Here is a 55569-nt window from a genome sequence, read left to right as displayed (position 1 = left end):
CGTTGCAGGACTCGAAAGCTGGAATCTCAGAGATGAGATGCTCGTTTTCGGCTTTCATCTGCTGCTGATGACGCTGTTCGTGTTGCCATGGCTTCAGCGGCGTCTGGATCCCGTCCCGACTACCTCGTTCTACAGCGACTTTTATCAACGAAACTGGCATAACGCGCTGACACTGCTCATTATTTTTGTTTCGAATGGTCTCTTCTGGCTGGTGCTTTTCCTCTGGGCCGAGCTTTTCGAACTTATCGGCATCGGCTTTTTTGATCGTCTTTTCTTTCATTCTGACGGGTTTATTTCAGTGGCGATTGGCGTGGTTTCAGCCAGTGCGGCCGTGCTCACGCGTATGCAGGTAAGGTTAATCCTTGCCCTGCAAAATCTGCTGACCCTCATCGCCACCGGTCTGCTTCCCCTGATGGCGGCGCTGGCGCTGCTCTTTATTGGCGCGTTGCCTTTTGTCGGCTTTGAATCCATTTCAGCCAGAATATCCGCCGCGGGCTTGCTGACCACCTTAGCGCTGCTGCTGTTATTCCTGGTGACGATAGTGTGGCATCCACAGCGTCAAACACTGCCTTACTATGCCCCGCTGCGAGGGATGATTCGCCTCGCTGTGGCTATCGTACCCGCGTATCCGGTTCTGGCGGGGTGGGCGCTGTGGCTACGCATTTCGCAATACGGCTGGTCACCCGAGCGTCTGTACGGGGTATTGATAACCATCGTGGCGCTGGTCTGGGCGATCGGTTTTTGCGCCAGCGCTCTGATTCAGCGCCGTGAACCGCAGAAGATCCATGCGTACGTCATCCCGGCGACCGGGCTGCTTTCCCTCATTTTCCTGGCGTTGATCCATACCCCCGTGCTGGATCCGTGGCGAATAAGTGTTGCAAGCCATATGGCCCGCTATCAGGACGGCAGAATAACTGCGGATCAAGTCAGCCTGTATATGCTCAGTAACGCTGGACGAAAGGGGCGGGAGGCGATGCTCACGCTGCAAAACGATCCGCAGTTTATCTCTAACCCAAAACGCCAGCGTGAAATAAATGGTCTTCTCTCCAGGAACGCTGGCGGAGCAGGTAAGATGACCGCCGCGATGCTGGAAAAACAGGTCCAGCTCGCACCGGGAATGGCTCGTCCTGATAAGACATTGTGGCAAGCCATGCTCAGCAATCAGTATCGCTTCGAGAGTTGCGATAGCGCCCAGAGTAATTGTTTACTTATGCCGCTGGATCTTAACAGCGACGGCAAGCCGGAAGCCGTGCTATTTCAATTTACCGATCGCACGATCGTGGCTTACACACAAACTAACACGGGCTGGAGGATCGCCGGGGACGCGTGGAAAATGCCGGAGGCATTGACCAGAGGAGAACTTGACCGCGCATTAAGGCAGAGGAAAGTGAAATCTGTCGTGAAGCCCTGGGCGGATATTGAGATTTTTGGGGAGCGTGTCGATATGAGCTACGACAGTTACAATAATGCGCAGTGGCGTTAGTGATTTTTCTTGCCGGGTGGCGCTACGCTTACCCGGCCTACAATTAGCAATCATATCAAAAAATTGCACAATTCATTGTAGGCCCGTGCGAGCATAGCGCCGCCGGGCATCAGGCTCAGAGCTTAGTGAACCTGCGGATCCGCCGGAGAGGCGTTATTGCGGATCTCCGCGATATCCATCGAATTAAACACGTAGTGCGTACCGCAGTAATCACAGTGCATATCGATCTCACCGTCTTCCGCCATGATGCTGTCGATCTCTTCATCCGGCAGCGTTTTCAGGGCGCCGGCACAACGCTCGCGAGAGCAGGTGCACTTAAATTCCACATCCTGCGGATCGTAAACCGTCACTTCTTCTTCGTGGTACAGACGCCACAGCACGTCGGTCGCCGACAGGGTGAACAGCTCTTCCGCTTTGATGGTTTCCGTCAGCGTTGCCAGATGCTCGAAATCATTGGTCTGCGCATCCTGCGCAGGCAGAACCTGAAGCAGCATACCACCGGCAGCAGGCTGACCATCCACTTCACCGGTGCGGATGAACAGACGGGTTGGCAGCTGTTCGGAACGCATGAAGTAATCTTCCAGGCAGGCGGCAAGCGTATCGCCTTCCAGACCGACAACGCCCTGATAGCGCTCACCCTCTTCAGGCGAAATCGTGATAACCAGGTAGCCATTTCCGACCAGCGTTTTCAGATCCGCATTTTCAGGGATATCGCCCTGAACGCGCGCCACGCCGCGCATTTGCTGCTGGTTATTACCGTTGATCACCGCCAGCGACATCGGGCCATCACCCTGCAACTGAACGGTAATATCGCCAGCGAACTTCAGCGTGGCGGTCAGCAGGCTGGTGGCAACCAGCAGTTCGCCCAACAGGGTTTTCACCGGCAGCGGGTAGTTGTGGTTTTCCAGAATCTGTTTCCAGGTTTCGGATACGGTGACCAGCTCGCCGCGCACGGCGAATTGTTCAAACAGATAGCGGTGTAATTGGTCGTGTTGGGCCATTTTCATCTCTCGTGCAGGTGAGGGTTACTCGCTCTCACCGTGTTTAAATTTCATCAGATCGCGGCGCTCTTTTTTATCCGGTCGCCGGTCCGGGTGAGGCATAGTTAGCGCGTTCATTTTGCGCGCCAGCGCGGTTTTCTCGCGCTTCTCTATGCTTTCGGCCGTCTCTTCATACAGCAAAACGGCTTCGGTTGCGGGCCGCCGTTGTTCGGTAATGGCTTTCACCACCACCGTTTTCTCATCGTTGCCCTGGCGAAGCGTTAACGTGGCATTCAGTTCAACCAGCTTGCTCGGTTTGCTGCGCTGACCGTTGTAATGCACCTTTCCGCCGTCAACCATTTCACGGGCAAGGGCGCGCGTTTTGTAAAAACGGGCGGCCCACAGCCATTTATCCAGTCTTACCCCATCAGAGGGTTTTTCTTTCATGGCGTCTCCTTCACGGTGAGTGAGGGGATCATCCGGCGATAGTCGTTCAGCCCCGGATGTCGCAGATAGCTTTTTTCAGCCAGGCCGGAATCCGGATTGGTCACGCCCAGACAATAGCGAATGCCAAAAGCGGCCGCAGAATCCAGAATCGGCTCGCTGTCGTCAATAAACAGCGTGCGTTCCGGCTGTAAACCGGTTTCTTCTACCACGGCATGCCACAACCGCTGATCCTCTTTCGGATAACCAAATGTGTGGGTGGAAAGCAATAAATCAAGGTGTGAAGCAAGCTCGGTATGCTCCAGCTTCACGGCCAGGTTATGGGGATGCGCATTTGTCAGCAAAATACGGCGCTTACCGCAGGCTTTCAGCGCGTCCAGGAACGGGACCGTATCTTCGCGCAGTACGGCGCGTGCGCCCTGGGCGGTGGTCATGGCACAAATATCCAAACCGAGTCGCTCGCTCCAGTAGTCAAGACAGTACCAGTTTAGCGTATGCTGCACCGCGCTATATTGCGAACGAATGAATTCCTGCGCTTCTGCCGGGGAGATCCCCTGCTGTTCACCGTAAGTTTCCGGGACCAGCTTTTGCCAGAAATAGTTATCAAAGGCGAGATCAAGCAGCGTGCCGTCCATATCAAGCAGGACGGTATCGACCGCCTGCCAGTCGATATCAAGATGCATAAGGGGGAACTCCAGCCAGAAGAAACGTGCGCGACAGGGTAGCACAACTTGTCGCGCAGGGACGTTATCCGATCAGGCTCTCAGAAGAGGAGATCAGTTTCGGGTTAAGGCAATTTTCGTAGTAGGCCTGGATTTCTGCCAGCCGCGTGCGGGAACGCTGATAGCGGCGTACGGCCTGATAACCGTTCCAGACGATGCACGCCAGCATCGCAATCAGCAGCAGGGATGTCCCTATATAGCGCCACAGGCCAGCGCTATCCGGCATACGGTGCAGGCCAATATGACGCGTGCCGTTGGCGTCGGTGAAGAGGGTGGTGACGATCCCTTCCGCGCTGAATGGCGTCTGCATCAGCATCTGCGCCAGACGCTGGAATTCGCTCCACTGCTCCTGGGCAGGATAGTCATACAGCGAAACCTGCGGATAAGGTTGATCCACCAGGTCGCTGCCTTCATCGCTGGCAATCACAAAACCGCCCGGCGCCGGGCTGTTAAGCGCCTGGGCGGCACGGGTGGTTTCACGCATCACGAAGGGGGCGGTAGAGGTCGCCACCAGGTTATCCAGCGACTCGGCGCTGACCGGACGCAGAAGCACGTTCACACCGTCCAGGCGTCCCGCTTCGGCGCGTTTCACCAGCGCGTCCCAGTCTTTGCTGTTGCCGAGGTTGACCAGCGCGTTCTTGAGCCGGATACAGTCATCCTGGGCGGAACAGAGATCCTCTGTTTTCAGGACGATTTCGCCAAAGTCATCCAGCAGCACCATGCCCGACTTCTGAATAGCCGAACGCAGGGCAGGGCTGACGCGAGAATCATCATCCGGTTTTGGATGGAGCTGGCGATTAATCGTCTGGGTGAGCGCAGTGGCCTTGTTGACCACATCCGATTCCGGCAGCGGCAGCGGAGAGGCGTCATTCCAGATGATCTGAGAGCAGTCGAACGGCGCGAACGGCGAGTTCTGGCGCGTGTTCCAGGCACCCGGTGAGTGGATATTACACATCCCGGTGCCTTTGAGGCGCAACGTATCTCCCACGCGTACACCCGCTTCTTCGAGCTGCTGTACGCTGGTGGCTTCCACGGTTTGCGCCCCTTTAATCCATGACAGGGTAAATTTAATTGGCATATCCAGCGGCACGAAAAGCAGCAGCATGAGGAAGATTAACGCGGCGCCACCGGCAATCACCGCGCTGCGAAGCCAGTGCTGAAGCGGGAAGTTTTTCACTTCGTCGTGCAGGGATAAGTAGCGCCCCTGGCGTACAACGTGGCGGTCGAGATAGATATCAATATCCGTTTTGTGGCCCAGGTCCTGCGCAATCCACGGCTGCCAGTGGCGTGGATAGATAAGATCGATGATCCCGAGCGAGATATTGTTGATATGTTCCTGATCGTTCTCACCGAACAGTCCCCAGCGTTTTGGGGTTCCGCGCAGGCAGTGAATTTCGCGTAATGACGTTTTTGCCGGCGGGGCAAATATGCCCCACAGCCCGGCGGCCAGAAGCAGTACTGCGCCACCCGCGAGCCACGGAACAAACACGTCCGGCGTCAGCAGGCAGATGAAAAAGAGCAGGAACGAGACGACAATCAGCACCGCTTCGCGAATGCCATCCGGGCGGCTCAGGACGTACTCTTCATGCGTTTCCTGGCGGATGTTGAGCAGTTCAATCTGCTCTGTCTCTTCACCACGAATAGAGGCCTGCGTTCCGCTCGCGCGTTCCAGCGCAAAGCGTGGCGCTTCCTGAACATATTCGCTCAGAGTATGACCATTGAGGGAGATAACCAGCGGCAGCGTATCGGTATGGATGAGCTCGACGCTGTTTTCGTCGTTAATATACTGTTCCCAGAAGGGAGGCAGGTGTACTTCAACAGAGTCGAGATAGTAACGCCATTTGTTGGGATCGTCGGTTGTGATGCCATAGCGGGTAATGGAGCGCGTCACGCACAGAACGGTGTCGCTTTGGGCGTTAAGGTTGAGCGATACGGGGGCGGTGCTGGCGCCGGTAGGGCCAGGCGAAAGCCGGGATCGGTTCAGCGTGTCGAGATACTGCTCAACGGTGCTGCGTTCCTCTGGCGAAAGCTTGCGCGTGTTTGCCCCGGCGAACGCGTTTAAAAAGGGCAGCCGATAACGGCGATGTACGCGGCGCCTGAATACCCACACCGCAATCGACGCGCAGGCCAGCACAGCAGCGAGAAAAATCAAAATGGTGCTCATGCTTTCCCCATCTTACTTATCTTCTTACAGGTGTTGTCAGTCGCACCTTTTGTACAATGAATGAGATTCTGTGGTCGGCTATCGGCAAGTATGGAGTCTAACTTGAGCATGTTGACGCGCATCCCAGTGACCGGTAATGATAACAAAGCCTGTTCCGGCGCGATATCAGCAAATTCCTGGAAACATTTCAACCTCTTGACATTTGTTTTGAAATGAGAATCGCATTCAATTACGTTGCATAAATGTAAATAAAGAGCAATTGACATTGCCGAAACCGTGCGGCGTATCGCACAATAAAGCCAGTTCACCCAGCAAAGACCCGTCAAGATGACCAAACCCTTACAAAAGCCCACCATTCTGAATGTTGAAACCGTCGCGAAATCGCGTCTGTTTAATGTCGAAAGCGTGGATCTGGAGTTCAGCAACGGTGTGCGTCGTGTTTATGAGCGTATGCGCCCCTCCTCGCGTGAAGCGGTGATGATAGTGCCTATCGTCGACGAGCACCTGATCCTCATTCGTGAATACGCCGTGGGCACTGAATCCTACGAGCTGGGCTTCTCCAAAGGACTGATCGATCCGGGCGAAACGGTGTTTGAAGCGGCAAACCGGGAGCTGAAAGAAGAGGTCGGTTTTGGCGCGAAAGAGCTGACGTTCCTGAAAAAGCTGAGCATGGCGCCGTCCTATTTCTCCAGCAAAATGAACATCGTTGTCGCGGAAGATCTCTATCCTGAATCGCTGGAAGGAGACGAGCCGGAACCGCTGCCGCAGGTTCGCTGGCCGCTGGCTCATCTGATGGATTTGCTGGAAGATCCTGACTTTAACGAGGCACGCAACGTGAGCGCACTGTTCCTGGTACGAGAGTGGCTGAAGGGGCAGGGTCGTTTGTAGCGCCACCATTAAAAACGGCAACCGAAGGTTGCCGTTTTGCATTGATGTTGTAGGCCGGGTCAGGCGTAGTCGCCACCCGGCTTTTTTGTCGGCGTCAGAACAGCTCGTGCGTCTCGCCGTTATCAATGATCTCTGTACCCACCTCATGCACTGCCTGCGTGGTTGGCTGCGTACCCTCGATGAAATACTCGACACGGCTGTTGCCGCCATTCGCGAGCTGTCCAGTGCTGCGGTCAATATTGATCGTGACAATGCCCGGCGGAGGCGTTAGCGGCTGCTCCGGCACGCCCTCGAGAGCGGCCTTCATGTAAGCATCCCACGCCGGTTGCGCACTCTTAGCCCCACCCTCATAACCGGAAATCTGATCTTTAATCGCGCCAGAAGCGGTTGTGCGCCCCAGAGTGCGGCGGTGATCGTCAAAACCAATCCAGACCGAGGTGACAACGCCCGGGCCATAACCTGAGAACCAGGCATCTTTTGAACTGTTGGTTGTCCCGGTTTTGCCGCCGATGTCGTGGCGCTGCAAATCGCGGCCCGCTCGCCAGCCGGTGCCTTGCCAGCCCGGTTCGCCAAAGATGTTGGTGTTCAGTGCGCTCTTAATCAGGAACGACAGCGGCGTGCTGATCACGTGCGGGGCGTACTCCTGCGCGCCACTCTGGGCGACCAGCGCCTGATTGGCCTGTTCCAGCTGAGGCTGCGGCACCGCCAGATTCTGACGTTCCTGAGAGATCGCCACATCTTCCATATCCTTGTTTTCCAGGACATTGGATTTTGGCGTGTCGCCGTAAATCACCGGAATATCGCATTCAGGGCAGGCAATTTTCGGTTTCGCTTCAAACAGTACGCCGCCCTGATCGTTCTCGATTTTGCTGATGAAATACGGATCGACCAGGAATCCCCCGTTCGCCATCACCGAGTAGCCACGAGCGACCTGGAGCGGCGTAAAGGACGCGGAGCCGAGCGCCAGAGATTCGGTATGAACAATGTTTTGCGCCGGGAAGCCGAAGCGTTGCAGATACTCTGCCGCATAATCAACGCCCATCGCACGCATCGCGCGAACCATGACCACGTTCTTCGACTGGCCAAGGCCCTGACGCAGACGGATAGGGCCAGCGTATTGCGCCGGAGAGTTCTTCGGCTGCCAGTCAGAGCCCGCACCGGCATCCCAGCGGGAAATTGGCACGTCGTTGAGAATGCTGGCGAGCGTCAGCCCCTTATCCATCGCCGCGGTATACAGGAACGGTTTGATGTTCGAACCAACCTGACGCAGCGCCTGGGTCGCGCGGTTAAATTTGCTCTGGTTGAAATCGAACCCGCCAACCAGCGCCATCACGGCACCGTTCTGCGGATTGATGGAGACCAGCGCAGAGTTGACGTCCGGCACCTGCGCCAGCCACCAGGCATCACCGACCTGACGGACCCAGATTTGTTGTCCGGTTTGTACTACATCGGTCACTTTACGTGGCGTCGGGCCCTGAAGAGTGTCAGAGCGGTACGGACGCGCCCAGCGGACACCCTCCATGCGCAGCGAAACGGATGTGCCATCGGCTATCATCGCCACCGCTTCCTGTGGATCGGCCTGGGTGACGACAGCCGGACGCAGCGGGCCATAGGTCGGCAGCGCTTTCAGGGAATCAGTGATTTTTTTACTGTCCCATGCGCCTTCCCCCACTTTCCACAGCACGTTGGACGGGCCGCGATAGCCGTGACGCATATCGTAATCCATCACGTTATTACGCACCGCCTGCTGGGCAGCCTGCTGCACTTTGCGGGTCACGGTGGTATAGACGCGATAACCATCTTCATACGCTTTATCACCGTAGCGACTCACCATCTCCTGGCGAACCATTTCAGTGAGATACGGTGCAGAGAAGGCGATTTCCGGCGCATGGTAATTGGCGTCAATAACGTCGCTGCGCGCCTTATCGTACTCAGACTGACTGATGTAGCCTTCGCTCAACATACGCGACAGCACCACGTTACGGCGCGCGGTGGCGCGGTCCAGCGAGTAGAGCGGGTTAAAGGTGGATGGCGCTTTTGGCAGGCCGGCAATGGTCGCCATTTCGCTCAGCGTGAGCTGATCGATCGGCTTACCAAAATAGACCTGAGCCGCAGCCCCTACGCCATAGGCGCGGTAGCCCAGATAGATCTTGTTGAGGTAAAGCTCAAGGATCTCGTCTTTGCTCAGCAGTTGCTCAATGCGGATCGCGAGGAACACCTCTTTGATCTTACGCATCAGCGTCTTTTCCGGGCTGAGGAAGAAGTTACGCGCCAGCTGCTGGGTAATGGTACTTGCCCCCTGAGAGGCATGACCGGAGAACAGCGCCACGCTTGCCGCACGGAAAATACCGACCGGATCGACACCGTGGTGCTCGTAAAAACGGCTGTCCTCGGTGGCGATAAAAGCCTTCACCATCACGGGTGGGATTTGATTTAAGGTCAAAGGGATACGACGTTTCTCGCCGTATTGCGCCATCAGTTCACCATCGGCGCTATAGACCTGCATAGGGATCTGAAGCCGCACATCACGAAGCGTGGCGACATCAGGGAGTTGCGGCTCGACATATTTGTACAAACCAATAATCGAGCCTGCTCCCAGCAGAATGCAACAGACTGCAAGGATCAATAAATACTTTACGAACTTCACCGGAGATTTCCCATTTGGTTTAGCCTGGGCAGTTTCTAAACAATCGCGCGGTAGTATAAAGGCAAGCCTGATTCATTGATATAGCCGTCACTCCGACGGGCGATAAGGAGATCGTGAAGCATGGCTTTTAAAACGTGGCAAACAGGTGTTCATATTCAACAGGATAAGGTGGTTGCGGTAGCGCTGACCAGAGAGCGGGCCGGATGGCGTTTACGGCGCTGGTGGGCGGTGCCGCTGTCGGACGGCGTTATCGGGGAAGGCAAAATACTTAAGCCAGAAGAGCTGGTTAACGCATTACGTGGCTGGCGGAAAACATTGCCGCACTCGCATCGGGTATTCCTCTCATTTCCGGCAACGCGCGTTCTGCAACGCGCGTTGCCCCGTCCATCCGTTACCTTGCGTGACAGCGAACAGCTCACCTGGGTAGGCGCCGCATTAGCGCGTGAGCTGGAGATGCCCGCCGATACGCTCTGCTTTGACTACGCGCAGGATACGTTCAGCAACACTTTTCAGGTTACCGCAGCGCAAAACAGAGAGGTCGATACCCTGTTGACGCTGGCGAACGCGCTGCGTTTGCGTCTGGCAGCAATCGCCCCGGATGCCGGTGCGCTGGCTAATCTTCTCTCTACTGTTGCCCCCGCCCGGTGCGTCGCCTGGAGAGATCAGCACCAGTGGCTATGGGCGATGCGTCACCAGTGGGGGCGGCGCTACACCACAGAAGCGGCGACGGTGAATGAACTGGCGGCGCTGCTTGCGCTTTCTTCTTCTGATATCGCCGTGTTTGATGCTGCCCGCGATCCCTGGGAAGCGGTGACGCTGTGCCAGCCGCCGCTGCCGGAATGCGGTGCTGATTACACCGTCTCCCTGGCGCTGGCCATGAGCGAGGCGCCGTAATGAGCATGCCCAATCTTTTACCCTGGCGTCGGCAGCAACGTAATCAGCGCCTGCGTTTCTGGGGGCTGCTGTTTGCCGCCTCATTGCTGGTGATGCTGGCGGGTGGTTTCAGTCTGCGGGCGACGCAGTCTCTCGCGTTACAGGCGTTGCAGAGCGAACTGGCGGGGACTCGGGCGGTGCAGAAAGTATTGAGAGCCCGTCAGCCGCAGTCAGCGGGGCTGAAAACCCCTTCGCCGCCGTCTGATCCGGCCTGGCAACCCGCGCTGGAATCGCTTGCCAGCGCAATGCCCCGGCAGGCGTGGCTGACGGCGCTACGTTATCAGCCACCCTCGCTGACCCTGACCGGCTATACCACTTCACTGCCAGCGCTCGCAGCCATGACCGATGCGCTGAAAAGGGTGACGGGATTTAACCCCGGACCGGCAGGCGAACTGCAACAGGATAGCCTGGGGCGATGGATGTTCTCTTTTAAACTGCATAGCCGGAGGTAGCCGGTGGGTATCTGGTATCAACGCTGGGCTGATGCACGTCCTTCCCGGCGCGTCCTTTGCTGGTTGATCGCGTCGGGGCTTGTTGCGTGGGCAATTTGGGGACTGCTGCTCAGGCCCGCTGCTCTGCGTTACGCCGATGTTCAGGCGCAGGCCATCAGTGCGAAGCGAATCAACGCCTCGCTGTGGCCAGAGGCCGGACGGCAAGCAGTGTTTACGCAAGTGACGCCCTCGCGGCCCTTTTCTCCCCTGGCATTTCAGCGTGAGGACGCAAGGCTGGTGTACTGGAAGCCGCAGCAGAGTGGGGGAGAGCTGGCGCTGGATGCCTCATGGGGCGCGGTTCCGGCGCTCTTTTCCCGGCTGGCGCTTGAGAACGTGCGGGTGAGTGCGTTTTCCATCATCCCACAGGGCAAACAGTTACGCCTCAGCCTGCAACTGGAGATCGGTCATGCGCAGTAAAGCCCGTTTAGTCATCCTGCTTTCTCCGCTTTTCCTGACCGGGATGCGGGATCCCTTCTCTGTGCCGGAAGAGCGTTGCGCAGCCGGGCAGCTCAGCCAGTGGCGGTATCAGGGGATAGTCAGCGGCAGCAGGGATATCGGCCTTATGCAGGACGGGCAGAAACGCTGGCACCGGGTAAAAACGCAGATGCGGTTACCGACAGGCTGGCGGGTGAGCGCGATAGATAGACAACAACTGACCGTTGATGTCGGCGATATGTGCGAGCCGAAGCGATGGACATGGCAACGAGAAGGAACGAAAAAAAGTGAAGATAAGGATAGGGCTGTTACTGGCGGTACTCAGCCAGCCCCTGTGGGCCGCGACGCCAAAACCGGTCACCCTGCTGGTGGATGATGTCCCGGTGGTGCAAATATTACAGGCGCTGGTAGCGCAGGAGGATCGCAATCTGGTGGTGTCGCCGGATGTCAGCGGTTCGCTTTCGCTGAATTTAACGCGGGTGCCCTGGAGGCAGGCGCTTCAGACGGTAGTGAACAGCGCCGGGCTGGTATTGCGGGAAGAGGGCGGCATTTTTTATGTGCATACGGCGGCCTGGCAACGGGAGCAACAGACGCGTAAAGAGCAGGAGCGGGCCCAGCGTCTGCTCGACGCCCCGCTGCACTCTCACAGCATTCCGTTTGCTTATGCGGATGCGGCCGAATTGCAAAAAGCGGCGGAAAAGCTCTTAAGCCCGAAAGGCAGTCTCTCCGTCGACAAGCGCACCAACCGTTTCCTGGTCAGGGATAACCAGACGGTGGTGGATATGCTCCAGCGCTGGGCTGTGCAGATGGATCTGCCCGTCGAGCAGGTGGAACTGGCGGCGCAGATTGTGACCATCAGTGAAAAAAGCCTGCGTGAACTGGGGGTGAAATGGAACCTCGCTGACGCAACGGAGGCCAGTAAAGTGGGTCAGGTCACGACGCTGGGTGCGGACCTGTCGGTGGCCAGTGCGACCACCCACGCAGGGTTTAACATCGGGCGCATCAACGGCAGGATGCTGGATCTTGAGTTGTCGGCGCTTGAGCAAAAGCAGCAGGTGGATATCATCGCCAGCCCGCGGCTGCTGGCATCGCACATGCAGCCGGCCAGCATCAAGCAGGGCAGCGAAATTCCGTATCAGGTTTCCAGCGGCGAGAGCGGGGCGACATCCGTTGAATTTAAAGAAGCGGTATTAGGCATGGAGGTCACGCCGGTGGTTCTGCCGGGTGGTCGTGTGCGCCTGAAATTGCATATCAGTGAAAATATGCCCGGCCAGGTGCTGCAACAGGCAGACGGCGAAACGCTGGCGATCGATAAGCAGGAGATCGAAACGCAGGTTGAGGTAAAAAGTGGGGAAACGCTCGCGCTGGGCGGGATCTTTTCGCAAAAGAATAAAACCGGGCGCGACAGCGTGCCCGTGCTGGGCAACATTCCGTGGCTGGGTCAGCTGTTCCGCCATGACGGAAAAGATAACGAACGGCGCGAGTTAGTGGTGTTTATCACGCCACGTCTGGTCAGTATTCAGTAATGGGTAACGATCCCCGCAATGATTTTGCATTCAGTTTGTTGCAGATGTTTGACGTGGGGCATGAATTAGCATACAAGGAGTACCGATTTGAGTTGGACTTACGTCTTATTTCCTTATGCGCCGGGAACGGTGATTTAATCAGTTGCCAAACAAGCCGGAGTATTGAGATAATTTTTCGTCTGACTCTCGCTCTATTGCAAATGAGGTTTCAGTTCATGTCCTGCTACGCCGGGTGTCTGCGCAGCGGGGATTACCATTAACGAATAGTCTTAGTAGTACCGAAAAAATGGCAGAGAAACGCAATATCTTTCTGGTTGGGCCTATGGGTGCCGGCAAAAGCACTATTGGGCGTCAGTTAGCTCAACAACTCAATATGGAATTTTACGATTCTGATCAAGAGATTGAGAAACGAACCGGAGCGGATGTGGGCTGGGTCTTCGACGTAGAAGGCGAAGAAGGTTTCCGTGACCGAGAAGAAAAAGTGATCAACGAACTCACGGAAAAACAGGGCATTGTGCTGGCAACTGGCGGCGGCTCTGTAAAATCTCGCGAAACCCGCAACCGTCTCTCCGCCCGTGGCGTAGTGGTCTATCTTGAGACGACCATCGAAAAACAGCTGGCACGCACGCAGCGTGATAAAAAGCGCCCGTTGTTGCAGGTTGAAACACCGCCACGTGAAGTTCTGGAAGCTTTGGCCGATGAACGCAATCCTCTGTACGAAGAGATTGCTGATGTGACCATTCGTACTGACGATCAAAGCGCTAAAGTGGTTGCAAACCAGATTATTCATATGCTGGAAAGCAACTGATTCTGGCTATATATACACTCGCCTGCGGGTAAAAGCATTTAAGGTGGATGTCGCGTCATGGAGAGGATTACAGTTACTCTCGGGGAACGTAGTTACCCTATCACCATCGCGGCTGGTTTGTTTAACGACCCAGCTTCCTTCTTACCACTGAAAGCGGGTGATCAGGCGATGCTGGTCACCAACGAGACGCTGGCTCCGCTTTATCTCGACCGTGTACGTCACCTGCTTGAGCAGGCGGGCGTGAAGGTCGACAGTGTGATTCTGCCCGATGGCGAGCAGTACAAAAGCCTGACGGTACTGGATACCGTCTTTACCGCACTTCTGCAAAAACCGCACGGTCGTGATACAACACTGCTTGCCCTGGGCGGCGGCGTTGTGGGCGATCTGACCGGTTTTGCAGCCGCCAGCTACCAGCGCGGCGTGCGCTTTATTCAAATTCCAACCACGTTGCTCTCACAGGTCGATTCTTCTGTGGGCGGTAAAACGGCGGTTAACCATCCGCTCGGCAAAAACATGATTGGCGCGTTCTACCAGCCCGCCTCGGTGGTGGTGGATCTCGACTGTCTGAAAACCTTGCCAGCGCGCGAACTGGCGTCCGGCCTTGCAGAAGTGATCAAATACGGCATTATTCTTGACGGGGAGTTCTTCACCTGGCTGGAAGAGAATATGGATGCGCTGCTGCGCCTCGACGGGCAGGCAATGGCCTACTGTATTCGCCGTTGTTGTGAGCTGAAAGCAGAAGTCGTTGCCGCAGATGAGCGTGAAACCGGCTTACGTGCTTTACTGAATCTGGGGCATACGTTTGGTCATGCGATCGAAGCCGAAATGGGCTACGGTAACTGGCTTCACGGTGAAGCTGTCGCTGCCGGAATGGTTATGGCGGCGCGTGCCTCTGAACGTTTGGGGCAGTTCAGGCCGGAAGAGACAGCACGTATCATCGCGTTGCTTAAACGTGCTGGCTTGCCGGTAAGTGGTCCGCAGGAAATGTCTGCGCAGGCGTACCTTCCCCACATGATGCGCGATAAAAAAGTATTAGCAGGTGAGATGCGTCTGGTACTCCCGCTTGCAATAGGGAAAAGTGAAGTGCGCGGCGGAGTGCCGCACGAAGTCGTACTTGGCGCTATTGCTGATTGTCAGCAAGCGTAACAACTAGAAAGGTCAGACCGCTGTAACAGGTGGTCGTTTTAGCTTCAGGTTAATGCAGAGTCGTTGGCAGAAGCCTTTGAGTGGGGTGTTAAATGGATGAATTCAAACCAGAAGACGAGCTGAAACCCGATCCCAGCGATCGTCGTACTGGTCGTTCTCGTCAATCTTCAGAACGTGATAACGAGCCGCAGATCAACTTTGACGATGTCGATCTGGATGCAGACGATCGTCGCCCTTCGCGTAGCCGCAACGCGCGCAATGAGCGTGAAGACGAGGAGTTTGAATCCGAAGAAGAGTTAATGGATGAACAGCCTGTTGAACGTCGACCGCGCAAGCGTAAAAAAGCGGTAGCGGCAAAACCGGCCTCCCGTCAGTACATCATGATGGGCCTTGGCGTTCTGGTGCTGGTATTGCTGATTGTCGGCATTGGTTCCGCGCTAAAAGCCCCTTCTACCCATTCTACCGAGCAGACCGCGTCTGCCGAGAAGAGCATCGACCTGTCTGGTAACGATGCGAGCAACCAGGCGAATGGCGCTCAGCCTGCGCCGGGCACCACTTCCGCAGAGCAGACCGCAGGCAACACCAGCGCCGGTCAGGATATCTCTCTGCCGCCTGTCTCTTCTACCCCGACTCAGGGCCAGGCGCCAGCTACGCCTGAAGGCCAGCAGCGTGTTGAGGTTCAGGGCGATCTGAACAACGCGCTGATGCAGCCGCAGAATCAGGAACAGGTTAACGCTGCCGTGGTGAACTCCACGCTGCCAACTGAACCAGCCACCGTTGCGCCAGTTCATGGCAGCAATGCCCAGCAGCAGACGGCGGCAACGGAAACCAAACCGCGCCAGACGCAGACTGCACCACGCCAGGAGCGTAAGCAGGCTGTGATTGAGCCGAAGCGTGAGACGAAACCACAGGCCGTGGCAAAAGCGCCAGAAACGAAAGCGCCAGCGCAGACAAAACCTGCGGTGAGCCAGCCGGTTAAAGCGCCAACGCCTGCGGCAACCGCTGCACCGAAAGCAACGGCGACCACAACCGCACCTGCTGCAACAACACCTGCTGCAACAACACCTGCGGCTCCCGCAGCCAAAACGGGCGCTTCGCCAGGTAAAACGACGGGCAACGTGGGTTCTTTGCAGTCGGCCTCTTCCAGCAACTACACCCTTCAGCTGAGCAGTTCGTCTAACTATGACAACCTCAACGCCTGGGCGAAGAAATCGAATCTGAAAAACTACGTGGTTTATCAGACGACCCGTAACGGTCAACCGTGGTATGTGCTGGTGAGTGGTATTTATGCTTCCAAAGATGAAGCAAAACGTGCCGTTTCCACGCTGCCAGCCGACGTGCAGGCGAAAAACCCGTGGGCGAAGCCGATTCATCAGGTGCAGGCCGATCTGAAGTAATGTTTAAAGCGCAGGATGCTGTCGGAGCTTTCTCCACAGCCGGAGAAGGTGTAATCAGTTAGTCAGCATGAAAAAAAATCGCGCTTTTCTGAAATGGGCAGGGGGGAAATACCCCCTGCTCGACGATATTAAAAAGCACCTGCCGAAAGGCGAGTGTCTTATCGAGCCCTTCGTGGGTGCTGGATCGGTGTTCCTGAATACCGATTTTTCTCGTTATATCCTGGCGGATATCAACAGCGACCTTATTAGCCTCTATAACATCGTCAAACTGCGTACCGATGAGTATGTGGAAGAGGCACGGAAGCTGTTTACGCCAGAGAACAACAACCCGGACGTCTACTATCAGTTCCGCGCTGAGTTTAATCAAAGCCAGGATCCGTTCCGTCGCGCGCTGTTGTTTCTTTATCTCAACCGCCATGGCTACAACGGTCTGTGCCGGTATAATCTGCGTGGCGAGTTTAACGTGCCGTTTGGCCGCTATAAGCGTCCCTATTTCCCGCAGGACGAGCTGTATCACTTTGCTGAAAAAGCACAGAATGCCGAGTTCTACTGTCTCTCATATGAAGAGTGCATGGAGCTGGCGGGCGTAAACTCGGTGGTCTACTGCGACCCGCCTTACGCGCCGCTGTCTGCCACGGCAAATTTCACCGCCTACCACACCAATAGCTTCAGCCCGGCCGAGCAGGCTCGTCTGGCTGAGATGGCGGAAAAGCTGGTCAGCAAAAGAATTCCGGTGTTAATTTCGAATCACGACACGCCTGATACGCGCGAATGGTACAAAGCCGCGAAGCATTTTCAGGTAAAAGTGCGGCGTAGCATTAGCAGCAACGGCGGCACACGTAAAAAGGTGGACGAACTTCTGGCGCTTTATCGACCCTGAGCCTTTGCCCGCCGGTAAACACATTTCAAGGAGATGCGGATGAAACAGTTTTTGATTGCCCCCTCAATTCTGTCGGCCGATTTTGCCCGCCTGGGTGAAGACACTGCCAAAGCTCTCGCGGCTGGCGCGGATGTCGTCCATTTCGACGTTATGGATAACCACTACGTTCCCAACCTGACCATCGGTCCGATGGTGCTTAAAGCGCTGCGTAACTACGGGATCACCGCGCCCATTGACGTGCATCTGATGGTGAAACCGGTTGACCGCATCGTACCCGATTTCGCCGCGGCGGGTGCCAGCATCATCACTTTCCACCCGGAAGCCTCCGAACACGTTGACCGCACGCTACAGCTGATCAAAGAGAACGGCTGTAAGGCGGGGCTGGTCTTTAACCCGGCGACCCCGCTGAGCTATCTCGACTACGTGATGGACAAGCTGGACGTGATCCTGCTGATGTCCGTCAACCCGGGCTTTGGTGGTCAGTCATTTATCCCTCAGACCCTCGACAAACTGCGTGAAGTGCGCCGCCGTATCGATGAGTCTGGCTATGATATTCGTCTGGAAGTGGACGGCGGCGTGAAGGTCAATAACATCGGTGAGATTGCGGCGGCAGGGGCGGATATGTTCGTCGCAGGCTCCGCCATCTTCGATCAACCGGATTACAAAAAAGTCATTGATGAAATGCGCCGTGAACTGGCGAAGGTAAGTCATGGATAAATTGCAGGCTATTCGGGGTGTAGCATTTGACCTCGACGGCACGCTGGTCGACAGCGCGCCAGGATTAACCAGCGCCGTCGATCAGGCGCTGTATGCCCTTGAACTCCCCGTTGCAGGCGAAGAGCGCGTCGTGACGTGGATTGGTAACGGTGCAGACGTGCTGATGGAGCGCGCGCTGACCTGGGCTCGTCAGGAGCGTGCCTCTCAGCGTTCCGCGCAAGGTAAACCGAGTGTTGACCACGCGGATATTCCCCAGGATGAGCAGCAGCGTATTCTGCGCAAACTGTTCGACCGTTTCTACGAAGAGACCGTCGAAGAGGGCAGCTTCCTGTTCCCGGATGTCGCTGAAACGCTGAGCGCGCTATATGCTAAAGGCATCCCGCTGGGGCTGGTAACTAACAAGCCGACACCGTTCGTTGCGCCTCTGCTGGAAGCGCTGGATATCGCGAAATACTTCTCCGTGATTGTGGGCGGCGATGACGTACAGAATAAAAAGCCGCATCCGGAACCGCTATTGCTGGTGGCAGGAAAATTATCCTTAGCACCTGCGGAGCTGCTCTTTGTCGGGGATTCCCGCAATGATATTCTGGCTGCCAGAGCGGCAGGTTGCCCGTCGGTTGGGTTGACCTACGGCTACAACTACGGTGAAGCCATTACGCTGAGTGAGCCGGACGTTGTGTTCGACCACTTCAAAGATTTGTTGCCCGCACTCGGGCTCTCGCACAGTGAACATCAGGAATTGAATAATGACTAAGCCCATCGTTTTTAGTGGCGCACAGCCTTCAGGTGAACTGACCATTGGTAACTACATGGGTGCGTTACGTCAGTGGGTGAGCATGCAGGATGACTACCACTGCATTTACTGCATCGTGGATTTGCATGCTATCACCGCGCGTCAGGATCCAGAGAAGCTTCGCAAAGCAACGCTCGATACGCTGGCGCTGTACCTGGCGTGCGGTATCGATCCCGAGAAGAGCACCATTTTCGTTCAGTCTCACGTACCAGAGCACGCGCAGCTGGGCTGGGCGCTGAACTGCTACACCTATTTCGGCGAGCTGAGCCGCATGACCCAGTTCAAGGATAAGTCTGCGCGCTACTCTGAGAACATCAACGCCGGTCTGTTTGACTATCCGGTGCTGATGGCGGCCGACATTCTGCTGTACCAGACCAACCAGGTGCCGGTGGGTGAAGACCAGAAGCAGCACCTGGAGCTGAGCCGCGATATTGCCCAACGCTTCAATGCGCTTTACGGCGACGTGTTCAAAGTGCCTGAGCCGTTTATTCCGAAATCCGGCGCGCGCGTGATGTCCCTGCTGGAGCCGACCAAAAAGATGTCCAAGTCTGACGATAACCGCAACAACGTTATCGGCCTGCTGGAAGATCCGAAATCGGTGGTGAAAAAGCTCAAGCGTGCGGTGACCGACTCCGATGAGCCGCCAGTGGTGCGCTACGACGTGCAGAACAAAGCGGGCGTATCCAACCTGCTGGACATTCTCTCCGGTGTGACCGGACAGAGCATCCCTGAGCTGGAAAAACACTTTGAAGGCAAGATGTACGGCCACCTGAAAGGCGAAGTGGCAGACGCCGTTTCCGGCATGCTGACCGAGTTGCAGGAGCGCTATCACCGTTACCGTAACGACGAAGCTTTCCTGCAAAAAGTGATGAAAGAGGGCGCAGAAAAAGCCAGCGCGCGCGCGTCGGAAACCCTGAAAGCGGTGTACGAGGCGATTGGGTTTGTGGCGAAACCTTAAGCCGCCACCCGACAAATACGGACTCAATAAAAAAACCGGGAAATTCCCGGTTTTTTTACGCCTGAAAAACGCTTACTGCTGTGCCGCCGGGCCGCAACCGCCAATGATCTTCGAAATGGAGATCGCCGGATGCAGCAGGTAATCATAGCTGCAATTATTTTTAGTATTTTGAACGTGACCGGTGCAGGCCGTCAGAGTTGATAACAGGCCGACCAGAACGGCAGCTTTAGCCAGTTTGAACATACGCATTCCTTGTCTAAAAATCTAAAATTGGATGTAACACGAGGGAATAAATGGAAAAGTTCCATTATGCGGGCGGTATGTTATCGATTGAGGTAAGAAGGGAGTAGTCCGCTTCAAGACTACTCCCGGGAGAGAGATTGTGCGTTAGTGGCTGGAGAACCAGTTCAGTTTTTCACGCAGTGCTACCACGCGGCCCACCACGATCAGCGCCGGGCTTTCAACCTGCTGCGCCAGCTCACCCAGCTGCGTCAGCACGCCATCGACCACGCGCTGCGTAATGGCGGTGCCGTTTTCCACCAGTGCGACCGGCATATCTGCTTCCATGCCGTGCTCCAGCAGTTTCGCCTGAATCGTGGCTGCCTGATTTAGCCCCATGTAGAAGACCAGCGTCTGCTTTTCAGCGGCCAGATTATGCCAGTCCAGCTCGCTGCCGGTTTTCAGGTGGCCCGTCACCAGGCGCACGCTCTGGGCATAGTCGCGATGGGTTAACGGAATGCCGGAATAGGCAGAACAGCCGGATGCCGCCGTAATACCCGGCACCACGGAGAATGGAATGCCCGCGTTGCAGAGAGTTTCCAGCTCCTCGCCGCCGCGACCAAAGATAAAGGGATCGCCCCCTTTCAGACGCACCACACGCTTACCTTTCTGCGCTTCCCGCAGCAGGATCTGGTTGATCTCCTCCTGCGGTACGCAGTGATAACCTGCCCGTTTGCCGACGAACACGCGGTCAGCATCGCGGCGTACCAGATTCATGATGTCATCAGAGACCAGACGGTCATACACCACGATGTCCGCCTGCTGGATCTGCTGGAGACCCTTCAGCGTCAGCAAGCCCGCATCGCCGGGACCTGCGCCCACCAGTACCACTTCACCGCGATGATCCAGCGGCTCGCTCAGGAGCTGTTCGGTCGTCTCTTCAACGGCTTTGGCGTCCTGATTGGCCAGCGACTGCGCCAGCCTGTCATTGACAAAGAACTTCTCCCAGAAGCGACGGCGTTCGCCCACGGTTGCGAAGGTTTGCTTCACGCGGGAACGCAGCTGCCCGGCGTATTGGGCAATCTGGCCAAGATGCTGCGGCAGCACGGCTTCCAGTTTTTCCCGCAGCAGACGGGCAAGAACGGGCGAGCGGCCACCGGACGACACCGCAATCATCAGCGGTGAACGGTCGATAATCGACGGCATGATAAAGCTCGCCTCTTTCGGCGCATCCACCACGTTACAGAAGATGCGGCGCGCTTCGCAGGCGTCGCTGACGCGCTGGTTAACGTCATCGTTATCCGTTGCGGCGATGGTCAGCCAGCAGGTATCCAGCAGGGATTCATCAAATTCGCCCTGCACCTGGGTGAGCATCCCTTCCTGCGCCCAGACGTCAAACTGTGGGGCGAAGGTGAGGGCGTTAACGGTCAGTCGGGCGCCCGCCTCTAACAGCAGGCGCGCCTTGCGTTCAGCCACATCGCCGCCGCCCACGAGCAGGCAGTCGCGGTTGCGTAATTGACAAAAAATCGGCAGGTGATCCACGACGTTACCTCACAGCATTCATGGCGGGGGAAGAATTGACGTCAGGATAACAGCAGGAATCGTACAGAACATACGGTTTTTCCTGCCGTTACCCATAAGGGGTCATAAGCCTTTCCTATTGAAAAGGCGAGAGGTTACGCTTTCAGCTGCACCTCGCCGTCCTTCACGCGGACGTCGTAGTGTTTGACCGAGAAGCTTTCATCTTCCATGCAGAGTCCGTCGGTTAAGCGGAAGCGCTGCTTTTTCAGCGGGCTGGCAACCCACAGCTCGCCCTGGTGCTCCGCAATCAGACCGCGGGAGAGCACGCTGGCCTCGAAGAACGGGTCGATATTGCTGATGGCATAGACCTGTTCATCGTGGCGAGGACGGAAAATCGCCACCTGCTCGTTGCCCAGCAGGGCACAGACGCCGGTTGCTGGCAGAATGTCGTTAATATTGCAGATGTTTACCCACTGGCTCATGCGTTTTCCTCCACCAGCATCACCGGAATACGTTCATACGGGGTCGCTGGACGATGCTGTTCACGCTCCGGCACCACCTGCACGTTCGGGTCGCGCTGGGTGCTGTTGATAAAGTGTTTGAAGCGCGTCTGCGCCGCTGGCGTGTTCACGGTTTCGGTCCACTCGCAGATCACCGCCTCGCGCAGTCGAGTCATCTCGGATTCCAGCTGTTCATTCAGGCCCAGCTTGTCGTCGATAATGACCGACTTCAGGTAGTCGATGCCGCCTTCGAGGTTATCGAGCCAGGAGGCGGTACGGGTCAGCTTATCGGCGGTACGGATGTAGAACATCATGAAGCGGTCGAGATACTGAATCAGCGTGTCGCGATCGAGATCCGCCGCCAGCAGGTCCGCGTGGCGCGGTTTCATCCCGCCGTTGCCGCACACGTACAGGTTCCAGCCTTTCTCGGTGGCAATAATACCCACGTCTTTACCCTGCGCTTCCGCACATTCGCGGGTACACCCTGAGACGCCGAACTTCATTTTGTGCGGCGTACGGATGCCTTTGTAGCGGTTTTCCAGCTCTACGCCGAAGCCCACGCTGTCGCCCACGCCGTAGCGGCACCAGGTGCTGCCCACGCAGGTTTTCGCCATGCGCAGCGCCTTGGCGTACGCGTGACCGGTTTCAAAGCCCGCTTCAATCAGCTGACGCCAGATTTCCGGCAGGTCATCTTTCTGCGCGCCGAACAGGCCGATACGCTGGGAACCGGTGATTTTGGTGTACAGGTTAAACTCACGGGCGATACGGCCCACGGCGACCAGCCCTTCAGGGGTGATTTCCCCCCCGGCAGAACGCGGGATCACCGAGTAAGTCCCGTCTTTCTGAATATTGGCCAGGAAGTTATCGTTGGTGTCCTGAAGCGGAGTGTGTTCTGGTTTGAGCACATATTCGTTCCAGCAGGACGCAAGTAGCGAACCAACAGTAGGCTTACATACTTCACAGCCATAGCCCTGGCCGTGTTTCTCCAGCAGTTCGTCAAAGGACTTAATGCCTTCCACGCGGATCAGGTGGTACAGCTCCTGGCGAGAGTAAGCGAAGTGCTCGCACAGGTTGTTGTTCACTTCAATGCCCTGTTTTGCCAGCTCGGCGTTCAGCACCTGGGTGACCAGCGGGATACAGCCGCCGCAGCCGGTCCCGGCTTTGGTTTCCGCCTTCAGCGCCGCAACGGTGTGGCAGCCTTTGTTAATGGCGGAGATCAGCATGCCTTTGGTGACGTCGAAGCAGGAACAGATTTGCGCGCTGTCCGGCAGTTTATCCACACCGATGGACGGCTTACCGCTGGAGGCGTGCGCCGGGAGGATCAGCGCGTCCGGGTTTTCCGGCAGCTCAATGGCGTTCAATACCAGCTGGAGCAGGTTGCCGAAGTCGCTGGTGTCGCCCACCAGCACCGCCCCGAGCAGGGTTTTGTTGTCCTGGCTGACGATAAGACGTTTGTAGACTTCTTTGCTTTCGTCCAGATAAACATAGCTGCGGGAGTTCGGGGTGCGACCATGCGCATCGCCAATACCGCCCACGTCCACGCCCAGCAGCTTCAGCTTGGCGCTCATGTCTGCGCCGGTGAAGGCGTTTTCGCTGCCCAGGATATGATCCACGGCGACCTGCGCCATTTTGTACCCAGGCGCGACCAGGCCGAATACGCGGTTGTTCCAGCTGGCGCATTCGCCGATGGCGTAAATATCCGGGTCGGAGGTCTGGCAGGTGTCGTTAATCATGATCCCACCGCGCTGCGCGACGGCCAGACCGCATTGCGTTGCCAGCTTGTCGCGCGGGCGGATACCGGTGGAGAAGACGATGAAGTCCACTTCCAGCTCGCTGCCGTCGGCAAAGCGCATGGTTTTGCGTGCTTCAGTCCCTTCCTGAACGATCTCTTTGGTGTTTTTGCTGGTGTGAACTTTCACGCCCATGCTTTCGATCTTACGGCGCAGCTGATCGCCACCCATGTGGTCGAGCTGTTCGGCCATCAGCATCGGGGCAAATTCGATAACGTGGGTTTCAACGCCGAGGTTTTTCAGCGCGCCTGCCGCTTCCAGACCCAGCAGACCACCGCCGACAACCGCGCCGCGTTTGCTTCGACGTGCGCAGGATTCGATGGCGTTGAGGTCTTCAATGGTACGGTAAACGAAACAATCCTGGGTTTCCGACCCTTTAATAGGCGGGATCCACGGATACGAGCCCGTCGCCATGATCAGCTTATCGTAAAAAACCGTACGTCCGGCGCTGGAGTGGATTACTTTCTCCTGACGGTTGATGGTGATAGCGCGTTCGCCCACCAGCACTTTTACGCCATGCTTCTCGTAGAACCCTTCACGCACCAGAGAGAGCTCTTCGGCGGTATGGTGAGAGAAGTAAGAAGACAAGTGCACACGGTCGTACGCCTTGCGGGGTTCTTCACAGAACACGGTAATATCGAACTGCTCAGCATCGGCTTTATCGAGAAGATCCTCAATAAAGCGGTGGCCGACCATGCCGTTACCGATGATAGCGAGTCTGACTTTGCTCATTTTTGCCTCGATTTCTTTTCTATTACTGCCTACCTTAACGATTCAGCAGGGGCACTTATTGATGCAAATCAAATACGCCTTCACCTACCCCTTAGGGGGTATATCTATGATTTGTCAGGATTTTTATAAGTGACGGATATTGTTTGATTTTTGTGCTTGTTCGTTTTTCGCACAAAATTAATGGGGTTTTTACCCATCGGCGGGCAGGGCGGGTGAGCACAGGGGAAACCCCTTTGCAGTACGCAAAGGGGTTACGGCGATTAGTGGGTAGCTGTTGCCGGGTTGTGTTGACGGTGACGGGTCACAAAGCCCAGCACGAAGCACATGATAAACACTACGGCGTACAGACCGTTAGCGGTATGCAGCGCCGCCAGCGGGCCGCTGTGCGCAACAATCGGGCCCGTGACCACGAAGGTCAGCATGGTGCCGATGGTGCCGCAGGTCAGCACGAAGTTCACCAGCTTTGGCGAGGCCACTTTGGTCTGAAGAGAGCCAAGGGTGATGATCGAGGTATAAATCGCGCTGGAGAAGAAGCCCAGGGTCAGGATGAACCACGGCATATGCTCCGGGGAACCGTTGATGAACAGATACATCAGCACGGTCGCCAGACCCGCCAGAACGGTCAGGATCCGTTGCAGGTCGAAGAAGCGCAGGATAAAGCTAAACGCCCACATGCCGAACATGTAAGACATCCAGAAATCGCTCACCAGTTTACCCGCGTCGTTCAGGCTCATGCCCAGACCTTTCGCATACTCAGGAACCCAGGAGATAAAGCCCAGCTGGCCGAGGATGTAACACAGCGCGGCGATGGAGAGGAACAGTACGCCGATACCCCATTTTTCTTTCGCAACCGGCTCGGATGTAGTCTGCGCTTTTTTGCCCAGCACCGGGAACTCGCAGCCGAAGGTGAGAATGAAGATCGCGACATAGACCAGACCAATGCAGGCATATACCCAGTACCACTCAATGCTGCGCGCCAGAAGATACGCGGCGACCATCGGGAAAATCATCCCGGCCATGCTGAAGAAGGAGTCGGTGAACAGCAGACGCGCGCCGCGCTGGCGGCCTTCATACATGTGCGTAATCAGAAACGTACCGATCGACATGGTGATCCCGCTCACCAGGCCCAGTACGAACATGGCGGCAGAGAAGAGGGCGATGCTGTGGCTCAACATCAGGCCCGCCACGGCGGCAACCATCAGCACGAAGCCAAAACGCAGCTGCGTTTTCAGCGGTACGATTTCCATCAGCCAGGCATTAAGGAAAATAGAGATCAGGATCCCCGCGTTCAGGAAGGTGAAGGTGTTACTCATGCTGGAAACGGGCAGCTGGAAGTAGTCTGCGATATTTCCCATCACCATCCCGGTGACGATCACCAACGCGCCGGTCAGGGCGTAAGAGAAGAAGCTAATCCATGTGAGCTTGATGCGATTGCTGTTAGTCATGTCTGGCCTGTTAAAAGTAAAGAAAAACGCAATGACTGCGTTTGAGCGGGCAGATTTTAGTCGCGAAAGTGATCTAATTAAATCTTTTCAGAAAATTTTGAGCACAATTGCAGGTTTTAACGTGATGCAGATCACATTACGTTGCAGGGTGAACAATCGTTTGCGCGGTAATAATTGTTTCAATTTGGTAAAATTAGGTAAAAGACTGGTCTGGGTTCATACTGCTCTTTAGAATCAAGCCATTCGCTTTTTATACTGCGCTTTGTTAAGGAATTCTCATGCTCAAATCAACACTGGCGGCTGTTGCAGCTGTGTTTGCTCTTTCTGCCGTTTCCCCTGCTGCGCTGGCAGCCAAAGGAGACCCTCACGTCCTGCTGACTACCTCTGCGGGGAATATTGAGCTGGAGCTGGATAGCCAGAAAGCCCCTGTTTCGGTGAAAAACTTCCTCGACTACGTGAACAGTGGTTTTTATAACAACACCACGTTCCACCGCGTGATCCCGGGCTTTATGATTCAGGGTGGCGGTTTTAACGAGCAGATGCAGCAGAAACAGCCCAACCCGCCCATCAAAAATGAAGCTGACAACGGCCTGTTGAACAAGCGCGGCACCATCTCCATGGCGCGTACGGCGGACAAAGACAGCGCCACCAGCCAGTTCTTCCTCAACGTGGCTGATAACGCCTTCCTGGACCACGGTCAGCGCGACTTTGGCTACGCGGTGTTTGGCAAAGTGGTGAAAGGCATGGACGTGGCGGATAAGATCTCTCAGGTTCAGACTCACGATGTCGGTCCATACCAGAATGTGCCGACTAAGCCTGTCGTCATTCTCTCCGCGAAAGTGCTGCCGTAATCGTTCGTCCACACGGGCATATCCTGCCCGTGTCTTTCCGCCCTCCCTGCGAAAGCGCGTTTTGCTGCTTATACTTGTGGCAAACGGACTATTCAGGGAGGCGTAGTGAAAAAACTCACCGACAAGCAAAAATCCCGTCTCTGGGAGCAACAACGTAATGTCAATTTTCAGGCCAGCTGCCTCCTTGAAAAAGGTAAGGGGCCCGCTGAACCCGATATCGAGACGCTGGAACTGGGGCCTTCCGCACCGGGTTTACCCCATCTGTGTCTTATTCACCGCCATTTATTCCGCAACGAAATGAAAGGCGCGGGCGAGCTGCGCACCGCCGATATTTCCAAGGGCGACATTCCTTTTTGCCATTTCGAGTACATCGAGAAAGTGGGTAATGAGCTGATGGCTTCGCTGGAAAGTGATAAATATCTGGTAGGCCTTCAGAAAGAAGAGTTTACAGACAGAATCAGTCATTACTACTGTGAAATCAACATGCTACATCCGTTTATGAGCGGTAATGGCGTGGCCCAGCGGATCTTCTTTGAACAACTGGCTATTCATGCGGGCTACGTGCTGAACTGGCAGGGGATCGACCCGGACGACTGGGCTGCCGCCAACCAGAGCGGGGCGATGGGGGATTTGACCGCCCTGAACGTCATCTTCGCCAAAGTTTTGAGCGAAGCGCGGGAATCTGCGTAAAATAGGGCGGCCATTTTTTCAGGAGCCGCCATGATTCTGCTGATTGATAACTATGATTCCTTTACCTGGAACCTCTACCAGTATTTTTGCGAGCTGGGGGCAGAGGTGGTTGTCCGCCGTAACGATGAGATCGCGCTGGATGACATTGACGCGCTGGCACCTCAGAAAATCGTGATTTCGCCCGGGCCGTGTACCCCGTCGGAGTCCGGCATCTCGCTGGCGGTAATCCAACACTATGCGGGCAAACTGCCGATTCTGGGCGTCTGCCTGGGTCACCAGGCCATTGCGCAGGTCTTTGGCGCCACCATTGTCCGTGCCGCGAAAGTCATGCATGGCAAAACCTCACCGATCACACACACCGGTACCGGCGCATTCCTGGGGCTAAACAATCCGTTAACCGTGACGCGCTACCATTCTCTGATTATTGATCCGCCGACCCTGCCGGCCTGCTTTGAGGTTACCGCCTGGAGCGAGACGCAGGAGATCATGGGCATTCGCCACCGCGAGTACGATCTGGAAGGTGTGCAGTTCCACCCGGAAAGCATTCTCAGCGAACAGGGGCACGCGCTGCTGGCTAATTTCCTTAATCGCTGAATATCGGTTGCCTTGCTGTGATTTTTTATGCATATTTTGTGATTATATTTTCACAATAACTGTGACATAAAAATGGATGGTCATGACATGGCAACTGAACAACCAGCAATTACCCGCGCGACATTCGATGAAGTGATCCTGCCGATTTATGCACCGGCTGAATTTATCCCGGTGAAAGGGAGAGGCAGCCGCGTCTGGGATCAGCAGGGCAACGAGTATGTTGATTTCGCAGGCGGTATTGCGGTGACGGCACTGGGCCATTGCCATCCTGCGCTGGTGGACGCGCTGAAAACGCAGGGCGAAACGCTGTGGCACACCAGCAACGTGTTCACCAACGAACCGGCGCTGCGTCTGGGGCGTAAGATCATCGATGCCACCTTCGCCGAACGCGTGCTGTTTATGAACTCCGGCACCGAAGCCAACGAAACCGCCTTTAAGCTGGCGCGCTACTACGCAACCACGCGTCATAGTCCGTACAAAACCAAAATCATCGCCTTCCATAACGCCTTCCACGGTCGCTCGTTCTTTACCGTTTCCGTGGGCGGCCAGCCGAAGTATTCCGACGGCTTTGGTCCGAAACCTGCGGATATCATCCACGTGCCGTTTAACGATCTGCACGCCGTTAAAGCGGTGATGGACGATCACACCTGTGCCGTGGTGGTCGAGCCCATTCAGGGGGAAGGCGGCGTCACGGCGGCCACCCCGGAATTTCTGCAAGGGCTGCGCGAACTGTGCGACGAGCACCAGGCGCTGCTGGTGTTTGATGAAGTGCAGTGTGGGATGGGGCGTACCGGGGATCTGTTCGCTTATATGCACTACGGCGTAACGCCGGATATTCTGACCAGCGCGAAAGCGCTCGGCGGCGGTTTCCCGGTCAGTGCGGTACTCACTACCCAGGATATCGCTTCCGCATTTCATGTGGGCTCACACGGCTCCACCTACGGCGGTAATCCGCTGGCGTGTGCCGTGGCGGGTGCGGCGTTCGATATCATTAATACGCCGGACGTCCTGAATGGCGTGAATGCGAAACGCGATCTGTTTTTGAAACATCTTCAGCAGATTGACGAACAGTTTGATGTCTTCAGCGAAATCCGCGGAATGGGGCTGCTGATTGGCGCCGAGTTGAAGCCTCAGTATAAAGGCCGCGCGCGCGATTTCCTGCACGCCGCCGCGCACGAAGGCGTCATGGTGCTCAATGCCGGGCCGGACGTGATGCGCTTTGCGCCATCGCTTGTGGTGGAAGACAAAGACATCGAAGACGGATTAACCCGTTTTGCCGCGGCAGTCGCGAAGATCGTCAGCGACTAATACGCGGTTCGTTTTAACCGGCGCGTTAACCAAATCCCGTGATGCGGGCGCTGACGCCATGCCACCGACGAAATGGTGTGCATGGTGTTCAGGTGGCCGAGAACGCGCTGTAAATGCTGCTCAAGGGTGCTCATCGGCCCGTGGGTCAGCGTCTCCGGCGCTTCCAGAATGTTCGAATCACCTGACTCGCCCGGTGCATCATACTCCAGGCGCTGCTGACAGCGCTGCAACGCAATTTCACACGACTGCAAATAGCGCTGCGCCAGATCCGGCGTCAGCATCGTGTGCTCCCGCGCCAGCGTCGTCATGGCATTGATGTGCTCGACGATAAACTGGCTGTGCGTGACCCACAGCTTCATGTCAGCCAGATAGTGCGCGTTAAAGCCCGGCTCCTGCATGGCCTGGTTAAGGGAGTTGAACAGGGCGTTATGCGCCTGGTTGACCTTCATGCGCTCGTAGGCCAGCGGAGAGGGTTGTGGGTCATCGCTCAGGATCAGACGAATGGCCTGCTGGTCAGCTTCCAGCGCGTCGTGGGCGTTCTGCCTCAACAGCCCACTCTGCCACTGCGGCCACAGCCAGACCATGCCGCCAAAGGCGATCAGGCAGCCAATCAGCGTATCGACCAGACGGGCAATAATAAACTGTTCCCCGTTAAGCGTGAGCAGTTGAAGGGTATACACCGCCGTCACCGTAAAGCCCACCATCGCCCAGCCGTAGTTTTTGCGGATAATCAGATAGCTCACCAGCGTGATTGCCAGCATACCGGCCAGGGTATAGCCCTCCGGCACGTGGAAGTGCAGCGTCACGCCCGCGATAATCAGCCCCGCCATCGTGCCGCCCGCCCGATGCAGAATGCGCACCCGCGTGGCGCCATAGCCGTTCTGGGTAACAAACAGTACGGTCATTAAGATCCAGTAGGGTTTCGGCAGGTGCAGGGCCATTCCCATCAGGCTGGCGATGCTCAGCATCACACTGATCCGTGCGGCATTGCGCAGGGCAGAAGATTTCAGTGAAAGATAGCTTTTGAGCGCGGGCAGCAGCGGCAGCCGTTTTTGCTTATCGGCCATCAGGTCGCGGGCATAAAGCGGGCGCTGGGTGCGTAACACCCGGGCGATGCGGCTGAAATGCCAGGCAGCAAATTGCCCGACCGGGTTATCCGCGTGCTGACGCGCAATCTTTTCCAGCGCGCCGAGCTGTTTGTCCATGTTAAAGCGCGTCGGGTAGCGGTGATAGAGGATATCGTCAGCCAGCACCCGCAGGCGGGCCGCGACGGTCTGCGCGTTCCAGCGGATCACCGCTTCTGCATGGCTGCGCTCCACCAGCTTTTGCACCTCTTCCGGATTATGAAGGCTGACGGAGATATGCTCCTGCAAATCCAGCCCGACCTGGAAGATTCGCAGCAGCCGCTTGTATTCATGATTTTTGTTGGCGGCAAGCATGTGCAGCTGCTGATAGCACTGGCTGATCAGATCCACCACTTTTTGCTGGCGCGCCAGTAGCGGCGGCAGGGATTTTTCCGGGTCGGTATGTTGAGTGAGCAGGGTGTATTTTGCTTCGCAGTATTCAGCAAGCTGCACGTAGAGCAGGCTCAGGGATTCGCGCAGCGGCTGTTCCCGCCACAGCCAGAACCAGAACCAGTTAAACAGCCCGTACCACAGCGTGCCGAGGGCGTAGATCAGCAATGGCTCCCACACCGGCATGTTGCCTGCAAGGCTTAAGGTGAAGATGGCGGCAATCAGCGACGCGGGAAGCAGGCGGGCGTGTAGCGAGCTGATTTCGGCGGTGACGCCGAGCGTCATCGCCAGCACGGTCAGGATCAGAGGCAGAGGAATGTCGCGGGCCAGTAAGAGCTGTACGGCAAGGCTACAGCCGGCAAACAGGCAGCCGCCAATAATCAGACGTTTAAAAAAGCGTTTATGGGGCGTATCCAGACCGGCAATGTTGCAGCAGGCGGGCACGAGGGAAAACAGCAGGCCTTGCTGAAGATGTCCGAGGATCAGGCCCACGGCCACGGGAAGACACAACACCAGCGTTTGTCGCAGTGCGTAGTTAACTTCCGGGTGATAGATCAGCCTGCGCCACATGAGGAGTAGAGACAAAAACGGCGTGCCACCCTGCGGCGGCACGCCGTTTGACCGGAATTAACGGGTCCCGTAAACCACGATGGTTTTACCGTGGGCGGAGATCAGGTTCTGATCTTCCAGCATCTTCAGGATACGGCCCACTGTTTCACGGGAGCAGCCGACGATCTGACCGATTTCCTGGCGGGTAATTTTAATTTGCATACCGTCAGGGTGAGTCATGGCGTCTGGTTGTTTCGCCAGGTTCAGCAGCGTCTGCGCGATACGACCGGTTACGTCCAGGAAGGCGAGGTTACCTACCTTCTCAGAGGTCACTTGCAGACGGCGTGCCATCTGGGAAGAGAGACGCATCAGGATGTCAGGGTTGACCTGAATCAGCTGACGGAATTTCTTATAAGAAATTTCAGCCACTTCACATGCTGTTTTTGCACGAACCCAGGCGCTACGTTCCTGGCCTTCTTCAAACAGGCCCAGTTCACCGATAAAATCGCCCTGGTTCAGATAAGAAAGGATCATCTCTTTCCCTTCTTCATCTTTGATCAGCACGGCCACCGAGCCTTTAACGATGTAATACAACGTTTCCGCTTTTTCACCCTGGTGAATCAGCGTGCTCTTTGATGGGTACTTATGAATGTGGCAATGAGACAAGAACCATTCGAGAGTCGGGTCTGTTTGCGGTTTGCCAAGCACCATGCGCTGTTATCCTCTGTTATAAGCTGTCACCAGAGTCATAAGATGCATCCGGACTCTGGGGTTGCAATCGAATTCTTACCCATACCTGGGAAGTCGGCTGTCGTAACGTTTCGCAGCCAGTAAAGTTTGATGTCCTCTGCATACATGTGTAACGTCAATGTATTACTGTAGCATCCAGAGTGTTTTAGCATAGCTTTCGCCGCGTGTCTCCTGGTGTCTCGCTTCAGCATGACGCAGGTCGCCTTCCGTTGCGAGAAATGTAACGTACACGTAATCTGTCATAAAAAATGCAACGTTGGAGTGAGTGAATATGCAAGCGCGTGTGAAATGGGTTGAAGGGTTAACGTTCCTGGGCGAGTCTGCTTCCGGGCATCAGGTTTTGATGGATGGCAACTCCGGCGATAAAGCGCCAAGCCCGATGGAGATGGTGCTGATGGCGGCGGGCGGATGCAGCGCGATCGACGTGGTGTCGATCCTGCAAAAAGGCCGTCATGGCGTGACCGATTGTGAAGTGAAGCTGACGTCAGAACGTCGCGAAGAGGCGCCACGCCTGTTCACGCATATTAATCTGCACTTTATCGTCACCGGCAAAGAACTGAAGGATGCGGCGGTCTCGCGTGCGGTTGACCTGTCTGCGGAGAAATACTGCTCTGTGGCGTTAATGCTGGAGAAAGCGGTAAACATCACCCATTCGTATGAAGTGATAGAGGCTTAATTATTGGGGCATCGTGCGTGTTGATGCCCTCACCCTAACCCTCTCCCACGGGGAGAGGGAACATGTTCACGCGATTTGCTTTCCTTCCATCAGCCGCTGCACCAGCGGTGTCATGATAAGTTCCATTGCCAGCCCCATTTTTCCCCCGGGCACCACTAACGTATTCATGTGCGAAATAAACGAACCTTGTAGCATCGCCAGCAGCCAGGGGTAATCAATGCCTTCCAGGTTGCGGAAGTGGATCACCACAAAGCTCTCGTCCAGGGAAGGGATGCTTTTTGCGGCGAACGGGTTGGAGGTGTCCACGGTGGGGACGCGCTGGAAGTTAATGTGGGTTCGGGAGAACTGCGGCGTCAGGAAGTTGATGTAATCTTCCATGGAGCGCACCACCGAGTCCATGACCGCCTCTCGCGAATGGCCGCGCTCGCTCATGTCACGCGTCAGCTTCTGGATCCACTCAAGGTTAACAATCGGCACCACCCCCACCAGCAAATCCACGTGGCGCGCCACGTCGTGCTGAGGCGTCACCACGCCGCCGTGCAATCCTTCGTAAAACAGCACGTCAGTCGGTTCCGGCAGCGGCTGCCAGGGCGTGAACGTGCCGGGGACCTGGTTCCAGGGCACGGCTTCATCGTAGGTGTGGAGATACTTGCGGGACTGCCCGGTACCGCTTTGCCCGTATTCACGGAAGGTTTGCTCCAGCAGGCCGAAGTCATTGGCCTCCGGGCCGAAGTAGCTGATGTGTTTACCCAGATCGCGCGCCTTGCGGATGGCCATATCCATCTCCGGGCGCGTGTAGCGGTGAAAGCTGTCGCCTTCTACCTCGGCCGCCCGTAAGTTAAGCTGGGCGAAGATCTTGCGGAAGGCGAGGCTGGTGGTAGTGGTTCCCGCCCCACTCGAACCCGTAACGGCAATAACCGGATGTCTGGCAGACATAGCAACTCCCTGACTGGAAAAGTGTAAAGATCAGCCATGAAACGCGTTGCGGGGCATGATATTGACCGTCTCATGCAGTTCGGACCATACCAGCACCACGTCGCCGCTTTTAAGCTGGCGCTTAACATCGTTGACCTTTTGTTCAAGCGAACGTTCATGTTCACCATAATCGGTGCCTTCGCGCAAGACAAAGCTTTCAATCAGATTATCGAGCGTGTCGGGAGAGAGATCCTGCCAGGGAATAATCATTTTTTACCGTCCAGATAGGCCGTTAACCAGTCGGGAATACGCGTCTCAAGCCACATTTTTGGCCGACGCAGCGTGCCGCCGACAAAACCGACGTGTCCCCCGAATTGGGTGAGCTGATACTCCACGTTGGCCGGCAGATGATCGGGCGCCGGGATCGAGTGATGATCCATAAACGGATCATCTTTGGCGTGGATAATCAGCGTGGGTTTCGTGATTTGATTCAGTAAAGGCATGGCGCTGCACTGACGGTAATAGTCAATCGCATCGGCAAAACCGTGAATTTTCGAGGTGATCAAATCATCAAACTCGCGCAGGCGCTTCACGCGTTTGAGCTGTTGCAGCGTCACAGGCAGCGTATCCGGATAGGCCTTCAGCTTGCGCGCGGCGTTGGCTTTCAGCAGGTTGAGCAGGTAGCGCTGGTACACTCGCGAAAAGCCCTTTTCCATATGATAGCTGCACTGCTCCAGCATAAACGGCGCAGAGACAATCACCGCCGCATCCAGCGGTACGGCGTCGCTCTCCTTCGCCAGCAGACAGGCCAGCATATTGCCGCCCAGCGAATACCCCACCGCTGCCGTTGGCGCCTCGCCGAAATTGTCTCTTAGCCAGCGCAGGAACCAGGTGCCGTCCTCGGTTTCACCCGAGTGATAAATGCGTTTCTGACGATTAGGCTCGCCGCTGCATCCGCGAAAATGCATCACCACCCCAAGCCAGCCGCGGGCTTTCGCCGCCTCAATGAGTCCGTGTGCGTAAGGGCTGTGCAGGCTGCCTTCCAGACCGTGAAACACTACCAGACGGGGTTTATGTCTGGCCCGATCCGGATCTTCGCTCCAGGCGAGATCCAAAAAGTCGCCATCCGGCAAATCCAGGCGTTGCCAGTGCGGGGTGAACTGTACCTTGCGGCGGATCAGGCGCGGCAGCATGGTTTGCAGGTGAGGGTTAGCCACACCGCGCATGGGCACGAACTCTGCGCTCTCTTCGGCTGCAATGTCGAAGTCTGAGGGAATGATTTGGGTCATAAGGGCGATGCTGATTCTTGTCAGAAATTAACTATACCTTCCGAATTGTACCCCGTTTAGCCCGTTTTTCCGAAACATGAACTGATCCCGATCACAAATATTTACCTCGATTATTACTCTCAGGCTAATGATTTGCCTCTACGCTTAATTGATGCCTTTCTCACCAGAGCGCACACTTTACTCAACGTTAAGCAAATCAGAATGATGTGCTGAATCAGGAGGTTAATAATGTTATCTGGGCAAACACCCACCCGGCAATGGAACACCCGACGCAGTGAGAAAGCGCGTCGTCTGGCGTCCGTACCGGTGCAGGGCAAGGTACTGCCAACCGGCGATCTTGTCGCCATGCTGGAAAAACTGATCGCACCAGGCGACAAAGTCGTTCTGGAAGGCAACAACCAGAAGCAGGCGGATTTCCTTTCCCGTTCACTGGCGGAAGTGAACCCGCAAATCGTGCACGATCTGCATATGATCATGCCGAGCGTGGGCCGCAGCGAACATCTGGACATCTTTGAGAAAGGCATCGCCCGCAAGCTCGACTTCTCCTTCTCCGGTACGCAAAGCCTGCGCATTTCGCAGCTGCTGGAGGATGGTCAGCTCGAAATCGGGGCGATTCACACCTACATCGAACTCTACTCACGTTTATACGTCGACCTTTCGCCAAACGTGGCGCTGATTGCCGGTTTTAAAGCGGACCGCAAAGGCAACCTCTATACCGGGGCGAGTACCGAAGATACCCCGGCGCTGGTGGAAGCCGCCGCGTTCCACGACGGCATCGTCATCGCGCAGGTGAACGAGCTGGTGGATGACGAGTGCGACCTTCCGCGTGTGGATATTCCGGGCTCGTGGATTGATTTTGTGGTGGTTGCCGATAAGCCGTTCTTTATCGAACCGCTTTTCACCCGCGACCCACGCCTGATCAAACAGGAACACATCCTGATGGCGATGATGGCGATTAAAGGCATCTACGCCGAACACCAGGTGCAGTCCCTGAACCACGGGATTGGCTTTAACACCGCAGCGATCGAGCTGCTGCTGCCAACCTACGGCGAACAGCTCGGACTCAAAGGCAAAATCTGTAAACACTGGACTTTGAACCCGCATCCAACGCTGATCCCGGCCATCGAAAGCGGCTGGGTGGAGAGCGTCCACTGCTTCGGCGGCGAGCTGGGGATGGAAGAGTACATCCGCGCTCGTCCGGACGTGTTCTTTACCGGTGCTGACGGCTCCATGCGCTCTAACCGCGCCTTCTGTCAGCTGGCTGGTCAGTACGCGGTCGATATGTTTATCGGCTCCACGCTACAGGTTGATGGTTACGCTAACTCCTCAACCGTGACTCGCGGCCGTCTTTCCGGCTTCGGCGGCGCGCCAAACATGGGCCACGATCCGCACGGTCGTCGCCACGCCACACCGGCCTGGCTGAACATGATCACCGAGCCTGACCCGATGCAGCGCGGTAAAAAGCTGGTTGTGCAGATGGTGGAAACCTTCCAGGCGGGCGTGAAGCCAACCTTCGTGGAAAAACTCGACGCTGTTGACGTCGCGAAAGCCTCCGGTATGCCGCTGGCGCCGGTCATGATTTATGGCGATGACGTCACCCACGTGCTGACGGAAGAGGGGATTGCTTACCTCTACCGGGCGAAAGATCTGGAAGAGCGTCGCGCCATGGTCGCCGCCGTGGCGGGTATCACCGATATCGGTCTGGGCGTTGACGCCAAACGCGTGGCGGAACTGCGCCAGAGCGGCAAGGTTGTGTATCCGGAAGATATGGGCATTCGTCGTACCGATGCCACTCGCTCTCTGCTGGCTGCGGGCAGCGTGGCTGACCTCGTTGAGTGGTCCGGTGGTCTGTATAACCCACCTGCGAAATTCCGGAGCTGGTAATGAAACTTCTGCCCCAGATCCAGGTTGAAGGCGGTGCCGAATGGCTGGCGCGAACCGCCACGCAGTGTCTGATTGACGAAGCACGTTTAAGCCCGAAGCCCGGTCTGGTGGACAGCCGGGGGAACGGCGCGCACCACGATTTATCGCTTGCGCTGATGGAGCGCTCCGCTCACAGCCTGACCCCCACGTTTCAGGCGCTGGCACAGCAGAGCTGGCAGCGTCCGGCGGATATTGCCCTCCGGCAAACCGTTGGCCGCCTGGGTCGCGAAGGTGAACGGCAGATGATGGCCGCTACCGACGGCGTGAACACGCACCGTGGCGCGATCTGGGCGCTGGGATTGCTGGTGAGCGCGGTGGCGATGCTGGGCGGCGATGCCCGGGCGCAAACCGTCGCGAACACCGCCGCTCAGCTGGCGAAGCTGCCGGATGACGTGGCGCCGAAAGTGTTCAGCAAGGGGTTACGCGTCACGCACCGCTACCGTGTACCGGGTGCGCGTGAAGAGGCTCAGCAGGCGTTTCCGCACATCATGCAGCGCGCGCTGCCGCAGCTTCGCCTCAGCCGTCTCAACGGCAGCAGCGAAACGCAGGCCAGACTCGACGCGCTGATGGCGATCATGACCTCGCTCACCGACACCTGCGTGCTGTCGCGCGCCGGCATGGAGGGGCTGGACGCCATGCAGAACGGCGCCCGTGCAGTGCTGAACGCCGGAGGATGCGCAACGCTCGCCGGCCAGCAGGCGCTGGCGCGGTTAGACCGTCAGATGCTGGCGCTTAACGCCTCGCCGGGCGGAGCCGCAGACCTGCTTGCCGCCACGCTGTTTCTTGACCGCGTCGAAACGCCCTATTCAAAGCATTAAGAGGATGTTATGGAAAAAATCACATTGACCGTGCCCGCCAGCCGCGAAGTAAGCGGCAGGGCGCTGGCAGGGGTAGTCGGTTCCGGGGATATGGAGGTGCTTTTCACCGCCGAACCGGGCCAGACCTTAACCATTGATATCACCACCTCCGTCGACAACAGCCGCGGGCGCTGGGAGGCGTTGTTCAACCGCCTGCAAACCGTCAGCAGCCTGCCCGCAGGTAAGCTGACTATCCACGACTTCGGCGCGACGCCGGGCGTGGCACGCATTCGTATCGAACAGGTCTTTGAAGGGGTGAATCATGCGTGATGACAGCAGCTTTATCGAACTAAAAGCGCGCCAGCGTGCACAGGCGCTGCTCGACGACGGCAGCTACCGCGAACTGCTGGATCCGTTCGAAGGCATTATCTCGCCATGGCTTGGGCCACAGGGGATTGTTCCTCAGGCTGATGATGGCATGGTGGTCGCGAAAGGGACCATCAACGGCCAGCCTGCGGTGGTGGTGGCGATTGAAGGCACCTTCCAGGGCGGCAGCATGGGCGAAGTGTCCGGCGCCAAAATGGCGGCGGCGCTGGAGCTGGCGGCGGAAGATAACCGCAACGGCATTCCGACTCAGGCGGTACTGTGCCTCGAAACCGGTGGCGTACGTTTGCAGGAAGCCAACCTTGGCCTGGCGGCGATTGCCGATATCCACGCCGCGATCGTTGACCTGCGTCGCTATACCCCGGTCGTCGGGATTGTCGCCGGGACCGTAGGCTGCTTCGGCGGGATGTCTATCGCCGCGGCGCTGTGCAGCTATCTGATTGTGACCCGCGAAGCGCGTCTTGGCCTCAACGGCCCGCAGGTTATTGAGCAGGAAGCGGGCATTGAAGAGTACGACTCCCGCGACCGTCCGTTTATCTGGAGCATGACCGGCGGCGAAGTGCGCTATGAAAGCGGGCTGGTGGACGCGCTCGTCGGCGACGGCGTGAACGCGGTGAAAGCCGCGATGAACGAGGCCATCGCCAAAGGCGTACCGGCGAAACATCGCACCGATAACTACGACGATTATCTGAACCGTCTGACGAATTTCGACACCCGCAAACAGGCCGATGCCGAACAGATTAAAGCGCTTTTTGCCCGGGAGGTGAAATGATGACTAACTCAATTAGCCGTGGCGAACTCTGGCTGGAAACTCTGGCCCCGAACGCGAAACGTCTGGAGGGGTTATGCCCGTCCGTGCAGGCCGCAGACGGCGAGCTGAACGGTGAAACGGTGCGTTTTGTCGCCGTGGTGCCGGACGCCAACAACCACTTCCCGCGCGCGGCGCAAGGGGAAGTCGGCCTGCTGGAAGGCTGGACGCTGGCAAAAGTGGTCAGCGAAACCGTTGCCGCTGATGCAGATAAAGCCGTGAAGCGCCCGATTGTGGCGGTGATCGATGTCCCAAGCCAGGCCTATGGCCGTCGCGAAGAGGCGTTTGGCATCCACCAGGCGCTGGCCGGCGCCGCTGCCGCCTACGCTAATGCGCGGCTGGCAGGTCATCCGGTGATTGGTCTTATCGTCGGTAAGGCCATGTCCGGCGCGTTTCTGGCGCACGGCTACCAGGCTAACCGTCTGATTGCCTTCAACGATAAAGGCGTGCTGATCCACGCCATGGGCAAAGAGTCTGCGGCGCGCATTACGCTGCGTACCGTTGAGGCGCTGGAAAAACTGGCGGCAACCATCCCGCCAATGGCGTACGACATCAGCAACTACGCCACGCTGGGGCTGCTTTCCGACCTGCTGGATATCAGCAATCCGGATGCCCCTTCCGAAAGCGATCTGACGCGGGTGAAAACCACCCTGCAACAGGCCATCAGTGACGCTCGTCAGGACACCACGTTGAAAAACCGTCTGGGTGCTGACAACCGCCGCAGCTCAGCGCTCGTACGTGAACGTATGCGAGCCAGCTGGTAAGTAAAAAGAGACCTGCCAGATGCATCACCCCGTGGGCGCGCCCGTTGCGTCCACGCGGGAACCTGCATCCTGAAAATAATAAACATCGCGCCAGTGCTTAAACTTTTTTACTACAGGTGATTTATGACTTACGTAATTGTTCATGCTCTTGCACCGATTTTCGTCATCATGCTGCTGGGATTCTGGGCCGGTAAGGCAAAGATGGTCGATAACAAAAATGTTTCCCTGCTGAATATCTTCGTGATGGATTTTGCACTCCCGGCCGCGCTATTCAGCGCCACCGTGCAAACCCCGTGGACCGGCATCGTGGCGCAGTCGCCGCTGATCCTGGTTCTCACTCTGGCGATGTGGATCACCTATGCGGTCATCTACTTCCTCGCGACAAACGTATTTAAAAAATCCCCGCAGGATGCGGCCGTGCTGACGCTGACCGTCGCCCTGCCAAACTACGCGGCGCTTGGCCTGCCGATTCTGGGCAGCGTGCTGGGTGAAAGTTCTTCTACTTCTCTCTCCGTGGCGGTCTCCATCGCCTGTGGTTCGGTGCTGATGACCCCGTTCTGCCTGCTGATTCTGGAGCGTGAGAAAGCCCGCGCCGAAGGCAATAACTCCGGTTCAACGCTTTCCATGCTGCCGGTGCTGATGTGGCGCTCCATTAAAAAACCGATCGTGATGGGCCCGCTGCTGGGTGTGATCCTGTCCGCTATCGGCATCAAAATGCCGGAGCTGGTGCTGGCGGCGATTAAACCGCTGGGACTGTCCGCGACCGCTGCGGCGCTGTTCCTGACCGGCGTGATCCTCTCCGCGCGTAAGCTTCAGATCAACACCATGGTGATCACTTCTACTATCGCCAAGCTGCTGATCCAGCCAGCGATTGCCTGGGGTATCGTTTTAATCTTCGGTCTGCACGGCTCCGTGGCGATCACCGCCATCCTGATGATTGCGCTGTCCGCGGGCTTCTTTGGCGTGGTGTTCGGTAACCGCTTTGGCGTGCAGTCGCCGGATGCTGAAGCCGTGCTGCTGTTAAGCTCCGTACTGTGTATCCTGTCGCTGCCGCTGTTTATCTCGCTGACTTCAGGAATGTAATCATGACCACAACATTACGCCCACACGACCTCATCTGGCTTACCGCGCGCGACGCCCTGGAAGGGATTACTGAATCCTGGGTGGACGCGGCCTGGCATACCGGGCTGCCGGTAGTGGTGCGGCGTGATGTTGATAATGAAGGCCGTATTCCCGTTGGCGTGCGGGGATTGCGCCGCGACCAGCGGGCGGCCGGATGGGTGAAGCCTGAGAACGTGTTGCGCGTGGTGTCGCCCGAAGATTTGAGCGTTGCCGCCGACCTGCTGCGTTCGCCGTTTATCACCCAGCCGCCGGTTCAGGTGGCGCTTCAGCTTGCGCAGCAGTCATGGCCGTGGACGTGGGGGATAACCGGCAGTACGGGTTACGCGCTGGCGACCGGCATTCCGGTGATCCACGCCGACAGCGATCTCGATCTGCTGATCCGCGCCCCGTGTACCGTTTCCCCTGAGGCGTTTACTGACTGGCAGGCTCAGCTCAGTCGTGCGTTGTGCCGGGCGGATACACAGGTGGATACGCCCGAGGGCGGATTCGCGCTGGCGGAATGGTTACGCGACGGCAAAACGCTGTTAAAAACGCAATATGGGCCGCGCCTGGTGGCGGATCCATGGCACAGGGAGGAGTAATGAAAATACTGTTTACCTTTCCAGGGCAGGGCACACAGCATGAAGGTATGCTGCAAAACCTGCCGGGAACAGAGCTGGAGCAGGCCCGTGCTGTGCTGGGGGCGGAAGTTGATACCCTGGACAGCGCATCCTCGTTAACCCACACCCGCGCGGTTCAGCTTTCGCTGTTGATTGCAGGCGTGGCTTGGGCGCGCGAGCTGGAACGTCGCGGCGTGTCGCCGGATATCGTCAGCGGGCTGTCCATTGGCGCTTATCCTGCGGCGGTTATCGCCGGTGCGCTGGACTTTACGGACGCGCTGAAGCTGGTGGCGCTGCGCGGCGATCTGATGGAGCAGGCGTATCCCCACGGCTACGGCCTGACGGCGATAATGGGGTTGACCCTGCCCCAGGTGGAAAACCTGATTCAGGGGACAGGAACCTATATCGCTAACCTGAACGCCGAAACGCAGATCGTGATTGCCGGAGCCGATGACGGCATGGCGCAGGTAGCCGAACGCGCGCTGGCGAAGGGCGCGAACAAGGCCAAACGGCTGGCGGTAAGCGTGCCGTCGCACTGTGAATTGCTGGCGGAACCGGCGCAGAAGCTGGCCGCGGCGTTTGAATCAGTCACGCTTTCACGCCCCCGCTGCGCGTACCTGAGCGGCAGTACCGGGCGCGTGCTTTGGCAGCCAGAGAAAATTGCCGACGACCTGGCGATGAATATGGCGCGAACCGTGCGCTGGCAGGAGGCGGTGATTTCCGCTAACGAGCGCGAAGCGCGTCTGGCGATTGAGATGCCGCCTGGGGGTATTCTGACCTGTCTGACGCGGCAGGCGGCGTGGGAAGGCGAATCCATTTCGCTGGAGCGCAGCGGAGTGGATGTGGCGGTGCATCTGGCGGGTCGGCTTCAGCGGTGACTTTTTGCCCGGTAAGCGTAGCGCCACCGGGCAATAACATCAGGCACTATCCTGCAAACTTCTGGCATACATCCGCCCTTCCGCGGCCAGCGCCCGCAGGCTCGGATCCTGCTCGCGGTTGCGGGCAAAGACGATCGCAATCAGCTGCTGCATCTGGTACGGCTGCGCCAGCTTCAGTAGCTGCACCGAATTTTCGTACACTTTCTTCATCCTGCCCGGCATCAGCGTAAACCCGACTCCCGCCTGCACCAGGCTCAGCATCGAGAAGATATCGTTCACGCGCGTCACAATCTCCGGCTCGAAACCGGCGATATGAAACGCTTCCTGAAACCCGGCGTAAGTGGCGAACCCTTCCGCGAGGGCGACAAACTTCTGATCTTTATAGTCACGCAGATCGGCGGGGCCGCTGGTATTCAGCGTGGCAGAAGCCGGTGCGGCAAGGAAAATATCGTCATGGAACAGAGGAAGCACTTCGAGGCTGTTACGGTCGATATCGCTTTCGGAAATAGAGATTAAAATCGCATCCAGCGATCCCTCATCCAGCATATGGAGCAGGGTTTCGTTCGAGCCCATCGTCAGATCCATCTCCAGATCCGGACGGCGCAGCTTCATGCCCATTATCAGGCGCGGCACGGTTTCCAGCGTTAGCGAGTAGAGCGTGCCGACGCGTAACCGCCCCTGACCAATGCCGGCGACCTTGCGCGACTCTTCCAGCCCGCGCTCCATCACCTGCATCACCTCCTGACAATACTCCAGCAGCGTCCACGCGGAGGGGAGGGCAATCAGGTTACGCCCTTTGTGGGTAAAGAGCGGGCAGCGGACATTCTCTTCCAGGGTATGCAGCGCGCGGTGCACGCTGACGCCGCTCAGGCCGAGCGTTTCGGCGGTACGTGCGATATTGCCCTTCTCCATGAACGTCATGAAGATGCTGAGCTTACGGAATGTAATCTCGCTCGTGGTATCGAAGCTCATAACCCTCCCGGCGTGTTAGTCGGCTTGCAGCATCGCTTCCAGCTGTTCCTGCGCGTCCAGCCATGCCATTTCGCACTCTTCGAGGCTGGATTTGGTTTTCGCCTGAGTTTGCAGACAGTCCGTCAGCTCCGCTTTGCGGCTCTGATCGTACAGTTCGCTGTCGCCCAGCTTCTCTTCGACGGCAGCAAGCGTGGCGTTGAGCTTTTCCATCTCTTTTTCGAGGCGGGCAATCTCTTTACGCAGCGGTTGCGTCTGGGTGCGCAGCTCCGCTTCACGGCGCTTCTGGTCTTTACGCGCCTGGGCGCTGTTGGCGTTGTCTTTCGCTGACTCTTCCGGCTGGTTTTCCTGCTTCTGCACGTCCGTCAGCCACTGCTGGTAGTCTTCCAGGTCGCCGTCAAACGGTTCGACTTTGCCGCCGTGTACCAGATAGAGATCGTCGGTGGTGGAGCGGATCAGGTGGCGATCGTGCGACACGACAACCAGCGCCCCTTCGAACTCAATCAGCGCTTCGGTCAGCGCCTGACGCATGTCGAGATCGAGGTGGTTGGTTGGTTCATCAAGCAGCAGCAGGTTTGGACGCTGCCAGACGATCAGCGCCAGTACCAGACGCGCTTTTTCACCACCGGAGAAACGCGCTGTATTTTCAGTCACCTTATCGCCCTGGAAGCCAAAGCCGCCGAGGTAGTCGCGCAGCTTCTGCTCCATTTCCTGCGGCGCCAGGCGCGCCAGGTGCTGGATCGGCGATTCATCCGCGCGTAAAAATTCCAGCTGATGCTGGGCGAAGTAGCCAAGCTTGATGCCTTTCGCCAGGCCGATTTCGCCGCTGACCGGGTTAAGCTCGCCCGCCAGCAGCTTGATCAGCGTCGATTTACCGGCGCCGTTACGCCCCAGCAGGCCAATGCGTGAACCCGGCACCAGGTTGAGCTTGATAGAGTCGAGGATAATGCGATCGCCATAGCCCGCGCTCACTTTTTCCATTTTCAGCAGCGGGTTCGGCAGGCTCTCCGGCTCGCGGAAACTGAAGTGGAACGGGTTATCCACATGCGCGGGAGCGATCATCTCCATGCGTTCCAGCATCTTGATGCGGCTCTGCGCCTGCTTGGCTTTTGACGCCTTGGCCTTGAAGCGATCCACAAAGCTTTGCAGGTGCGCCACGCGCTGCTGCTGGCTTTCATACATCGCCTGTTGCTGGGCAAGGCGCGTCGCGCGCTGGCGCTCGAAAGAGCTGTAGTTGCCGGTGTATTCGAACATGCTTTGCTGTTCGATATGAATGATTTTATCCACCACCGGATCGAGGAAGTCGCGGTCGTGGGAGATCAGAATCAGAGTGCCCTGATAGCTCTTGAGCCACTTCTCCAGCCAAATAACCGCATCAAGATCGAGGTGGTTGGTGGGTTCATCGAGCAGCAGGAGGTCGGAGCGGCAGATCAGCGCCTGCGCCAGGTTGAGGCGCATACGCCAGCCGCCGGAGAAATCGCTCACCGGGCGTTCAAGCTGTTCGTTGCTGAAACCCAGGCCGTGCAGCAGGCTGGAGGCGCGGGAGCGAATGGTCCAGGCATCGATGGCGTCCAGCTTGCCGTGGACGGTGGCGATGGCGTGGCCGTCGTTGCGTTCGTTGGCGGCGTTGAGCTCTGCTTCGAGCTTGCGGTATTCACGGTCGCCGTCGATAACATAGTCGAGCGCGGGTTCGCTCAGCGCGGGCGTCTCCTGGTTCACCCAGGCGAGCTGCCAGTTGCCCGGGAAGGTAAAGTTACCGCCATCCGCGCTTATCTCGTTTTTCAGCAGTGCCAGCAGGGTGGATTTACCGCAGCCGTTTTTGCCGACCAGCCCCACTTTCTGGCCCGGGTTGATGGTAGCAGTCGCGTTATCAAGCAGGACGCGCACGCCGCGACGAATTTGTAACGAGGAGAAAACAATCATAGAAGCGCCGTATGTTCCGACTATGTTAATTTGTCATTATGATAATGTAAGGTGTGGGCCATTTTCCCCACCGGGCCGCCATGGTAGCCCAAAACGACAACAATACACAAAAACAGAACCGGGAGGGGAATGATGTCTCAGACAGCGAAAGTGCTGCTGCTGTATGCCCATCCGGAATCACAGGACTCGGTGGCGAACCGGGTGCTGCTTAAGCCGGCCACACAGCTCAGTAACGTAACGGTGCACGATCTCTACGCGCACTATCCCGATTTTTTTATCGATATTCCTTACGAGCAGGAACTGCTGCGTCAGCACGACGTGATTGTGTTCCAGCATCCGCTTTATACCTATAGCTGTCCGGCACTGCTGAAAGAGTGGCTGGACCGCGTGCTGAGCCGGGGCTTCTCCAGCGGGGTGGGGGGCAACCAGCTGGCGGGAAAGTACTGGCGGAGTGTCATTACCACCGGTGAGCCGGAAAGCGCTTACCGTCACGACGGGCTGAACCGTTACCCCATGAGCGACATTCTGCGGCCGTTTGAGCTGACGGCGGCGATGTGCCGTATGCACTGGATGAGCCCGATTATTATCTACTGGGCACGGCGGCAGGATCCGAAAGCGCTGGCGAGCCATGCCAGGGCCTATGGCGAATGGCTGGCGTCACCGATTCCGGCGGGAGGACGCTAATGGACGGTTCGAATTTACTCCTTGCCGGGGTGCTGTTTTTGTTCGCCGCCGTCGTCGCGGTCCCGCTTGCCGCGCGTCTCGGCATTGGCGCGGTGCTGGGTTATTTGCTGGCGGGGATAGCCATTGGCCCCTGGGGGCTTGGGTTTATCAGCGATGTGGATGAAATTCTTCACTTCTCTGAACTGGGCGTGGTCTTCCTGATGTTCATCATTGGCCTTGAGCTGAACCCCTCCAAGCTGTGGCAGCTGCGGCAATCTATTTTTGGCGTCGGGGCGGCGCAGGTGTTACTCAGCGCGGCCATTCTCGCGGGACTGCTGATGTTGACGCAGTTTTCCTGGCAGGCCGCGGTGATTGGCGGGATCGGTCTTGCGATGTCGTCGACGGCGATGGCGCTTCAGCTGATGCGCGACAAAGGGATGAACCGCAACGAGGCGGGGCAACTGGGCTTTTCGGTGCTGCTGTTCCAGGATTTAGCGGTGATCCCGGCGCTGGCGCTGGTGCCGCTGCTGGCGGGATCCGGAGACGATCATTTCGACTGGATGAAGATTTCCATGAAGGTGCTGGCCTTCGCGGGGATGCTGATCGGCGGACGGTTTTTACTGCGTCCGGTATTCCGGTTTATTGCAGCATCCGGCGTGCGCGAGGTATTCACCGCCGCAACGCTGCTGCTGGTGCTTGGCTCAGCGCTGTTTATGGATGCGCTGGGGCTGTCGATGGCGCTTGGGACGTTTATCGCCGGGGTGCTGCTTGCGGAAAGCGAGTACCGCCACGAGCTGGAGACCGCCATCGATCCGTTTAAGGGGCTGCTGCTAGGGCTGTTCTTTATCTCGGTGGGTATGGCGCTTAATCTTGGCGTGCTCTATACCCATCTGCTGTGGGTTATTGCGAGTGTCGCCGTGCTGGTGGCGGTCAAAACGCTGGTGCTGTATCTCCTCGCGAGGATTTACGGGCTGCGCAGCTCGGAAAGAATGCAGTTTTCCAGCGTGTTAAGCCAGGGGGGAGAATTTGCGTTTGTGCTGTTTTCCACGGCGTCGTCTCAGAAGCTGTTCAAAGATGACCAGATGGCGCTGCTGCTGGTGACGGTCACGCTGTCGATGATGACCACCCCGCTGCTGATGAAGCTGGTGGACAAACTGCTGTCGCGCCGCCTGAATCCCGCAGACGATGAAGACGAAGCGCCGTGGGTGGAAGATGATAAACCGCAGGTGATCGTCGTGGGCTTTGGCCGCTTCGGGCAGGTGATTGGTCGCCTGTTGATGGCAAATAAAATGCGCATTACGGTGCTGGAGCGCGATATCAGCGCCGTCAACCTGATGCGCAAATATGGTTATAAGGTGTACTACGGCGATGCGACGCAGCTTGAGCTGTTGCGCTCGGCGGGCGCAGAGGCTGCGGAGTCCATCGTCATCACCTGCAACGATCCGGAAGACACGATGAAGCTGGTGGAGCTGTGCCAGCAGCATTTCCCGCATCTGCATATTCTGGCGCGTGCGCGTGGACGTGTGGAGGCTCACGAACTTTTGCAGGCGGGTGTGAAACACTTCTCCCGCGAAACCTTCTCCAGCGCGCTGGAGCTGGGACGCAAGGCGCTGGTTTCGCTGGGTATGCATCCTCATCAGGCGCAACGCGCCCAGATGCATTTCCGCAGGCTGGATATGCGAATGCTGCGTGAACTGATGCCCGTGCACAGCGACACGGCGCAGATCTCCCGCGTGCGGGAAGCGCGTCGCGAACTGGAGGAGATCTTCCAGCGTGAGATGCAACAGGAACGACGCCAGCTCGACGGCTGGGATGAATTTGAATAAAGGGTAACGAAAGATGGCTGTACGTAAACGCTTTATCGCGGGCGCAAAATGCCCATCCTGCCAGGCGCAAGATACGCTGGCCATGTGGCGTGAAAATAATATCGATATCGTTGAATGTGTTAAGTGCGGTCACCAGATGCGTGAGGCCGACAAAGAAGCCCGCGATCATGTTCGCAAAGAAGAGCAAGTGATCGGCATTTTTCATCCAGACTAGCGATATGCTCTGAGTTTTTTTAAGCTTAAGGGTACACGGGTGCAGATTTCCGCTACAATCTGCGCCAGCAATTTTCCCACGCTCAGGAGATATCATGAAAGTAGCAAAAGACCTGGTGGTCAGCCTGGCCTATCAGGTACGTACAGAAGACGGTGTGTTGGTTGATGAGTCTCCGGTGAGTGCGCCGCTGGACTACCTGCATGGTCACGGTTCCCTGATTTCCGGCCTGGAAACGGCGCTGGAAGGCCATGAAGTTGGCGACAAATTCGACGTTGCTGTAGGCGCGAACGACGCTTACGGTCAGTATGACGACAACCTGGTTCAGCGCGTTCCTAAAGACGTATTCATGGGCGTTGACGAGTTGCAGGTTGGCATGCGCTTCCTGGCGGAAACTGACCAGGGTCCGGTTCCGGTTGAAATCACTGAAGTTGAAGACGACCACGTTGTGGTTGACGGCAACCACATGCTGGCGGGTCAGAACCTGAAGTTCAACGTAGAAGTTGTTGCGATCCGTGAAGCGACTGAAGAAGAGCTGGCTCATGGCCACGTTCACGGTGCGCACGGTCACGACCATGACCACGATCACGGCCATGACGGCTGCTGCGGTGGTCACGGCCACGACCATGGTCATGACCACGGCCACGGTAAAGGTGGTTGCGGTAACGGCGGCTGCGGTTGCCACTGATTCCGTACTCCGGAAAATAAAAAAGCGGGATAATCCCGCTTTTTTTACGCCTCAATAATGAGGTGGTGGCGTCTCTTCTGACTGAGAGGCAATGTTTGACGGCTGCGTGGCCTTCAGCTTTTCCGTCAGCAGGCGCATGTGATCGCGCAGTTTTGCCATTTCAAGCTCATGGGCCGTCACGGTCTGGTTCAGTTCTTCGATGGTGATGTCCTGAAAAGCCAGGCGGCTTTCCAGCTCAGCCAGTCTCGCTTCGATCGTTGTATCCTTCATCATTCACCTCGTTTATCTGTCGTTCGCCATAATGGACCAGCGGCGGCGAAGTTTAGCTGACTTTTTCCTTAAGTACAGTATCCATCTCCCTGACAAGAAACTTATTTAAACAAAAATAGTCTGAAAAGAAGCGACATTCGGGGGAGTCTGTCTGTAGATTTCTTCCACAACGTTTTATAGTACGTCACTCATTTACGTTTAACACTGGGGTGAGAGACCTCAGGTCCTGGAGATATGGATGAAATCACTGTTTAAAGTTACGCTGCTGGCGACCACTATGGCTGTAGCGCTCAATGCGCCGCTGTCTTTCGCTGCTGATACTGCTGCGAAGCCTGCTGCGACTACAGACAGCAAAGCGGCATTCAAAAATGACGACCAGAAATCCGCCTACGCACTTGGCGCGTCTCTGGGTCGTTACATGGAAAACTCTCTGAAAGAACAAGAGAAACTGGGCATCAAACTGGACAAAAACCAGCTGATCGCAGGGGTCCAGGATGCGTTCGCAGACAAGAGCAAACTGTCTGACCAGGAAATCGAGCAGACTCTGCAAGCGTTTGAAGCGCGCGTGAAAGGCGCCGCTCAGACCAAGATGGAAGCAGATGCTAAAGATAACGAAGCGAAAGGCAAAGCCTACCGCGACAAGTTCGCTAAAGAGAAAGGCGTTAAAACGTCTTCTACTGGCCTGATCTATAAGGTTGAGAAAGAAGGTACTGGCGACGCGCCTAAAGACAGCGACACCGTTGTGGTGAACTACAAAGGTACGCTGATCGACGGTAAAGAGTTCGATAACTCTTATACCCGTGGTGAGCCTCTCTCCTTCCGTCTGGATGGTGTGATCCCGGGCTGGACCGAAGGCCTGAAGAACATCAAGAAAGGCGGTAAAATCAAGCTGGTCATCCCACCGGATCTGGCTTACGGCAAAACCGGCGTTCCGGGTATCCCGGCTAACTCCACGCTGGTATTTGATGTAGAACTGCTGGACATCAAACCGGCGCCGAAAGCGGATGCGAAAACAGACGCACCGGCTGACGACAAAGCCGCAGCAGCTAAGAAGTAATGCTGAAAAAAACCGCCGCCTTTACAGGCGGCGGTTTTTTTATTGTGGGGCAGATATAATTAACACTGGAAAGCGTTATACACGCTGTATTAATTTAGTTGTCCGTGTAGATAATGAGCCTGCCCTGAAAACCTAACGACAGGCTCCTGAAAAGGAGTGTTTTTTTCATGTCCAGGTCGCTTTTAACCAACGAAACCAGTGAACTTGATTTGCTGGATCAACGTCCATTTGATCAGACCGACTTCGATATTCTGAAATCCTACGAAGCGGTAGTGGACGGGTTAGCGATGCTCATTGGTTCCCACTGCGAAATCGTATTGCATTCCCTGCAAGATCTTAAGTGTTCCGCTATCCGCATTGCGAATGGTGAGCACACTGGCCGTAAAATTGGTTCGCCAATCACCGACCTTGCATTGCGTATGTTGCATGACATGACCGGCGCGGACAGCAGCGTCTCAAAATGCTATTTCACCCGCGCCAAAAGCGGCGTGCTGATGAAATCAGAAACGATCGCGATTAGAAACCGCGAACACCGGGTAATCGGTTTGCTGTGCATCAACATGAACCTTGATGTGCCATTCTCGCAAATCATGAGCACCTTCATCCCGCCAGAAACGCCGGACGTGGGCTCATCGGTGAACTTTGCTTCTTCGGTTGAGGATCTCGTGACCCAGACGCTGGAGTTCACCATTGAAGAGGTGAATGCCGATCGCAACGTATCCAACAACGCCAAGAATCGTCAGATCGTCCTGAACCTCTATGAGAAAGGGATTTTTGATATCAAAGATGCCATCAACCAGGTGGCCGATCGCCTGAATATTTCCAAACACACGGTTTACCTCTATATTCGCCAGTTCAAAAGCGGCGACTTTCTGGGACAAGACAAGTAATGCGTTTTGCGTTAATGGTAACGGGCCCGGCGTACGGTACCCAGCAGGCCAGCAGCGCGCTACAGTTTGCCCATGCGCTGCTTGATGCCGGTCATGAACTCGCAAGCGTCTTCTTCTATCGTGAAGGGGTCTATAACGCGAACCAGTTTACGTCCCCGGCGAGCGATGAGTTTGACCTTGTGCGCGCCTGGCAAAAATTAAACGAAACGCAGGGCGTTGACCTGCATATCTGCGTCGCGGCGGCACTGCGTCGCGGCGTGACGGATGCGACCGAAGCCGAACGCCTTGGTCTGGCGGGGGTTAACCTGCAACCGGGCTTTTCCCTCAGTGGTCTAGGTGCCCTGGCACAGGCGGCGTTGACCTGCGACAGAGTGGTGCAATTTTGATGAAGCGCGTAGCGTTTGTTTTTACTTCTGCGCCGCATGGCAGCGCTTCAGGCCGGGAAGGGCTGGATGCATTGCTCGCGACATCGGCATTAACCGAAGATATCGGCGTCTTCTTTTTAGGCGATGGCGTATTCCAGCTTCTGGCAGGCCAACAACCGCAGGCCATTCTTGCGCGCGACTACATTGCGACCTTTAAAGTTCTGCCGCTCTATGACATTGAAACCTTCTATGTGTGCGCCGACTCGCTGGCCGCGCGTGGGTTAAACGAGATAACACCGTTCGTGCTGGACGTGACGATCCTGACATCTGCTGCGCTGCGCGAACAACTCTCTCACTACGATACCGTTCTGACTTTCTGAGGCTGTCATGCTCCATACCCTGAGCCGTTCACCGTGGCAATGTGATATCGACACGTTACTGAGCATGCTGCGCGAAGGTGATGATCTGCTGCTGATTCAGGATGGCGTGCTCGCGGCGCTTGAAGGCAGCCGTTTTGTTGAAATCCTCGCGAATGCCCCCATTACAGTCTCTGCGCTGAAAGAGGATCTGGATGCGCGGGGTCTTTCTGGTCAAATTTCAGCCAAAATTGACGTGGTTGGCTATACTGATTTCGTCAATCTTACTGTGACGCACGCCAGTCAAATGAACTGGTGATTTGAGATCGCTGTATATTTCTTGACACCTTTTCGACGTAGCCCTAAAATTTCGCGTCCTCATATTGTATGAGGTCGTTTTATTACGTGTTTACGAAGCAAAAGCTAAAACCAGGAGCTATTTAATGGCAACAGTTAACCAGCTGGTACGCAAACCACGTGCACGCAAAGTTGCAAAAAGCAACGTGCCTGCGCTGGAAGCCTGCCCGCAGAAACGTGGCGTATGTACTCGTGTATATACCACCACTCCTAAAAAACCAAACTCCGCACTGCGTAAAGTATGCCGTGTGCGTTTGACTAACGGTTTTGAAGTGACTTCCTACATCGGTGGTGAAGGTCACAACCTTCAGGAGCACTCCGTGATCCTGATCCGTGGCGGTCGTGTTAAAGACCTTCCGGGTGTTCGTTACCACACCGTTCGTGGTGCGCTGGACTGCTCAGGTGTTAAAGACCGTAAGCAGGCTCGCTCCAAGTACGGCGTGAAGCGTCCTAAGGCTTAATGGTTCTCCGTTAAGTAAGGCCAAACTGATTTATCTTAATGTCAAACTAAACTCGTAGAGTTTTGGACAATCCTGAATTAACAACGGAGTAATCCCATGCCACGTCGTCGCGTCATTGGTCAGCGTAAAATTCTTCCAGATCCGAAATTCGGATCAGAACTGCTGGCAAAATTTGTAAATATCCTGATGGTAGATGGTAAAAAATCTACCGCAGAAGCAATCGTATACAGCGCGCTGGAGACCCTGGCTCAGCGTTCTGGTAAAAATGAACTGGAAGCCTTCGAAGTCGCTCTCGACAACGTGCGCCCGACTGTAGAAGTTAAGTCTCGCCGCGTTGGTGGTTCTACTTATCAGGTTCCAGTTGAAGTTCGTCCGGTTCGTCGTAATGCTCTGGCAATGCGTTGGATCGTTGAAGCTGCTCGTAAACGCGGTGATAAATCCATGGCTCTGCGTCTGGCGAACGAACTTTCTGATGCTGCGGAAAACAAAGGTACCGCAGTTAAGAAACGTGAAGACGTTCACCGTATGGCAGAAGCCAACAAGGCGTTCGCACACTACCGTTGGTAATCCCTTCGGAGTCGTAGTCACCAGGCGGGCGCTTCAGAGAAGCCGCCCGCTCTGGGTAACTTAACTGAACGCCTAAAGATATAAACGAGGAATCAAATGGCTCGTACAACACCCATCGCACGCTACCGTAACATCGGTATCAGTGCGCACATCGACGCCGGTAAAACCACTACTACCGAACGTATTCTGTTCTACACCGGTGTAAACCATAAAATCGGTGAAGTTCATGACGGCGCAGCCACCATGGACTGGATGGAACAGGAGCAGGAGCGTGGTATTACTATCACCTCCGCAGCGACTACTGCATTCTGGTCAGGTATGGCTAAGCAGTACGAACCGCATCGCGTAAACATCATCGACACCCCAGGGCACGTTGACTTCACCATCGAAGTAGAACGTTCCATGCGTGTTCTTGACGGCGCGGTAATGGTTTATTGCGCAGTTGGTGGTGTTCAGCCACAGTCTGAAACCGTATGGCGTCAGGCAAACAAATATAAAGTTCCACGCATCGCGTTCGTTAACAAAATGGACCGTATGGGTGCTAACTTCCTGAAAGTTGTTGGCCAGATCAAAACCCGTCTGGGCGCGAACCCTGTTCCGCTTCAGCTGGCAATTGGTGCTGAAGAAGGCTTCACCGGCGTTATCGACCTGGTGAAAATGAAAGCCATCAACTGGAACGAAGCAGATGCGGGCGTTACCTTCGAATACGAAGATATCCCGGCAGAGATGCAGGACCTGGCTGACGAATGGCACCAGAACCTGATCGAATCCGCAGCAGAAGCTTCTGAAGAGCTGATGGAAAAATACCTGGGTGGTGAAGAACTGTCTGAGCAAGAGATCAAATCTGCTCTGCGTCAGCGCGTTCTGAACAACGAAATCATCCTGGTAACCTGTGGTTCTGCGTTCAAGAACAAAGGTGTTCAGGCGATGCTGGATGCGGTAGTTGACTACCTGCCATCCCCGATTGACGTTCCTGCGATCAACGGCATCCTGGACGACGGTAAAGATACTCCGGCTGAGCGTCACGCAAGTGATGAAGAGCCATTCTCTGCACTGGCGTTCAAAATTGCTACCGACCCATTCGTGGGTAACCTGACCTTCTTCCGCGTTTACTCTGGTGTGGTTAACTCCGGTGACACCATCCTGAACTCCGTGAAAGCGGCGCGTGAACGTTTTGGCCGTATCGTACAGATGCACGCTAACAAACGTGAAGAGATCAAAGAAGTTCGTGCGGGCGACATCGCTGCTGCTATCGGTCTGAAAGACGTGACCACTGGTGACACTCTGTGTGATCCGGATCACCCGATCATTCTGGAGCGTATGGAATTCCCTGAGCCGGTAATCTCCATCGCAGTTGAACCAAAAACCAAAGCTGACCAGGAAAAAATGGGTCTGGCTCTGGGCCGTCTGGCGAAAGAAGACCCATCATTCCGTGTATGGACTGATGAAGAATCTAACCAGACCATCATCGCTGGTATGGGTGAACTGCACCTGGACATCATCGTTGACCGTATGAAGCGTGAATTCAACGTTGAAGCGAACGTGGGTAAACCTCAGGTTGCTTACCGCGAAGCGATTCGCGCGAAAGTTACCGACGTTGAAGGTAAACACGCTAAGCAGTCTGGTGGTCGCGGTCAGTACGGTCACGTTGTGATCGACATGTACCCACTGGAGCCGGGCTCTAACCCGAAAGGTTACGAGTTCATCAACGACATCAAAGGTGGTGTAATTCCTGGCGAATACATCCCTGCCGTTGATAAAGGCATCCAGGAGCAGCTGAAAGCTGGTCCTCTGGCTGGTTACCCGGTTGTAGACATGGGTGTTCGTCTGCACTTCGGTTCTTACCACGACGTTGACTCCTCTGAACTGGCGTTTAAACTGGCTGCGTCTATTGCCTTTAAAGAAGGCTTTAAGAAAGCAAAACCAGTTCTGCTTGAGCCGATCATGAAGGTTGAAGTAGAAACTCCTGAAGAGAACACCGGTGACGTTATCGGTGACTTGAGCCGTCGTCGCGGTATGCTGCGTGGTCAGGAATCCGAAGTAACTGGCGTTAAGATCCACGCTGAAGTTCCGCTGTCTGAAATGTTCGGATATGCAACTCAGCTGCGTTCACTGACCAAAGGTCGTGCATCATACACTATGGAATTCCTGAAGTATGATGATGCGCCGAACAACGTTGCTCAGGCCGTTATCGAAGCCCGTGGTAAGTAATCCACAGGATTAAAACCTAAGTCCCGTGCTCTCTCCGAAGGGGAGAGCACTATAGTAAGGAATATAGCCGTGTCTAAAGAAAAATTTGAACGTACAAAACCGCACGTCAACGTTGGTACTATCGGCCACGTTGACCATGGTAAAACTACCCTGACTGCTGCAATCACTACCGTACTGGCTAAAACCTACGGCGGTGCTGCTCGTGCTTTCGATCAGATCGATAACGCACCAGAAGAAAAAGCTCGTGGTATCACCATCAACACCTCTCACGTTGAGTATGACACCCCGACTCGCCACTACGCACACGTAGACTGCCCAGGCCACGCCGACTATGTTAAAAACATGATCACCGGTGCTGCGCAGATGGACGGCGCGATCCTGGTTGTTGCTGCGACTGACGGCCCTATGCCTCAGACTCGTGAACACATCCTGCTGGGTCGTCAGGTAGGCGTTCCTTACATCATCGTGTTCCTGAACAAGTGCGACATGGTTGATGACGAAGAGCTGCTGGAACTGGTAGAGATGGAAGTTCGTGAACTGCTGTCTCAGTACGATTTCCCAGGCGACGACACTCCAATCGTTCGTGGTTCCGCGCTGAAAGCGCTGGAAGGCGAAGCAGAGTGGGAAGAGAAAATCATCGAACTGGCTGGCTACCTGGATTCTTACATCCCAGAACCAGAGCGTGCGATTGACAAGCCATTCCTGCTGCCAATCGAAGACGTATT

At 56.3% G+C, this 55569-nt stretch carries 58 protein-coding genes (1 of these 58 only partly in view); 40 read left to right on the top strand and 18 right to left on the bottom strand.

Annotated features, from left to right (window positions below):
* Nucleotides 1-1483, top strand: partial view of a DUF4153 domain-containing protein gene (locus ACOTXL_RS15770; protein WP_045336131.1) — the 3' portion only. It extends 275 nt beyond the left edge of the window; the window shows 1483 of its 1758 coding nt (coding positions 276-1758); its start codon lies beyond the left edge, outside the window; its stop codon occupies nucleotides 1481-1483.
* A gap of 122 nt (nucleotides 1484-1605) precedes the next feature.
* On the opposite strand, the gene hslO is transcribed toward ACOTXL_RS15770, so the two are convergent.
* From hslO to ACOTXL_RS15750, 4 genes are all read right to left on the bottom strand, one after another.
* On the bottom strand, nucleotides 1606-2484 hold the full coding sequence (gene hslO, locus ACOTXL_RS15765; RefSeq protein ID WP_023304550.1) for an Hsp33 family molecular chaperone HslO: 879 nt from the start codon (nucleotides 2482-2484) through the stop codon (nucleotides 1606-1608).
* 24 nt (nucleotides 2485-2508) lie between these two features.
* Nucleotides 2509-2910, bottom strand: a complete 402-nt coding sequence (gene hslR / locus ACOTXL_RS15760) for a ribosome-associated heat shock protein Hsp15 (RefSeq protein WP_003861618.1) — start codon at nucleotides 2908-2910, stop codon at nucleotides 2509-2511.
* Nucleotides 2907-3590 (bottom strand): GMP/IMP nucleotidase, encoded by a 684-nt coding sequence (gene yrfG, locus ACOTXL_RS15755; protein WP_045349847.1) that lies wholly within the window; start codon nucleotides 3588-3590, stop codon nucleotides 2907-2909. Before yrfG ends, hslR begins: the two co-directional genes overlap by 4 nt.
* Nucleotides 3591-3654: 64 nt before the next feature.
* The gene (locus ACOTXL_RS15750; protein ID WP_023314954.1) at nucleotides 3655-5793 is read right to left on the bottom strand and encodes an intracellular growth attenuator family protein; all 2139 of its coding nucleotides are present in this window, start codon (nucleotides 5791-5793) and stop codon (nucleotides 3655-3657) included.
* 327 nt (nucleotides 5794-6120) lie between these two features.
* Here ACOTXL_RS15750 and nudE point away from each other — a divergent pair, with 327 nt between their 5' ends.
* Nucleotides 6121-6681, top strand: coding sequence for an ADP compounds hydrolase NudE (nudE, locus tag ACOTXL_RS15745; RefSeq protein ID WP_003861622.1), 561 nt, complete (start codon nucleotides 6121-6123; stop codon nucleotides 6679-6681).
* A gap of 94 nt (nucleotides 6682-6775) precedes the next feature.
* On the opposite strand, the gene mrcA is transcribed toward nudE, so the two are convergent.
* Entirely contained in the window at nucleotides 6776-9328 is a 2553-nt protein-coding gene (mrcA, locus tag ACOTXL_RS15740; protein WP_045349845.1) for a peptidoglycan glycosyltransferase/peptidoglycan DD-transpeptidase MrcA, read from the bottom strand.
* A gap of 120 nt (nucleotides 9329-9448) precedes the next feature.
* Between mrcA and pilM the strand changes: the two genes are divergently transcribed.
* The 12 genes from pilM (at nucleotide 9449) to trpS (ending at nucleotide 19412) form a co-directional block, all read left to right on the top strand.
* Nucleotides 9449-10222 carry a pilus assembly protein PilM gene (gene pilM / locus ACOTXL_RS15735; RefSeq protein ID WP_045349843.1) on the top strand — a complete coding sequence of 258 codons (774 nt, stop codon included), beginning with the start codon at nucleotides 9449-9451 and terminating at the stop codon, nucleotides 10220-10222.
* A complete protein-coding gene (locus ACOTXL_RS15730; RefSeq protein WP_023314951.1) occupies nucleotides 10222-10713 on the top strand; it encodes a PilN domain-containing protein in 492 nt (163 codons plus the stop codon). Before pilM ends, ACOTXL_RS15730 begins: the two co-directional genes overlap by 1 nt.
* Nucleotides 10714-10989: 276 nt before the next feature.
* Nucleotides 10990-11169 (top strand): hypothetical protein, encoded by a 180-nt coding sequence (locus ACOTXL_RS15725; protein WP_022651950.1) that lies wholly within the window; start codon nucleotides 10990-10992, stop codon nucleotides 11167-11169.
* Nucleotides 11159-11563: a HofP DNA utilization family protein gene (locus ACOTXL_RS15720; protein ID WP_003861627.1), complete on the top strand. Its 405-nt coding sequence runs from the start codon at nucleotides 11159-11161 to the stop codon at nucleotides 11561-11563. The genes ACOTXL_RS15725 and ACOTXL_RS15720 overlap by 11 nt, the downstream gene beginning before the upstream one ends.
* A complete protein-coding gene (gene hofQ, locus ACOTXL_RS15715) occupies nucleotides 11475-12713 on the top strand; it encodes a DNA uptake porin HofQ (RefSeq protein ID WP_023314949.1) in 1239 nt (412 codons plus the stop codon). Before ACOTXL_RS15720 ends, hofQ begins: the two co-directional genes overlap by 89 nt.
* Nucleotides 12714-12999: 286 nt before the next feature.
* Complete coding sequence (gene aroK, locus ACOTXL_RS15710; protein ID WP_003861630.1) at nucleotides 13000-13521, top strand: shikimate kinase AroK; 522 nt, start codon at nucleotides 13000-13002, stop codon at nucleotides 13519-13521.
* Nucleotides 13522-13578: 57 nt separating this feature from the next.
* The gene (aroB, locus tag ACOTXL_RS15705; protein ID WP_003861631.1) at nucleotides 13579-14667 is read left to right on the top strand and encodes a 3-dehydroquinate synthase; all 1089 of its coding nucleotides are present in this window, start codon (nucleotides 13579-13581) and stop codon (nucleotides 14665-14667) included.
* Nucleotides 14668-14759: 92 nt separating this feature from the next.
* Nucleotides 14760-16064, top strand: a complete 1305-nt coding sequence (gene damX, locus ACOTXL_RS15700) for a cell division protein DamX (RefSeq protein ID WP_045349841.1) — start codon at nucleotides 14760-14762, stop codon at nucleotides 16062-16064.
* A gap of 67 nt (nucleotides 16065-16131) precedes the next feature.
* Nucleotides 16132-16944 carry an adenine-specific DNA-methyltransferase gene (gene dam / locus ACOTXL_RS15695; RefSeq protein WP_003861633.1) on the top strand — a complete coding sequence of 271 codons (813 nt, stop codon included), beginning with the start codon at nucleotides 16132-16134 and terminating at the stop codon, nucleotides 16942-16944.
* 39 nt (nucleotides 16945-16983) lie between these two features.
* Nucleotides 16984-17661 (top strand): ribulose-phosphate 3-epimerase, encoded by a 678-nt coding sequence (gene rpe / locus ACOTXL_RS15690; protein ID WP_003861634.1) that lies wholly within the window; start codon nucleotides 16984-16986, stop codon nucleotides 17659-17661.
* On the top strand, nucleotides 17654-18415 hold the full coding sequence (gene gph, locus ACOTXL_RS15685) for a phosphoglycolate phosphatase (protein ID WP_032608044.1): 762 nt from the start codon (nucleotides 17654-17656) through the stop codon (nucleotides 18413-18415). Before rpe ends, gph begins: the two co-directional genes overlap by 8 nt.
* Nucleotides 18408-19412 (top strand): tryptophan--tRNA ligase, encoded by a 1005-nt coding sequence (gene trpS, locus ACOTXL_RS15680; RefSeq protein ID WP_023298773.1) that lies wholly within the window; start codon nucleotides 18408-18410, stop codon nucleotides 19410-19412. Before gph ends, trpS begins: the two co-directional genes overlap by 8 nt.
* 72 nt (nucleotides 19413-19484) lie before the next feature.
* Here trpS and ACOTXL_RS15675 read toward each other — a convergent pair whose 3' ends face one another.
* The 5 genes from ACOTXL_RS15675 to tsgA form a co-directional block, all read right to left on the bottom strand.
* Nucleotides 19485-19655, bottom strand: a complete 171-nt coding sequence (locus ACOTXL_RS15675; RefSeq protein WP_008503029.1) for a YhfL family protein — start codon at nucleotides 19653-19655, stop codon at nucleotides 19485-19487.
* 144 nt (nucleotides 19656-19799) lie between these two features.
* Nucleotides 19800-21173 carry a siroheme synthase CysG gene (gene cysG, locus ACOTXL_RS15670; RefSeq protein WP_045349838.1) on the bottom strand — a complete coding sequence of 458 codons (1374 nt, stop codon included), beginning with the start codon at nucleotides 21171-21173 and terminating at the stop codon, nucleotides 19800-19802.
* A 134-nt stretch (nucleotides 21174-21307) separates the two neighbouring features.
* Nucleotides 21308-21634: a nitrite reductase small subunit NirD gene (nirD, locus tag ACOTXL_RS15665; RefSeq protein WP_015571429.1), complete on the bottom strand. Its 327-nt coding sequence runs from the start codon at nucleotides 21632-21634 to the stop codon at nucleotides 21308-21310.
* Nucleotides 21631-24174: a nitrite reductase large subunit NirB gene (gene nirB / locus ACOTXL_RS15660; protein WP_045349836.1), complete on the bottom strand. Its 2544-nt coding sequence runs from the start codon at nucleotides 24172-24174 to the stop codon at nucleotides 21631-21633. Before nirB ends, nirD begins: the two co-directional genes overlap by 4 nt.
* Nucleotides 24175-24434: 260 nt before the next feature.
* Nucleotides 24435-25619, bottom strand: a complete 1185-nt coding sequence (tsgA, locus tag ACOTXL_RS15655) for an MFS transporter TsgA (RefSeq protein WP_003861648.1) — start codon at nucleotides 25617-25619, stop codon at nucleotides 24435-24437.
* 278 nt (nucleotides 25620-25897) lie between these two features.
* On the opposite strand from tsgA, the gene ppiA reads away from it, so the two are divergent.
* From ppiA to argD, 4 genes are all read left to right on the top strand, one after another.
* The gene (gene ppiA, locus ACOTXL_RS15650) at nucleotides 25898-26470 is read left to right on the top strand and encodes a peptidylprolyl isomerase A (RefSeq protein ID WP_003861649.1); all 573 of its coding nucleotides are present in this window, start codon (nucleotides 25898-25900) and stop codon (nucleotides 26468-26470) included.
* 105 nt (nucleotides 26471-26575) lie between these two features.
* Nucleotides 26576-27160: a putative adenosine monophosphate-protein transferase Fic gene (locus ACOTXL_RS15645; protein WP_086531984.1), complete on the top strand. Its 585-nt coding sequence runs from the start codon at nucleotides 26576-26578 to the stop codon at nucleotides 27158-27160.
* 30 nt (nucleotides 27161-27190) lie between these two features.
* A complete protein-coding gene (pabA, locus tag ACOTXL_RS15640) occupies nucleotides 27191-27754 on the top strand; it encodes an aminodeoxychorismate synthase component 2 (RefSeq protein ID WP_003861654.1) in 564 nt (187 codons plus the stop codon).
* A gap of 87 nt (nucleotides 27755-27841) precedes the next feature.
* The gene (gene argD / locus ACOTXL_RS15635; protein ID WP_176687075.1) at nucleotides 27842-29062 is read left to right on the top strand and encodes a bifunctional acetylornithine/succinyldiaminopimelate transaminase; all 1221 of its coding nucleotides are present in this window, start codon (nucleotides 27842-27844) and stop codon (nucleotides 29060-29062) included.
* Here argD and ACOTXL_RS15630 read toward each other — a convergent pair.
* Both ACOTXL_RS15630 and crp read right to left on the bottom strand, forming a co-directional pair.
* Nucleotides 29059-31146, bottom strand: coding sequence for a YccS/YhfK family putative transporter (locus ACOTXL_RS15630; RefSeq protein WP_045345633.1), 2088 nt, complete (start codon nucleotides 31144-31146; stop codon nucleotides 29059-29061). The two genes, argD and ACOTXL_RS15630, sit on opposite strands and share 4 nt — an antisense overlap.
* A gap of 57 nt (nucleotides 31147-31203) precedes the next feature.
* Nucleotides 31204-31836: a cAMP-activated global transcriptional regulator CRP gene (crp, locus tag ACOTXL_RS15625; protein WP_000242758.1), complete on the bottom strand. Its 633-nt coding sequence runs from the start codon at nucleotides 31834-31836 to the stop codon at nucleotides 31204-31206.
* Between the two features lie 310 nt (nucleotides 31837-32146).
* Between crp and ACOTXL_RS15620 the strand changes: the two genes are divergently transcribed.
* The gene (locus ACOTXL_RS15620; RefSeq protein ID WP_045345632.1) at nucleotides 32147-32551 is read left to right on the top strand and encodes an OsmC family protein; all 405 of its coding nucleotides are present in this window, start codon (nucleotides 32147-32149) and stop codon (nucleotides 32549-32551) included.
* Between the two features lie 66 nt (nucleotides 32552-32617).
* On the opposite strand, the gene ACOTXL_RS15615 is transcribed toward ACOTXL_RS15620, so the two are convergent.
* Genes ACOTXL_RS15615 through ACOTXL_RS15605 form a run of 3 tightly spaced genes read right to left on the bottom strand, consistent with a single transcriptional unit; the run spans nucleotide 32618 to nucleotide 34755 of the window.
* Complete coding sequence (locus ACOTXL_RS15615) at nucleotides 32618-33487, bottom strand: phosphoribulokinase (protein WP_003861663.1); 870 nt, start codon at nucleotides 33485-33487, stop codon at nucleotides 32618-32620.
* Nucleotides 33488-33517: 30 nt separating this feature from the next.
* Nucleotides 33518-33736 (bottom strand): YheU family protein, encoded by a 219-nt coding sequence (locus ACOTXL_RS15610; protein WP_014171926.1) that lies wholly within the window; start codon nucleotides 33734-33736, stop codon nucleotides 33518-33520.
* A complete protein-coding gene (locus tag ACOTXL_RS15605) occupies nucleotides 33733-34755 on the bottom strand; it encodes a hydrolase (protein ID WP_045330091.1) in 1023 nt (340 codons plus the stop codon). The genes ACOTXL_RS15610 and ACOTXL_RS15605 overlap by 4 nt, the downstream gene beginning before the upstream one ends.
* A gap of 228 nt (nucleotides 34756-34983) precedes the next feature.
* On the opposite strand from ACOTXL_RS15605, the gene mdcA reads away from it, so the two are divergent.
* From mdcA to mdcH, 8 genes are all read left to right on the top strand, one after another.
* A complete protein-coding gene (mdcA, locus tag ACOTXL_RS15600) occupies nucleotides 34984-36639 on the top strand; it encodes a malonate decarboxylase subunit alpha (protein ID WP_003861669.1) in 1656 nt (551 codons plus the stop codon).
* Nucleotides 36639-37496, top strand: coding sequence for a triphosphoribosyl-dephospho-CoA synthase (locus ACOTXL_RS15595; RefSeq protein WP_045330100.1), 858 nt, complete (start codon nucleotides 36639-36641; stop codon nucleotides 37494-37496). The genes mdcA and ACOTXL_RS15595 overlap by 1 nt, the downstream gene beginning before the upstream one ends.
* A 9-nt stretch (nucleotides 37497-37505) precedes the next feature.
* Nucleotides 37506-37805, top strand: coding sequence for a malonate decarboxylase acyl carrier protein (gene mdcC / locus ACOTXL_RS15590; RefSeq protein ID WP_000411786.1), 300 nt, complete (start codon nucleotides 37506-37508; stop codon nucleotides 37803-37805).
* Nucleotides 37798-38631 (top strand): biotin-independent malonate decarboxylase subunit beta, encoded by an 834-nt coding sequence (locus tag ACOTXL_RS15585; RefSeq protein WP_003861672.1) that lies wholly within the window; start codon nucleotides 37798-37800, stop codon nucleotides 38629-38631. Before mdcC ends, ACOTXL_RS15585 begins: the two co-directional genes overlap by 8 nt.
* Nucleotides 38631-39431 (top strand): biotin-independent malonate decarboxylase subunit gamma, encoded by an 801-nt coding sequence (gene mdcE, locus ACOTXL_RS15580; protein ID WP_003861675.1) that lies wholly within the window; start codon nucleotides 38631-38633, stop codon nucleotides 39429-39431. Before ACOTXL_RS15585 ends, mdcE begins: the two co-directional genes overlap by 1 nt.
* A gap of 123 nt (nucleotides 39432-39554) precedes the next feature.
* Entirely contained in the window at nucleotides 39555-40514 is a 960-nt protein-coding gene (locus tag ACOTXL_RS15575) for an AEC family transporter (RefSeq protein ID WP_032660605.1), read from the top strand.
* Nucleotides 40515-40516: 2 nt separating this feature from the next.
* Complete coding sequence (locus tag ACOTXL_RS15570) at nucleotides 40517-41134, top strand: malonate decarboxylase holo-ACP synthase (RefSeq protein WP_003861679.1); 618 nt, start codon at nucleotides 40517-40519, stop codon at nucleotides 41132-41134.
* Complete coding sequence (gene mdcH, locus ACOTXL_RS15565) at nucleotides 41134-42030, top strand: malonate decarboxylase subunit epsilon (RefSeq protein WP_003861680.1); 897 nt, start codon at nucleotides 41134-41136, stop codon at nucleotides 42028-42030. Before ACOTXL_RS15570 ends, mdcH begins: the two co-directional genes overlap by 1 nt.
* Before the next feature lie 39 nt (nucleotides 42031-42069).
* Here mdcH and ACOTXL_RS15560 read toward each other — a convergent pair whose 3' ends face one another.
* Together ACOTXL_RS15560 and ACOTXL_RS15555 are read right to left on the bottom strand one after the other, a co-directional pair.
* Complete coding sequence (locus ACOTXL_RS15560; protein WP_003861682.1) at nucleotides 42070-43002, bottom strand: LysR substrate-binding domain-containing protein; 933 nt, start codon at nucleotides 43000-43002, stop codon at nucleotides 42070-42072.
* 15 nt (nucleotides 43003-43017) lie between these two features.
* The gene (locus ACOTXL_RS15555) at nucleotides 43018-44922 is read right to left on the bottom strand and encodes an ABC transporter ATP-binding protein (RefSeq protein ID WP_003861684.1); all 1905 of its coding nucleotides are present in this window, start codon (nucleotides 44920-44922) and stop codon (nucleotides 43018-43020) included.
* 129 nt (nucleotides 44923-45051) lie between these two features.
* Here ACOTXL_RS15555 and kefG point away from each other — a divergent pair, with 129 nt between their 5' ends.
* The 4 genes from kefG to slyD all read left to right on the top strand — a co-directional run bounded on the left by kefG (nucleotide 45052) and on the right by slyD (nucleotide 48310).
* Nucleotides 45052-45606 carry a glutathione-regulated potassium-efflux system ancillary protein KefG gene (gene kefG / locus ACOTXL_RS15550; protein ID WP_059288194.1) on the top strand — a complete coding sequence of 185 codons (555 nt, stop codon included), beginning with the start codon at nucleotides 45052-45054 and terminating at the stop codon, nucleotides 45604-45606.
* A complete protein-coding gene (gene kefB / locus ACOTXL_RS15545) occupies nucleotides 45606-47411 on the top strand; it encodes a glutathione-regulated potassium-efflux system protein KefB (RefSeq protein WP_003861688.1) in 1806 nt (601 codons plus the stop codon). The genes kefG and kefB overlap by 1 nt, the downstream gene beginning before the upstream one ends.
* A gap of 13 nt (nucleotides 47412-47424) precedes the next feature.
* Complete coding sequence (locus ACOTXL_RS15540; protein ID WP_003861689.1) at nucleotides 47425-47625, top strand: YheV family putative zinc ribbon protein; 201 nt, start codon at nucleotides 47425-47427, stop codon at nucleotides 47623-47625.
* A gap of 94 nt (nucleotides 47626-47719) precedes the next feature.
* A complete protein-coding gene (slyD, locus tag ACOTXL_RS15535; protein WP_003861691.1) occupies nucleotides 47720-48310 on the top strand; it encodes a peptidylprolyl isomerase in 591 nt (196 codons plus the stop codon).
* 51 nt (nucleotides 48311-48361) lie between these two features.
* Here slyD and ACOTXL_RS15530 read toward each other — a convergent pair whose 3' ends face one another.
* Complete coding sequence (locus ACOTXL_RS15530) at nucleotides 48362-48580, bottom strand: protein SlyX (protein ID WP_003861693.1); 219 nt, start codon at nucleotides 48578-48580, stop codon at nucleotides 48362-48364.
* Between the two features lie 238 nt (nucleotides 48581-48818).
* On the opposite strand from ACOTXL_RS15530, the gene fkpA reads away from it, so the two are divergent.
* From fkpA to ACOTXL_RS15485, 9 genes are all read left to right on the top strand, one after another.
* On the top strand, nucleotides 48819-49637 hold the full coding sequence (gene fkpA, locus ACOTXL_RS15525) for an FKBP-type peptidyl-prolyl cis-trans isomerase (RefSeq protein WP_003861695.1): 819 nt from the start codon (nucleotides 48819-48821) through the stop codon (nucleotides 49635-49637).
* A 167-nt stretch (nucleotides 49638-49804) separates the two neighbouring features.
* A complete protein-coding gene (locus tag ACOTXL_RS15520) occupies nucleotides 49805-50527 on the top strand; it encodes a helix-turn-helix transcriptional regulator (protein WP_003861697.1) in 723 nt (240 codons plus the stop codon).
* Nucleotides 50527-50913 carry a sulfurtransferase complex subunit TusD gene (gene tusD / locus ACOTXL_RS15515; protein WP_023323814.1) on the top strand — a complete coding sequence of 129 codons (387 nt, stop codon included), beginning with the start codon at nucleotides 50527-50529 and terminating at the stop codon, nucleotides 50911-50913. Before ACOTXL_RS15520 ends, tusD begins: the two co-directional genes overlap by 1 nt.
* Nucleotides 50913-51272: a sulfurtransferase complex subunit TusC gene (tusC, locus tag ACOTXL_RS15510; protein ID WP_023323813.1), complete on the top strand. Its 360-nt coding sequence runs from the start codon at nucleotides 50913-50915 to the stop codon at nucleotides 51270-51272. Before tusD ends, tusC begins: the two co-directional genes overlap by 1 nt.
* A 7-nt stretch (nucleotides 51273-51279) precedes the next feature.
* Complete coding sequence (gene tusB / locus ACOTXL_RS15505; RefSeq protein ID WP_015571409.1) at nucleotides 51280-51567, top strand: sulfurtransferase complex subunit TusB; 288 nt, start codon at nucleotides 51280-51282, stop codon at nucleotides 51565-51567.
* Between the two features lie 124 nt (nucleotides 51568-51691).
* On the top strand, nucleotides 51692-52066 hold the full coding sequence (gene rpsL / locus ACOTXL_RS15500) for a 30S ribosomal protein S12 (RefSeq protein WP_000246815.1): 375 nt from the start codon (nucleotides 51692-51694) through the stop codon (nucleotides 52064-52066).
* A 96-nt stretch (nucleotides 52067-52162) separates the two neighbouring features.
* Entirely contained in the window at nucleotides 52163-52633 is a 471-nt protein-coding gene (gene rpsG, locus ACOTXL_RS15495; protein WP_003861706.1) for a 30S ribosomal protein S7, read from the top strand.
* Between the two features lie 96 nt (nucleotides 52634-52729).
* Nucleotides 52730-54844 (top strand): elongation factor G, encoded by a 2115-nt coding sequence (gene fusA, locus ACOTXL_RS15490; protein ID WP_022651946.1) that lies wholly within the window; start codon nucleotides 52730-52732, stop codon nucleotides 54842-54844.
* Nucleotides 54845-54913: 69 nt separating this feature from the next.
* Nucleotides 54914-55569: GTP-binding protein (locus ACOTXL_RS15485; protein WP_074172202.1), on the top strand; the 656-nt coding region annotated here is incomplete at its 3' end.

The organism is Enterobacter cloacae complex sp. IR5402 (genome assembly GCF_049238125.1).
GTDB classification, from domain to species: domain Bacteria; phylum Pseudomonadota; class Gammaproteobacteria; order Enterobacterales; family Enterobacteriaceae; genus Enterobacter; species Enterobacter hormaechei_C.
Note: the sequence above shows the minus strand (reverse complement) of the source record. Positions and strands in the feature narration are given on the sequence as shown.

What these genes read in the sequence shown, in the direction of transcription:
- hslO (WP_023304550.1), bottom strand. Translation starts at nt 2,484, where the DNA reads ATGGCCCAACACGACCAATTACACCGCTATCTGTTTGAACAATTCGCC.
- hslR (WP_003861618.1), bottom strand. Translation starts at nt 2,910, where the DNA reads ATGAAAGAAAAACCCTCTGATGGGGTAAGACTGGATAAATGGCTGTGG.
- yrfG (WP_045349847.1), bottom strand. Translation starts at nt 3,590, where the DNA reads ATGCATCTTGATATCGACTGGCAGGCGGTCGATACCGTCCTGCTTGAT.
- ACOTXL_RS15750 (WP_023314954.1), bottom strand. Translation starts at nt 5,793, where the DNA reads ATGAGCACCATTTTGATTTTTCTCGCTGCTGTGCTGGCCTGCGCGTCG.
- nudE (WP_003861622.1), top strand. Translation starts at nt 6,121, where the DNA reads ATGACCAAACCCTTACAAAAGCCCACCATTCTGAATGTTGAAACCGTC.
- pilM (WP_045349843.1), top strand. Translation starts at nt 9,449, where the DNA reads ATGGCTTTTAAAACGTGGCAAACAGGTGTTCATATTCAACAGGATAAG.
- ACOTXL_RS15730 (WP_023314951.1), top strand. Translation starts at nt 10,222, where the DNA reads ATGAGCATGCCCAATCTTTTACCCTGGCGTCGGCAGCAACGTAATCAG.
- ACOTXL_RS15720 (WP_003861627.1), top strand. Translation starts at nt 11,159, where the DNA reads ATGCGCAGTAAAGCCCGTTTAGTCATCCTGCTTTCTCCGCTTTTCCTG.
- aroK (WP_003861630.1), top strand. Translation starts at nt 13,000, where the DNA reads ATGGCAGAGAAACGCAATATCTTTCTGGTTGGGCCTATGGGTGCCGGC.
- aroB (WP_003861631.1), top strand. Translation starts at nt 13,579, where the DNA reads ATGGAGAGGATTACAGTTACTCTCGGGGAACGTAGTTACCCTATCACC.
- damX (WP_045349841.1), top strand. Translation starts at nt 14,760, where the DNA reads ATGGATGAATTCAAACCAGAAGACGAGCTGAAACCCGATCCCAGCGAT.
- dam (WP_003861633.1), top strand. Translation starts at nt 16,132, where the DNA reads ATGAAAAAAAATCGCGCTTTTCTGAAATGGGCAGGGGGGAAATACCCC.
- rpe (WP_003861634.1), top strand. Translation starts at nt 16,984, where the DNA reads ATGAAACAGTTTTTGATTGCCCCCTCAATTCTGTCGGCCGATTTTGCC.
- gph (WP_032608044.1), top strand. Translation starts at nt 17,654, where the DNA reads ATGGATAAATTGCAGGCTATTCGGGGTGTAGCATTTGACCTCGACGGC.
- trpS (WP_023298773.1), top strand. Translation starts at nt 18,408, where the DNA reads ATGACTAAGCCCATCGTTTTTAGTGGCGCACAGCCTTCAGGTGAACTG.
- ACOTXL_RS15675 (WP_008503029.1), bottom strand. Translation starts at nt 19,655, where the DNA reads ATGTTCAAACTGGCTAAAGCTGCCGTTCTGGTCGGCCTGTTATCAACT.
- nirD (WP_015571429.1), bottom strand. Translation starts at nt 21,634, where the DNA reads ATGAGCCAGTGGGTAAACATCTGCAATATTAACGACATTCTGCCAGCA.
- nirB (WP_045349836.1), bottom strand. Translation starts at nt 24,174, where the DNA reads ATGAGCAAAGTCAGACTCGCTATCATCGGTAACGGCATGGTCGGCCAC.
- tsgA (WP_003861648.1), bottom strand. Translation starts at nt 25,619, where the DNA reads ATGACTAACAGCAATCGCATCAAGCTCACATGGATTAGCTTCTTCTCT.
- ppiA (WP_003861649.1), top strand. Translation starts at nt 25,898, where the DNA reads ATGCTCAAATCAACACTGGCGGCTGTTGCAGCTGTGTTTGCTCTTTCT.
- pabA (WP_003861654.1), top strand. Translation starts at nt 27,191, where the DNA reads ATGATTCTGCTGATTGATAACTATGATTCCTTTACCTGGAACCTCTAC.
- argD (WP_176687075.1), top strand. Translation starts at nt 27,842, where the DNA reads ATGGCAACTGAACAACCAGCAATTACCCGCGCGACATTCGATGAAGTG.
- ACOTXL_RS15630 (WP_045345633.1), bottom strand. Translation starts at nt 31,146, where the DNA reads ATGTGGCGCAGGCTGATCTATCACCCGGAAGTTAACTACGCACTGCGA.
- crp (WP_000242758.1), bottom strand. Translation starts at nt 31,836, where the DNA reads ATGGTGCTTGGCAAACCGCAAACAGACCCGACTCTCGAATGGTTCTTG.
- ACOTXL_RS15620 (WP_045345632.1), top strand. Translation starts at nt 32,147, where the DNA reads ATGCAAGCGCGTGTGAAATGGGTTGAAGGGTTAACGTTCCTGGGCGAG.
- ACOTXL_RS15615 (WP_003861663.1), bottom strand. Translation starts at nt 33,487, where the DNA reads ATGTCTGCCAGACATCCGGTTATTGCCGTTACGGGTTCGAGTGGGGCG.
- ACOTXL_RS15610 (WP_014171926.1), bottom strand. Translation starts at nt 33,736, where the DNA reads ATGATTATTCCCTGGCAGGATCTCTCTCCCGACACGCTCGATAATCTG.
- ACOTXL_RS15605 (WP_045330091.1), bottom strand. Translation starts at nt 34,755, where the DNA reads ATGACCCAAATCATTCCCTCAGACTTCGACATTGCAGCCGAAGAGAGC.
- mdcA (WP_003861669.1), top strand. Translation starts at nt 34,984, where the DNA reads ATGTTATCTGGGCAAACACCCACCCGGCAATGGAACACCCGACGCAGT.
- ACOTXL_RS15595 (WP_045330100.1), top strand. Translation starts at nt 36,639, where the DNA reads ATGAAACTTCTGCCCCAGATCCAGGTTGAAGGCGGTGCCGAATGGCTG.
- mdcC (WP_000411786.1), top strand. Translation starts at nt 37,506, where the DNA reads ATGGAAAAAATCACATTGACCGTGCCCGCCAGCCGCGAAGTAAGCGGC.
- ACOTXL_RS15585 (WP_003861672.1), top strand. Translation starts at nt 37,798, where the DNA reads ATGCGTGATGACAGCAGCTTTATCGAACTAAAAGCGCGCCAGCGTGCA.
- mdcE (WP_003861675.1), top strand. Translation starts at nt 38,631, where the DNA reads ATGACTAACTCAATTAGCCGTGGCGAACTCTGGCTGGAAACTCTGGCC.
- ACOTXL_RS15575 (WP_032660605.1), top strand. Translation starts at nt 39,555, where the DNA reads ATGACTTACGTAATTGTTCATGCTCTTGCACCGATTTTCGTCATCATG.
- ACOTXL_RS15570 (WP_003861679.1), top strand. Translation starts at nt 40,517, where the DNA reads ATGACCACAACATTACGCCCACACGACCTCATCTGGCTTACCGCGCGC.
- mdcH (WP_003861680.1), top strand. Translation starts at nt 41,134, where the DNA reads ATGAAAATACTGTTTACCTTTCCAGGGCAGGGCACACAGCATGAAGGT.
- ACOTXL_RS15560 (WP_003861682.1), bottom strand. Translation starts at nt 43,002, where the DNA reads ATGAGCTTCGATACCACGAGCGAGATTACATTCCGTAAGCTCAGCATC.
- ACOTXL_RS15555 (WP_003861684.1), bottom strand. Translation starts at nt 44,922, where the DNA reads ATGATTGTTTTCTCCTCGTTACAAATTCGTCGCGGCGTGCGCGTCCTG.
- kefG (WP_059288194.1), top strand. Translation starts at nt 45,052, where the DNA reads ATGATGTCTCAGACAGCGAAAGTGCTGCTGCTGTATGCCCATCCGGAA.
- kefB (WP_003861688.1), top strand. Translation starts at nt 45,606, where the DNA reads ATGGACGGTTCGAATTTACTCCTTGCCGGGGTGCTGTTTTTGTTCGCC.
- ACOTXL_RS15540 (WP_003861689.1), top strand. Translation starts at nt 47,425, where the DNA reads ATGGCTGTACGTAAACGCTTTATCGCGGGCGCAAAATGCCCATCCTGC.
- slyD (WP_003861691.1), top strand. Translation starts at nt 47,720, where the DNA reads ATGAAAGTAGCAAAAGACCTGGTGGTCAGCCTGGCCTATCAGGTACGT.
- ACOTXL_RS15530 (WP_003861693.1), bottom strand. Translation starts at nt 48,580, where the DNA reads ATGAAGGATACAACGATCGAAGCGAGACTGGCTGAGCTGGAAAGCCGC.
- fkpA (WP_003861695.1), top strand. Translation starts at nt 48,819, where the DNA reads ATGAAATCACTGTTTAAAGTTACGCTGCTGGCGACCACTATGGCTGTA.
- ACOTXL_RS15520 (WP_003861697.1), top strand. Translation starts at nt 49,805, where the DNA reads ATGTCCAGGTCGCTTTTAACCAACGAAACCAGTGAACTTGATTTGCTG.
- tusD (WP_023323814.1), top strand. Translation starts at nt 50,527, where the DNA reads ATGCGTTTTGCGTTAATGGTAACGGGCCCGGCGTACGGTACCCAGCAG.
- tusC (WP_023323813.1), top strand. Translation starts at nt 50,913, where the DNA reads ATGAAGCGCGTAGCGTTTGTTTTTACTTCTGCGCCGCATGGCAGCGCT.
- tusB (WP_015571409.1), top strand. Translation starts at nt 51,280, where the DNA reads ATGCTCCATACCCTGAGCCGTTCACCGTGGCAATGTGATATCGACACG.
- rpsL (WP_000246815.1), top strand. Translation starts at nt 51,692, where the DNA reads ATGGCAACAGTTAACCAGCTGGTACGCAAACCACGTGCACGCAAAGTT.
- rpsG (WP_003861706.1), top strand. Translation starts at nt 52,163, where the DNA reads ATGCCACGTCGTCGCGTCATTGGTCAGCGTAAAATTCTTCCAGATCCG.
- fusA (WP_022651946.1), top strand. Translation starts at nt 52,730, where the DNA reads ATGGCTCGTACAACACCCATCGCACGCTACCGTAACATCGGTATCAGT.